The organism is Litorivita pollutaquae (assembly GCF_003205515.1).
GTDB classification, from domain to species: Bacteria; Pseudomonadota; Alphaproteobacteria; order Rhodobacterales; family Rhodobacteraceae; genus Litorivita; species Litorivita pollutaquae.
Window position 1 is genome coordinate 55,230 of record NZ_KZ826490.1, and the last position, 45,161, is coordinate 100,390.

At 59.7% G+C, this 45,161-nt stretch carries 39 protein-coding genes and 2 pseudogenes (1 of these 41 only partly in view); 12 read left to right on the forward strand and 29 right to left on the reverse strand.

From position 1 onward, the window contains the following. The 9 genes from DI396_RS14320 to DI396_RS14360 all read right to left on the reverse strand — a co-directional run. On the reverse strand, nucleotides 1-235 hold the 5' portion of the coding sequence (locus DI396_RS14320) for a DUF1636 family protein (RefSeq protein ID WP_035253399.1). The gene continues 101 nt to the left of window position 1, outside the view; 235 of the gene's 336 nt are visible here — the first part of the coding sequence; its start codon is at nucleotides 233-235; its stop codon lies beyond the left edge, outside the window. Between the two features lie 265 nt (nucleotides 236-500). Next, nucleotides 501-983, reverse strand: coding sequence for a signal peptidase II (gene lspA, locus DI396_RS14325; RefSeq protein ID WP_035253400.1), 483 nt, complete (start codon nucleotides 981-983; stop codon nucleotides 501-503). 99 nt (nucleotides 984-1,082) lie between these two features. Beyond that, nucleotides 1,083-1,538 (reverse strand): DUF411 domain-containing protein, encoded by a 456-nt coding sequence (locus tag DI396_RS14330; protein ID WP_035253402.1) that lies wholly within the window; start codon nucleotides 1,536-1,538, stop codon nucleotides 1,083-1,085. Nucleotides 1,539-1,541: 3 nt separating this feature from the next. Then, nucleotides 1,542-2,696, reverse strand: coding sequence for a M23 family metallopeptidase (locus tag DI396_RS14335; protein ID WP_370001670.1), 1,155 nt, complete (start codon nucleotides 2,694-2,696; stop codon nucleotides 1,542-1,544). Nucleotides 2,697-2,904: 208 nt separating this feature from the next. Next, nucleotides 2,905-3,537, reverse strand: coding sequence for an SCO family protein (locus DI396_RS14340; protein WP_035253406.1), 633 nt, complete (start codon nucleotides 3,535-3,537; stop codon nucleotides 2,905-2,907). Beyond that, nucleotides 3,537-3,977: a copper chaperone PCu(A)C gene (locus tag DI396_RS14345; RefSeq protein WP_035253414.1), complete on the reverse strand. Its 441-nt coding sequence runs from the start codon at nucleotides 3,975-3,977 to the stop codon at nucleotides 3,537-3,539. Before DI396_RS14345 ends, DI396_RS14340 begins: the two co-directional genes overlap by 1 nt. 46 nt (nucleotides 3,978-4,023) lie before the next feature. Continuing rightward, entirely contained in the window at nucleotides 4,024-4,683 is a 660-nt protein-coding gene (locus DI396_RS14350; protein WP_035253415.1) for a DsbA family protein, read from the reverse strand. Then, complete coding sequence (locus DI396_RS14355) at nucleotides 4,680-5,102, reverse strand: disulfide bond formation protein B (RefSeq protein WP_035253416.1); 423 nt, start codon at nucleotides 5,100-5,102, stop codon at nucleotides 4,680-4,682. The genes DI396_RS14350 and DI396_RS14355 overlap by 4 nt, the downstream gene beginning before the upstream one ends. A 5-nt stretch (nucleotides 5,103-5,107) precedes the next feature. Next, on the reverse strand, nucleotides 5,108-5,671 hold the full coding sequence (locus DI396_RS14360) for an SCO family protein (protein WP_046212147.1): 564 nt from the start codon (nucleotides 5,669-5,671) through the stop codon (nucleotides 5,108-5,110). 206 nt (nucleotides 5,672-5,877) lie between these two features. On the opposite strand from DI396_RS14360, the gene DI396_RS14365 reads away from it, so the two are divergent. From DI396_RS14365 to DI396_RS14375, 3 genes are all read left to right on the forward strand, one after another. Then, the gene (locus DI396_RS14365) at nucleotides 5,878-6,306 is read left to right on the forward strand and encodes a MerR family transcriptional regulator (RefSeq protein WP_035253418.1); all 429 of its coding nucleotides are present in this window, start codon (nucleotides 5,878-5,880) and stop codon (nucleotides 6,304-6,306) included. 91 nt (nucleotides 6,307-6,397) lie between these two features. Beyond that, nucleotides 6,398-7,159 (forward strand): transglutaminase-like domain-containing protein, encoded by a 762-nt coding sequence (locus DI396_RS14370; protein WP_110796901.1) that lies wholly within the window; start codon nucleotides 6,398-6,400, stop codon nucleotides 7,157-7,159. After that, nucleotides 7,149-8,087, forward strand: a complete 939-nt coding sequence (locus tag DI396_RS14375; RefSeq protein WP_035253420.1) for a cation diffusion facilitator family transporter — start codon at nucleotides 7,149-7,151, stop codon at nucleotides 8,085-8,087. Before DI396_RS14370 ends, DI396_RS14375 begins: the two co-directional genes overlap by 11 nt. Nucleotides 8,088-8,259: 172 nt before the next feature. On the opposite strand, the gene DI396_RS14380 is transcribed toward DI396_RS14375, so the two are convergent. The 6 genes from DI396_RS14380 to DI396_RS14405 form a co-directional block, all read right to left on the reverse strand. Next, nucleotides 8,260-10,260 (reverse strand): type IV secretory system conjugative DNA transfer family protein, encoded by a 2,001-nt coding sequence (locus DI396_RS14380; RefSeq protein WP_110796903.1) that lies wholly within the window; start codon nucleotides 10,258-10,260, stop codon nucleotides 8,260-8,262. A gap of 8 nt (nucleotides 10,261-10,268) precedes the next feature. Beyond that, nucleotides 10,269-12,602 carry a relaxase/mobilization nuclease domain-containing protein gene (locus DI396_RS14385; protein ID WP_110796904.1) on the reverse strand — a complete coding sequence of 778 codons (2,334 nt, stop codon included), beginning with the start codon at nucleotides 12,600-12,602 and terminating at the stop codon, nucleotides 10,269-10,271. Further along, nucleotides 12,589-13,182 (reverse strand): helix-turn-helix domain-containing protein, encoded by a 594-nt coding sequence (locus DI396_RS14390; protein WP_043754095.1) that lies wholly within the window; start codon nucleotides 13,180-13,182, stop codon nucleotides 12,589-12,591. Before DI396_RS14390 ends, DI396_RS14385 begins: the two co-directional genes overlap by 14 nt. 551 nt (nucleotides 13,183-13,733) lie before the next feature. Continuing rightward, on the reverse strand, nucleotides 13,734-13,940 hold the full coding sequence (locus DI396_RS14395; RefSeq protein WP_007120662.1) for a hypothetical protein: 207 nt from the start codon (nucleotides 13,938-13,940) through the stop codon (nucleotides 13,734-13,736). 358 nt (nucleotides 13,941-14,298) lie between these two features. Beyond that, nucleotides 14,299-15,453: an SH3 domain-containing protein gene (locus tag DI396_RS16955; protein ID WP_110796906.1), complete on the reverse strand. Its 1,155-nt coding sequence runs from the start codon at nucleotides 15,451-15,453 to the stop codon at nucleotides 14,299-14,301. 153 nt (nucleotides 15,454-15,606) lie between these two features. Then, nucleotides 15,607-16,536, reverse strand: a complete 930-nt coding sequence (locus DI396_RS14405) for a DUF2493 domain-containing protein (RefSeq protein ID WP_110796907.1) — start codon at nucleotides 16,534-16,536, stop codon at nucleotides 15,607-15,609. A gap of 822 nt (nucleotides 16,537-17,358) precedes the next feature. Here DI396_RS14405 and DI396_RS14415 point away from each other — a divergent pair. The 6 genes from DI396_RS14415 to qatD all read left to right on the forward strand — a co-directional run bounded on the left by DI396_RS14415 (nucleotide 17,359) and on the right by qatD (nucleotide 24,478). Beyond that, nucleotides 17,359-18,558: an ATP-binding protein gene (locus DI396_RS14415; RefSeq protein WP_235851889.1), complete on the forward strand. Its 1,200-nt coding sequence runs from the start codon at nucleotides 17,359-17,361 to the stop codon at nucleotides 18,556-18,558. Next, nucleotides 18,555-19,460, forward strand: a complete 906-nt coding sequence (locus DI396_RS14420; RefSeq protein ID WP_110796952.1) for a restriction endonuclease — start codon at nucleotides 18,555-18,557, stop codon at nucleotides 19,458-19,460. Before DI396_RS14415 ends, DI396_RS14420 begins: the two co-directional genes overlap by 4 nt. Before the next feature lie 141 nt (nucleotides 19,461-19,601). After that, complete coding sequence (gene qatA / locus DI396_RS14425; RefSeq protein ID WP_162617237.1) at nucleotides 19,602-21,530, forward strand: Qat anti-phage system ATPase QatA; 1,929 nt, start codon at nucleotides 19,602-19,604, stop codon at nucleotides 21,528-21,530. Next, nucleotides 21,530-22,402 (forward strand): Qat anti-phage system associated protein QatB, encoded by an 873-nt coding sequence (qatB, locus tag DI396_RS14430; RefSeq protein WP_162617238.1) that lies wholly within the window; start codon nucleotides 21,530-21,532, stop codon nucleotides 22,400-22,402. Before qatA ends, qatB begins: the two co-directional genes overlap by 1 nt. Then, on the forward strand, nucleotides 22,399-23,739 hold the full coding sequence (gene qatC, locus DI396_RS14435) for a Qat anti-phage system QueC-like protein QatC (protein WP_110796915.1): 1,341 nt from the start codon (nucleotides 22,399-22,401) through the stop codon (nucleotides 23,737-23,739). Before qatB ends, qatC begins: the two co-directional genes overlap by 4 nt. Next, nucleotides 23,732-24,478, forward strand: a complete 747-nt coding sequence (gene qatD / locus DI396_RS14440) for a Qat anti-phage system TatD family nuclease QatD (RefSeq protein WP_110796916.1) — start codon at nucleotides 23,732-23,734, stop codon at nucleotides 24,476-24,478. The genes qatC and qatD overlap by 8 nt, the downstream gene beginning before the upstream one ends. A 118-nt stretch (nucleotides 24,479-24,596) precedes the next feature. On the opposite strand, the gene DI396_RS14445 is transcribed toward qatD, so the two are convergent. The 13 genes from DI396_RS14445 to repA all read right to left on the reverse strand — a co-directional run bounded on the left by DI396_RS14445 (nucleotide 24,597) and on the right by repA (nucleotide 40,789). Further along, a complete protein-coding gene (locus tag DI396_RS14445) occupies nucleotides 24,597-25,319 on the reverse strand; it encodes a DUF736 family protein (protein WP_110796917.1) in 723 nt (240 codons plus the stop codon). A 124-nt stretch (nucleotides 25,320-25,443) separates the two neighbouring features. Continuing rightward, the gene (locus DI396_RS14450) at nucleotides 25,444-25,749 is read right to left on the reverse strand and encodes a hypothetical protein (RefSeq protein WP_110796919.1); all 306 of its coding nucleotides are present in this window, start codon (nucleotides 25,747-25,749) and stop codon (nucleotides 25,444-25,446) included. A gap of 13 nt (nucleotides 25,750-25,762) precedes the next feature. Further along, nucleotides 25,763-30,037, reverse strand: coding sequence for a bifunctional class I SAM-dependent methyltransferase/DEAD/DEAH box helicase (locus DI396_RS14455; RefSeq protein ID WP_110796921.1), 4,275 nt, complete (start codon nucleotides 30,035-30,037; stop codon nucleotides 25,763-25,765). Nucleotides 30,038-30,150: 113 nt separating this feature from the next. Beyond that, nucleotides 30,151-30,807: a DUF6927 domain-containing protein gene (locus DI396_RS14460; protein ID WP_110796923.1), complete on the reverse strand. Its 657-nt coding sequence runs from the start codon at nucleotides 30,805-30,807 to the stop codon at nucleotides 30,151-30,153. After that, nucleotides 30,807-31,400, reverse strand: a complete 594-nt coding sequence (locus DI396_RS14465) for a regulator (protein WP_110796925.1) — start codon at nucleotides 31,398-31,400, stop codon at nucleotides 30,807-30,809. The genes DI396_RS14460 and DI396_RS14465 overlap by 1 nt, the downstream gene beginning before the upstream one ends. A gap of 77 nt (nucleotides 31,401-31,477) precedes the next feature. Then, complete coding sequence (locus DI396_RS14470) at nucleotides 31,478-33,451, reverse strand: ParB/RepB/Spo0J family partition protein (protein WP_110796927.1); 1,974 nt, start codon at nucleotides 33,449-33,451, stop codon at nucleotides 31,478-31,480. Nucleotides 33,452-33,608: 157 nt separating this feature from the next. Continuing rightward, entirely contained in the window at nucleotides 33,609-33,998 is a 390-nt protein-coding gene (locus DI396_RS14475; protein ID WP_110796929.1) for a DUF3768 domain-containing protein, read from the reverse strand. A gap of 70 nt (nucleotides 33,999-34,068) precedes the next feature. Continuing rightward, a complete protein-coding gene (locus DI396_RS14480; protein ID WP_110796931.1) occupies nucleotides 34,069-35,001 on the reverse strand; it encodes an ArdC family protein in 933 nt (310 codons plus the stop codon). Nucleotides 35,002-35,041: 40 nt separating this feature from the next. Beyond that, a complete protein-coding gene (locus DI396_RS14485; protein ID WP_110796932.1) occupies nucleotides 35,042-35,527 on the reverse strand; it encodes a hypothetical protein in 486 nt (161 codons plus the stop codon). Between the two features lie 331 nt (nucleotides 35,528-35,858). Then, nucleotides 35,859-36,953: a Fic family protein gene (locus DI396_RS14490; RefSeq protein ID WP_110796953.1), complete on the reverse strand. Its 1,095-nt coding sequence runs from the start codon at nucleotides 36,951-36,953 to the stop codon at nucleotides 35,859-35,861. A 145-nt stretch (nucleotides 36,954-37,098) separates the two neighbouring features. After that, nucleotides 37,099-38,415, reverse strand: a complete 1,317-nt coding sequence (gene repC, locus DI396_RS14495; protein WP_110796933.1) for a plasmid replication protein RepC — start codon at nucleotides 38,413-38,415, stop codon at nucleotides 37,099-37,101. 221 nt (nucleotides 38,416-38,636) lie between these two features. Beyond that, on the reverse strand, nucleotides 38,637-39,605 hold the full coding sequence (gene repB / locus DI396_RS14500; RefSeq protein WP_110796935.1) for a plasmid partitioning protein RepB: 969 nt from the start codon (nucleotides 39,603-39,605) through the stop codon (nucleotides 38,637-38,639). Further along, nucleotides 39,605-40,789 (reverse strand): plasmid partitioning protein RepA, encoded by a 1,185-nt coding sequence (gene repA / locus DI396_RS14505; protein ID WP_110796937.1) that lies wholly within the window; start codon nucleotides 40,787-40,789, stop codon nucleotides 39,605-39,607. The genes repB and repA overlap by 1 nt, the downstream gene beginning before the upstream one ends. 722 nt (nucleotides 40,790-41,511) lie before the next feature. Here repA and DI396_RS14515 point away from each other — a divergent pair. After that, nucleotides 41,512-41,860 (forward strand): annotated as a pseudogene (locus DI396_RS14515) (PIN domain-containing protein). A gap of 16 nt (nucleotides 41,861-41,876) precedes the next feature. On the opposite strand, the gene DI396_RS14520 reads toward DI396_RS14515, so the two are convergent. Further along, entirely contained in the window at nucleotides 41,877-42,773 is an 897-nt protein-coding gene (locus DI396_RS14520) for a recombinase family protein (RefSeq protein ID WP_110796939.1), read from the reverse strand. 226 nt (nucleotides 42,774-42,999) lie between these two features. Here DI396_RS14520 and DI396_RS14525 point away from each other — a divergent pair. Together DI396_RS14525 and DI396_RS14530 are read left to right on the forward strand one after the other, a co-directional pair. Beyond that, nucleotides 43,000-43,263, forward strand: a pseudogene (locus tag DI396_RS14525) (hypothetical protein); the annotation flags it as partial. Nucleotides 43,264-43,401: 138 nt separating this feature from the next. Next, on the forward strand, nucleotides 43,402-45,036 hold the full coding sequence (locus tag DI396_RS14530) for a Mu transposase C-terminal domain-containing protein (RefSeq protein WP_110796941.1): 1,635 nt from the start codon (nucleotides 43,402-43,404) through the stop codon (nucleotides 45,034-45,036). Nucleotides 45,037-45,161 lie beyond the last annotated feature (125 nt).

The following is a 45,161-nucleotide window of genomic DNA, read 5'->3' on the forward strand; positions in this document are numbered from 1 at the left end:
GGATGAATGTCAGGATGTCCGGCAGGTCTTGAGCAGTTATCTCACCGAAAAGATAAGCAGTCTTGTCGTTCTGTCGGACTGCAAGCGTTTGTGGTCGCATGCAGCCGGACATGCAATCGACGTGCTGCAATTTTGCCTTCACATTCGCTGCCTTTAGCGTTGATACCACTTGATCATACAGGGTTGGATCCGCGTCACGGCAGGTTCGGCATAAAGTAAGCGTTGGTAGGTGCATGCGCCGAGCAAGTCCTTTTTTGAGCAACCTTCTTTATGATTCAATATCTGCGGGTGGTTACTGGTTCGATTTCGAAACTTGGTTTTGTCGCGGTGCCTTTAGAAAAGTCAATACTTGAGCGATCGGCAAGCTCGCCGGAGTAGGCACCTACAATGCCAACATAGATTATTCAGACTTGTGGCACGAGAAATTTTTCTTGTCCGGCAAATCGAGGAAACAGTTGCTCAGGCAAAAAATCCGCCGAATGAAACTTGGGGCAATGTCTTCAATGATCGCCCTCGAAGTGCCTCTGGATCACTGGTACCACCAGCAGTAATCCGGCACCTCCGACAATGAATACGTCTGCCATGTTGAAAGTCGGCCAGTGTGCAGATCCAATGAAAAAATCAAGGAAGTCTGTTACGGCTCCATAATGGATGCGATCAACGACATTGCCGAGCGCGCCACCTATGATCGCCCCATACGCAATCGCTTCTATACTGCTCTCTGTGCGAAGCATCATGATCAGGAGCCAGGCACAAATGATAAGCGCAAGAAGCAAGAGGCCCCACCAGGGGGCGCCACCCAAAAGCCCGAAGGTTACGCCATCATTGCGATGGAACGTGAGATTAAGCCCGGGAAAGACAGCGATCCCGTCTTTTAGGGTATCGGCGCTCGCGACAACCCAGGCTTTTGTTACCTGATCAGTGGCGACGGCGCCGACGACAGCTAGTATGCCGAGTACTTGTGTTTTGTTGACTGTCAACATGTTGCAACGTAACTACTTTGGATACCATTGGCCGGTCTGCGCTGAAGCGGCTGAATAGGTTAGCTAGATTGGGGAAAGGACTTCCATAATTCGGCTCGGTTACCCTGCTGGGTAGCTCGAAAATATTTCGGTCGAGCCGTCTTTCTGGATCAAGAAGACGTCGTAGGCATCGCGTTCGTCTTCCGGCCCCATCCCTGGCGAACCATAGGGCATTCCGGGGACTGCGAGACCGACCGCATCGGGGCGTTCGTTCAGAAGGCGGCGGATGTCGGCTGCAGGCACATGTCCCTCAATCACGTAACCGTCCACGAGCCCAGTGTGACAGGAGACCATGCGCTGCGGCACTCCGTTGTCGAGTTTGAAGCGCACGAGAAGGCCGCCGAACATGTCCTGGCCTATTGGTGCGAAGCCGTTCTCCTCAAGATGATTCATCCAGGACAGACAGCAACCGCATCCATTGGTCTTGCGGACGTCTATTGGGGTTGCCTCCGCGAGGGCCTGCGCCGCCGGTAACAGGGCGAGTGTGATGGCAAGAGCTTGGATCATGCGTCTCATGGGTCAGAGCCTTTCGGTTGTCGTTTCGGCAATGTCGCTGCCGAGGTTTTCATTCAGAAGCGCCCGCGCCTCGACCAGACGCAAAAGCGCGGCTGTATCATCCGCTTCGCTCTCAGCCGCTTCGGCAAGTCTGTCGTCAGAGAGGGGGTCAGTAGGGCGTCCATCCACGAGGACTTCGTAGTGCAGGTTCGGGCCCGTCGCCGTGCCAGTCGCGCCGACGCGACCGATCACATCTCCCGCCGCAACGCGTTGGCCTTGTGCCAGGCCCTCGGGCACAGCGCTGAGATGCGCATAGCGTGTCATTGTGTCTGAGCCGTGGGCGATTTCGACCACGCGACCATAGCCGCCCCGCCAGCCGATGAAGCTGATCCGTCCCGGTGCTGTCGCTTGAACCGGCGTTCCGCTTGCCGTCGCGAAATCGACACCTGTGTGCATCCGGACATTGCCGTAGACCGGGTGCGTACGGCGGCCAAATACCGAGCTTAATCGCGCCCCTTCGACAGGCTGTGCAAAAACGCGGAGAACCGTGCCATTGACGTAAATCGTTGCCCGATCGCTACCGCTTACCGGCCAGACAACTTCATAAAGTGCGCCGCCGATCTCCAGCGATGCAAAGGTAAGTTCCGGCTGACCAATTCTGTCTTCGCCAACACGGGCCTCGCGCCACAGTAGCCGAAGCGTTTCTCCGCCGGTCACCTCACGACGGAAGTCGACGATTCCACCCAGCATCTGTGCCAAATCGACAGCGAAGCGGGCAGGCATCTCGGCTTCTTCCAGCGCGGCAAAAAGCGAGCTGTCGATCACCGCTTCGCCCGCCGATGTTATGAAGTCGGGAGCCGGGGTCACGACCTGCGTGGCCAACTCTTCGCCAAAGATCGCCTCGATCCGCACACCGTCCTCGACGGAGAGCGCGACGCTGCGCGGGCTGCCGTCCATCGTCGAGACAACGGTGACCGAATGCCCAGGCCTAAGTCGCCTCAGATCATATTCCGCGCCGAGGGCCAGAGCGACCTCGGCACGGTCAGTCGCTGAGAGACCTGCTTCTTCAAGAACGGTGTCGAGCGTCTCGCCGGTTGCGATATCGCGTGACCAGTTGGAGAGCGGAGGTTCTATCGTCGGTAAGAGAGTATCGGCGCTCGCAACCTCCAGACGTGGCATGGACTGGAGTGGTATTGCGGGCTCCACACGTGTTTGTGCGACCTGCGGTGTTTCCGTTTCAATAGAAGTGGGAAGCGGGAGTTGAGGTGGCGACCAAGTGGTTGCAGCTGCCAGACCGGGAGGGATCGGATCCTTCGACCAGATGCCCGATATTGCCAACCCGCCCACCGACAGCACCGATACGAATGCGAAACCTGCCGCGATTGTTCTAATTCTCATGTTGCCCCCCAGTTTCTCTATTGAGCGCACGCCGGATTTTCGGCACTGCGAATTCCCTCGGCTCGTGATAGTCGATCATGGTGCTGAACCGGCCTTTCGCGTCGAAAAGGAAAACGCTGGCAGTGTGGTTCATGGTGTAGTCGCCACCTTCGGTCGGCACCCGCCCATAGCGTGCGCGGAAGCCCTGTGCTGCGCGCGCAATTTCCTCTTCCGGGCCAGTCCACCCGCGGATCGACGGATGGAAATAGCCGACATACTCGGCCATTGCCTCGACAGTATCCCGCTCTGGATCGACGGTGATGAACACCACGTTCATTCCCTCCGCCTCTTCGCCCAGGTCATCAAGCCAGCCGGAAATATCCGACAGAGTCGTCGGACAAACGTCCGGGCAATAGGTGAAGCCGAAGAAGACCATTGACGGGCTGCCGATAAGGTTTTCGGGTCCAACCTCGTTACCTTCGTGATCTGTCAGGCGGAATTCCATTTCAGATAGGGCAACCGGGCGCAACCCCGCTTGTTCGGGCGCGCCGGGGCCATCGACCTGCCACCACCCAACAACAAGTGTCAGGATGATCGCCGCGATGCCAGCGAAGGCATACTTGAGGATCGACCGTCGGGTCATTAGCTCTCGGGACCGCGCGCTGCAATACCTAGAATTGGAACCTCGACCACGATCTCACCACCGTCCGAGAAGTCGAGCGTCAAGGAAAAGCTTTCGCCCTTGGCCATCGGTCGCTGCAAGCGCATCAGCATGGCGTGAAGGCCACCCGGTTCCAGAGACACAGATTCACCCGGCGCAATCTCGATCTCGCCTGCAGGTGCCATTGAGCTAACACCATCGGCATTTGTGGATGTCTGGTGAATATCAGGCATCATCGCCAAATCCGTGCGGAGGCCAGTAAGTATCACAGCCTCGTCGCCTGTATTGCGGATTGTCATATACGCGACACCCGGACGGTTTACGCCGATTGACGCGCGCGCCCAGGCATCTTCGACGACAACGTCTTCCGAACCAGCTTCTACCGGGGTCGCTGTGCTTGATGCGAACATGCTTGCGGCCATCAGGCCATAGAGTACTGTCTTCACTTTGCGGTTCCCTTTTTGACCACTAGCTGCCAACTGCAGCTACTTCGGCGTCAACCTGTTGTCTCAATTCGTCCATTCCAAACGGATCTAGCGGCTTGCCATTGATGTAGAACGTTGGGGTCTGGCGAACGCCCATTGTTTCTACGTCCGCTTTGTCCTGATTGACGATTGCCACGATATCGGGTGATTTCATCTGCTCTATCGCAAGTTCGAGATCGAGCCCGGCTCCGGCCGCGATCTTTCCCAGCTTTTGTTGATCAAACGCCCCATGCGCCGCCCACGCGTCTTGATAAGCCATTAGAGCATTTAGCACCTGTTCGAACTTGCCCTGCATCCGGGCCGCTTCTAGCAACTTGACGGCTATATCCGAAATCGGTCCGTGAAACGGGGTGTATCGTATGACAACACGCACGGCTTCGGGATTTTTGTCCAAAATATCTTTTACGACGGGGTGAAATGCGCGACAGGCCTCGCAGGCTGGATCGAGGAACTCAACGATGGTCACGGGGGCTTCAGCGGGCCCCAAAACAGGCGAATATGGTCGCATCAAAGCGTCCGCCAACTCTGGCGCGACAACCGCACGTTCAGATGACGGTTTTGGTTGGTTTACATACCACGCGGCCCCACCAAAACCGGCAGCACCCATTGCGAGAACGGAAATAATCAACCCGCGTCGGTTCATGATTTTTTCTCCTTGAGAGATAGGACTGAAAGCGCACCAATAAGCGCAAATGTAACAACGGCCATCAGCGGAATGGGGATGCCTAACACCAACTGGTTGTCGTCAGTGCAAGAGGGCCCCGTCGCAGTACAAGGTTGGACGCGTTCAGGTATGATCCCGACATATAACCCCATATGCCAAGCAGCCACTGCTGCGCCACCAAGTGCGAGTACGACACCGTACCGACCAACACGCGGATCTTGCCACCATAGTCCCAGCCCAAGAATTATCGCCAGTGGAAACATGAAGGCGCGCTGGAACCAGCAAAGAACACAAGGTGTCTGCCCCAGCACTTCGCCAATGAACAGAACAGCAAGCGAGGCGATGAGGGCGATCACCCAAGCCAGCCCGAGGGCAGTTTCTCCGTATAATCGGTTCATTTGGGTCAGAGCCTCTCTCTTAGATCGGTAAGTATCTCTTCGGCAGAGGTGCCATAAGCCCAAGAGTCGGTGAAGCGCGCCTTTGGATCGAAGAGGAATAGATGCGATGTGTGGCCCATTGTGTAGCCATTTGGTGCTGAGGCCTCCTCGATCCGCTCATAGAAGATCGGAAAGGTCTCGGACGTCTCAGCAATCTGCTCCGGCGTGCCGGTCAGCCCAATGATGCCTGCATTGAACAAGGGCACATACTCGGCCAGCGCAGCGGGTGTGTCGCGTTCAGGATCAATCGAGATGAAGATAGGCTGTATTTTCTCTGCATCTGTTCCTAGGTCTTCCATGACGGCGGCAACTTCGGCGAGCGTCGTTGGGCATACATCTGGGCAGTTGGCAAAGCCAAAAAAGACAAGCATCCACCGCCCGGCAAAGTACTCATCCGTCTGCACCAATCCACGATGATCGGTCAGTTCGAAATCGGCGTAAAACGCAGGGTTAGAGGCATTAGCGTCGGTATCGGTCGAAGGTTCGAAATACTGGAATGCCGCAAAGGCAAGAAGCGCTGTGCCTGCCAGACCCCACAATAGTCTCTGAATAACTGAAAGACGCACGTTATTTCGCCCGTTTGATTCTCGGTTTTGAGCCGGTTTACATCCTCTAGCTACTGTAGGTTCAAGTGGTTTTCTAAAGAGCGCGCCAGAGATCGCCAAAACGTGATTTCCGCGGTTGCGCCATGAGTGAGATAAATCTACATTCACTAGAGGATTAACGGGGTTTCGACATGCTCACAATTGGGACTCTTGCGAAGAGGACCGGCACCAAGGTTCAGACGATCCGCTACTATGAGCAGATTGGATTGATGCCGGAACCTGGTCGGACTGAAGGCGGGCAACGTCGCTATGGTGACGCTGAACTTGATCGCCTCGCATTCATCCGGCACAGCAGACAGTTGGGATTTCCGCTCGACGCGATCCGGGAGTTGCTTGATTTGTCCGACGCGCCGGACCGGCCCTGTCACGAAGCCGATGAGATCGCACGCCGACAATTGAAGCTCGTTGAGCAGAGAATGGAGCGCTTGAAAGCGTTGCGCGCGGAATTGAAACGCATGGTCAAGGAATGTAGTGGCGGCAACGCATCGCAATGCCGCGTCCTTGAAGTGCTAAGAGACCATTCGGAGTGTCTGACCGAGCACGATCAAATTGGGGTGTGAGTGAGCACAGAAAACTATTCGAAGTTTTTGCTTGAACCTACAGCGACTGTAGCAATTATCTCTGTACTCGAAAGATTCGAGGAGCCCCATCGTGGCACATAATGACCCTTTATTGACCGCAACCCCGATCCTGGATTTTGGGGCGGCGCCCATAGCGGAGCTCATCGCTGCAAGGGGTTGGCGTGATCTGTCCGACACCGACAAGATTGGCGCGATCTATGACTATATCCGCAACGAGATCGCCTTCGGCTACAACCGCGCCGACGACATTCCAGCGTCCGAGGTGCTGTCTGATGGCTATGGTCATTGCAATACGAAGGGCACGCTCCTTATGGCGCTCCTTCGGGGTGTGGGCATAAAGTGCAGAATCCACGGGTTCACGATCCACAAGGGCCTTCAGCGCGGTGTTGTGCCGGAGCTGGTCTACCCGATTGCGCCGGAAGAGATCCTGCATTCGTGGATCGAGGTCGCACTGGACGGCAAGTGGATCAATCTCGAAGGCTTCATTCTCGACAGCGCGTTCCTGAAGGTTCTGCAATCGTCGTTTACCGACCGCGAGAGTCTGTGCGGTTACGGTGCTGGGACGGATTGCCTCAACGCGCCGCCTGTCGAGTGGACAGGGCAGGACACATATATCCAGGATACCGGGATCGTGCAGGATTTCGGAACGTTCGACACGCCCGACGCTTTCTATGCAGAGCATGAGCAGAAATTCGGGCGTTTGCGCGGATGGCTCTATCGGAACATCATCCGGCACTGGATGAATGCGCGTGTGCGGGCCTTCCGCGCAGGCCGTCTGAAACCCGACGCCTCAATTGCGCACCAGCATGAGGGAGAGACCCGTGCCGCATGATCACCATGGTCACAGCCATGCCCATCTGGACCCGTCCAGCGGGGATCGCCGGGTAGCAATTGCGATTTGGGCGAACGGTCTTCTGACGGTTGCGCAGATCGTCGGCGGCATCTTCGCAGGGTCTCTCGCCCTGATCGCGGATGCGCTGCATAACTTCTCGGACATGGCCGCGCTTGTCATTGCCTTTGCGGCCCGCAAGATCGCGCGGCGGCCCGCTGATGAGCGAATGACCTTCGGCTATGGCCGGATCGAGACCGTGGCGGCCTTGATCAACTACACGACGCTGATCGTGATCGGGCTCTATCTGATCTATGAAGGCGGCATGCGCCTTATCGAGCCGCCTGAGGTGAAAGGGTGGACAGTCGTCATCATCGCGGGACTGGCACTGGTGGTTGATGCCCTGACGGCGGGGTTGACCTATTCCATGCAGAAGGGCAGCCAGAACATCCGCGCCTTGTTCCTCCACAACCTCTCCGACGCTTTGGCTTCAGTCGCTGTGATTGTCGGTGGCACGCTGATCATCCTCTATGACATGCGTTGGGTTGATCCTGCGATCACGATTGGTATCGCGCTCTATATTCTGTACCTGGCCTTCGCTGAGATTGGTGGCCCGATCCGGACGCTGATGCTTGGCAGCCCGCCGGACATTGATGGAGGTGACGTGGTGGCCGTTTTGCGCCAAACAGAGGGCGTTAGCGACGTCCACCATGTGCACTTGTGGCAGATGGAAGAGAATGCTCCAGCGCTCGATGCGCATGTCGTCGTCGAAGATGTTGCATGGGGCCAGTTGGAGCAGATCAAGGCAGAGCTAAAGACGCAAATTGGCGCTGAGTTTGGGATTGATCATTCCACGCTGGAATTTGAGCGTAATGAAGCTTGTGACGTCGAGGCGCCGCTGTTTGGACATGACAAGCACCAGATCGAATAGCTTAGGTGATATGCATGATTGATATCTTTGGGGCGGCACCTAGGACGACGTGGAAGCAGACCTTGTTGCTGCTGCAGCGAAAGGGCACTTTGTCCGCGTAGCAGACCTTGGCGCCAAGTGCAGTGAATGACCGCTTCCCGCCCTCTATGACCGTCAGACCATGCCCACCGCCCTACCGGTGAATTGGCTTTTTGCCACCCTCCTCCTGCAGCATCGCTTCCATATCGTCCAAGCCATCAACGGCAGAGCGCATCTGCGCGTCATCATCCACCCCCACTGTCTCGGCATCCGCGACCAGGCCCTCAAAATCCATCTCCATCTGTCGCTGTTCCTCGGCGATCACAGCTTGAACGACAGGCGCGGTCTTCTTTGGAGCGACATCAGTTTTCCCTGACGGTTTGCCATCAGCAGCCTGGCGTACACCCTCCGCGTCGGCCCCGGGTCCGCTTGACCCGTTCGGTGGCGGTGTCATCGGCATGGCGCGCATACTCGGCGGCAGATTGCCCTGCGGCCCCCCTCCCCCAGGCTGCGGAAACGGCAACTCGCCCGTCTGAGCCGCGTGGATCGCCTTGAACAGCCGATCATCAAAATACTGGATCCGTTTTGCGCGGACCGGCATTTGCGCATCGATCACCATGACGATCTCGTCGAGCGGCAGGCGGCGCGCCTCATCTTCGGGGAGCAGCGAGCTTTCTTCCGTTCGGGTCGACTGGCTGCGGCCCTCGAAGGGGTTCTTGCCGATAGACTGCGAGCGGGTGACCACGGTTTTCGTGGTCTTGCCGACAGCCTTGCTCAGCTCCTCGACGGTTTTTTCGTCGGAGGGCGTCAAGTAGAGCTTTACACCAGCGTTGCCTTGCAGGGCACGGCGGGTGTTCTCACCATAGATTTCATCGAGGGCGGGGATGGTCTGGGTGACCACTGCCAGGTGGCCGCGATAGGTCCGCAGGGTTTCGATGCTCTCGACCACGATGGGCATCTTCCCCAAACGGTTGAACTCGTCGAGCATGATCATCACGGGCCACGGCTCATCCGGCCCGGGGTCCTTTTCCTGCATGGCGGAGAGAAGATCGGAGAAGAAGAGGCGGATCAGGGGCGCCAGTGGCTTCACCATCAACGGCTGGACAACGAGATAGACCGAGAAGGGCTTCTTGCGGATCGTGCGGAAATCAAAGTCCGACACCGCCGTCGCTTCATCAATGGCTGGGTTCTGCCATTGATCGAGCCCCGAGGTCATCAAAAGCGAAACGTAGGAGGTCAGCGTGTCGTTGTTGGTTGAGGCAAGCCGCGTGAAGATCAGCTTGGCGGCCCTGTTCTCCACCTCATGACCCCGTGCGAAATACTCCTTCTGCTTGTTTCCGCCCGAGGCCGCGATGCGGTAGATCTCGCCCAGAGTCGGGCGCTTGCGTTGGAAGGCCAGAAGCCCCGCCGCCACGAAGAGATCGATCCCGCCCTTGAGGAGGCCCTGCACCCTGTCGTTGTCGCTCTGCAGGAAGAGCGTCGCCAAGAGCTGCAATTCCATCTGCTGGCGCGCGGGATCTTTCAGCTCGAAGATACGCAGGAGCGGGTTGTAGCGATGCGTGCGCTTGCCCTCCCAATCGGTTGGGGCAAAGCGGTAAACCTTGTCGCCTTGGGCTGCACGGTGCCGGGCCGTGGCCTCGAAACACTCGCCCTTCACATCGAGCGTCACGGCGGAGCCTTGCCAGGTCAGCAGGTTCGGGATGACGAAGCCCGTGGTCTTGCCACGGCCCGTGGGCGCCACGATCAGCGCATGCGGGAAGACCTTGGAGCAAATGTAATTGGCGCGGGAGCCCGGCGTACCCAGTTTGCCGAGGATGAACCCGGTCCCTGGCGCCCCGAAGAACCCGTTGGCCTTCATCTCGCGCGCGCTCTGCCAATGGGTCTGACCAAAGCGGGTGAGGGCGGAGCCCGAGAGGGCGAGGCTCAGCATCAGGCCGGCAGCCGCGAAGCTGCCGATGATCAGGTGAATAAGTTGCGCGTCCTCCGGCCGGCGATCGCGGATCGCCAGATAGTTCTGCGCTATATAGGCAAAGTCGATCTCGGCCCCGAAGCCAAGGTCCTGATAAGAGAGCACTGCCGAGGCGATGGTATAGCCCATGGCCCCGGTCACCAGCGTTACCAGCAAAACGCCGGTCGCGATCCGCGCTTTTCCCATGGCGGCGCTCAATGGACCTGTCCCCGCTCGGTCTCGCCATCCACGTCTGTCGCGCGGTGTTTTTCGTATTCGGCGTCGGCCAGTTCATCGACAACCTGGCGCAAGGCCTCTGTGTTGGCCGTCGCTGCATCGGATTGCAGGTAGACCTTGGCGACATAGAGCCGGTCGAGGCGGTCCTCGAGAACCTGTTCCAGCGCATCAGCATCGCCGGATGTGAGGCGGCCCAATTGGCGGTCATCCAGCACCCGTGCGATCTCGTTGCGGAAGGCATCCCGTTCCGCTTCGGTCTCGAAGGGTGCGGTCAACTCCCCCGCCCGCTCATGGTCCAGAACACGCGCAATCTCGTCTGCAAGGCGGTCGGCACGGTCAGACTGCGGCGCCGTTTCACCGGGGGCCGCGAGGATGTCGTCGCGCGTGCCAACCCCAAGTCCGTCGCGCAACTCGCTTTCGCGGCGGACCTGATTGATGGCCTCCGTGTCCCGTATCTCGACGACAGCGGCATAGGTCGCGCCGAGCCCGCGGGCGAGGTGGGACGGCATGTCCGGATAGCGCTCCCTGAATTCATCCGTGACAGCATCTGCAACGGGCGTGCGGATATCGCGTCCCTCCATGATCCGGTCGACCTCGCGGGTGATCTCGCTGGCGCGGGCCGCATCGGTAATGGTCTCCCTGTAAGGCTCAGACCGGTCAATCACATCGCCGGGGCGTGCGAGCAGATCCGGGTGTGCCTCGAGATATGCACGCTGCTCCGTCTCAATCCGGCGCTCTGCCTTTGAGACCACCTCCCAGTCCCGGTCTTCGATCCGCTGCGCTGTCAGGCCCTCTGCGCGCATCTGCTGACGGATTGTCCCTTCCATCGCCCGGACCGCGTCCCGGTGATAATGGAACCGCTCGCTGATCGGTTCCGCTTCCATGACGCCATCCCGGCGCAGCACGTTCTCGCGCTCCAACAGCGTGCCAAGTTCCACATGCACGTCATTCAGGATGTCACGCGCCTGTTCCAGATCGGCGCGGCGCTCGAGGTTCAGATCGCGCGCCTCAGCCACCTTGGAGAGATCATCTGCGATCCATTGATGCTCCAGCGCGGCATTCGCGGCCCCGGTCTCGATCCGCGCCACCACTTCCGATGTGCTGATCCCGGCGCCCCGTAGCGCTGCGTCGATCCGAGAGCGCAGGCGCGGCTCTGTGAGGCGCTCCAACTGGCTCTCTTGGATGTTTGCCTCGGAATAGACCCCGCCCTCCGAGGGCGCCTCTGACAACGTGCTCGAACGCAATCCGAGCGGCTGCATGTGCTGGACCTGCGTCTGGATCTCGATAAGGCGCTTTTCCAGCACCGGACGTTCCGCATCGGACTTCTCTGCGATCATGCCCTGCACCCGCGCGAGCTTCTCCGCATAGAGGCTTCTCAGATCCTCGAAGCTTTGATCCTCGGCCATATACACATCTCCTGTTCGGTCCACCTGCCCGCCGCGCGCCAGCACCTCGCCCGCGCGAAATAGCGCCGCCGCGATATCCTCGCGGGCTTCTCGCGAAGCTTCCGTGGCGAGCGAGTGGTAGACAGTTCTGGTATTGGCGATCTCCGCCAGCGTCCGCGTCAGGTCGGCCCCCACGCGCGCGCGCTCGCGGGGCGCGCGACCCTCGTCTTTCGCCGCATAGACCTCGCTGGTCCGGGCGGGGTAATGCACGACACCACGATCCACCCGGCGCGTGGCCTCCAGGCGCACGCCATACTTTTCTGCCTCCTCGACCATGGCGAGGCGGAAGTCGTCATAGTTGAACCGATGGTTCCGCCCCAGAAAAAAGAACTCGCCTTCCTGCGAGCGGCGGTTCAGAACCAGATGCGCATGCGGGTGATCGCGGTCCTCATGCACCGCAATGATGTAATCGAAATGCCCCTCATCGGTCTGGAAAAACCTCTTCGCCACGCTTTCGGAAATATCGCGGACATCCTCACCGCGCGTGCCAACTGGGTAGGACATGAGCATGTGGGTGGTCTGGCCGAGCTTGGGCTTGAAGCCCGCGTCCCACCGCTTGGCAAAGCGTTCGGTGAGGTCTTTGATGTCCTTCGCTTCGAGCTTCGCCTTGCCATCCAGAAATCCGCTTGAGTCCACGATATGGGTGGACTTGGTGGTCAGATACTCGAGCTGGTTCATCAGCTGCGATTTGGTGTGCGTTCCCCCGCCCCGGATCGCCTTGAAGACCGCTGGCCGGTGCCCCGCCGCCGCACGCACAAGCTGGCTCTGCTTGGCTACGTGCAGCCCCTGCATCGAGCCCCGGATCCGGCTCCAGCCATCCCGGAAGACCTCGCCCGTGACGGCATCGACAGCATCATTCAGCCGCATGCGCAAACTCCCTCAAGGCGGCCGTGGCCTCGAGCTGCATCGCGTCTCGACGGCGGCGCAGAAGCAGGTCAATCTCGTCAGCGGAATCCAGAATGAACCGCGCCAGCCCGCGCAGCTGCGCGAGGCGCAATTCGGAGAACTCGGCACTCGTGCCCCCCACGGCCCCCTGCCCCATCCGGTTGGCCTGCGTCATCTGTTTGGCGATCTGCGCGACCCCATTGCCGACCTCGTGCAAAGAGGCCCTGTATCGCGCCATCTCGGCCGCCATCTGCGCATCCGGAACGAACACCCCGCCTGCCGCCTGAATGAGCCGCCGCAGTCCCTCAGCCCGGCTCTCGATCCCGGCCTTCGCCAGCACCGCGTCGAGCGCCTCAAGCTCCGAAGCCGTGACCTTCACACTGACCGCGGAGACCGGGATGGCTGCATCCGTCTGGCGCTCGGCATCGGCCTTGAGCGTGTACTGGATCGCCCGCGGCGACACGCCAAACCGCTCGGCCAACACGGATGTCGACACACCTTCCGCAGCCTCGCGAACGATCTCCATGCGGTTCGCATCTGTGAGACGTTTTGAACGAGACATGCGAAGAAAGACCCCCTATTTCCTGCCAACTTCCACCAAGGCTGCCCCCACCTTACGATAATATACCAAACAGTCAATTGTATACTTACGTCGCATTCAGGCTCAGGCAGCCTTGGTGTCCGCTTCACGCCGCGGCCCGCAGGGACGCGGCTCTGCCGCCCTCACCACCAGCACAGCCTCCAGCTTCAAAGGCCCCTTCTCCAGCACCGCCCGAGGCTCTGGCCGAACACGCATGTGTTCGGACGGAACCGCGGGCGGGCGCAAACCCCACCGACAGGGCGGACAGGCAGGGTCAAGGAGGGCCAGATTTGGGCCCCCAAATCTCTGCTGCAAAAACCGGGAGGCCCTGGCCGATAGGTTTTTGTGGATGGCCCCCTTGAGGCTGGCTGGCCGGTCTGTCGCGGCCTGATCATTCTGGGAGGCGTGCGTCCGTTGAACGCGCAGCGACCGGCACTTAGGGGAGATCACTGTCGGCGATCACCCGCGCCAGTGACGGCATCCCTGGAACAGGGACAGGGCCGCCTGATGGCGGCCCATCCTCGTCAGAGGATTTAGTCCTGCGGATCCTTCGCGCTCGGCGGGAACATCACCAGCTCCGAGACCGCGACCGGGAAGTCGAGCTTGAGGCTAAAGAACTCCGAGCCGTCCCCGTTGCGGGTGTTGCGGAACATCGCGCCCACGCGCTGAAAACGGGTGCGCTCCTGGCCATCGGTGTCGGTGAACTTGACGGGGACGGTGGCGACGTAGTGGTTAGTCATTTGGGTCTCTCCTTGTTGCGATGGGGATCACCCGGCACGGGGGCAAGAGGCCCGGTCGCAAGCGCAAATGCGGAGGGTCCGTGGCTACGCCGTGGAAGCCGTATTTGTGCTTGCCGGAGCGAAGCGGAGGGCACGATTGGGCCGACCCCGTGCGATCCGCATCAATGAGCAAAAAGGAGTGACCCGAATTTGTGCCACCACTTTGAAGCCGCCATCGAACCCGTCGATCGTGACCGAAGATGGCCTGGTTCGTTCTGATCCAATGCATCTGGATAACGATCCGTCACGCTCGCGATGCGGCGGGTCAGCGTTCTGCCGCGCGCGAAGGTCCGTCGTCTGGGTCGGTTGGGCGCGTATGCTATCGGCACCAGGGTTGAGGGCGTGGGGGACAGCTGGTGCGTCCACATCGGTACGGCACGGCCAGACCTTCAGCAATGAGCGTGCTGCCGACGTCCCGACCGTCAACGAACAACGAGCCACAGAACCGCCCAAAATTGCACTGATCCGTACCCTCTGTCCCGGGCCGGCAGGAACAGGCCACGCGCTCAAATTCAATTGATGTCGCGCCCCGCACTAATTGACCTAGACGCGCAGTCGCGCGCTCCCCAACCTCACGCTCTGCAGTGCAGGCGGGTTTCCATGTCTCAGGCGCGTTAAATCCGACGAGACGCACGTTCGCTGTTAGGCCTCGAACATCGACCGTATCACCGTCAATGATCCGCACATCGCTGGCGCGAAGCGACCGGTCCTGTGAGGCGGGTCGCTCTGTTGACGGCGCGACCAGTGACAGGAAACGGGTAGCCATCCAGCCCGTACCAAAGTTGGATCGAATTTGTGTCCACTGCCCTTCTTCTCGAAGCTTTTCAACGCGGCCCCCCTCGCTCAAGACACCCATCACGGCATTCGAAGTAGACGGTCCAGCACGTTGATTGACACGCGTCCCTGTCACATAGACGTAAGCGGCGTCGGCAGTTTGCGATGAGGGAACCGCTGACGGACTGTAGGGTGTGGATCGCGAGTTCGATGATTCAAACAATGATCCAACCAATGCGAAGAATCCGACAGCGATCACCAACGGCACCATGATTTGGCGTTGAGCCTTGCGCACGGCACGCCGAGGTGCATTGATCGCGCGGGTCACGGAGACCGGACGGGGTCTCGCCTGTACGGCTCTGGAGCTGCGCTTTGGTGCTGGTTGAGAAGTGCCATCGTCGGCGGCTGACCTTGTCTGGGCTGGTTTTTCCCTTTCCAGTTTCAGGACTTTGTGCAGGCTGGCATACTGCGCTTTGCTCAGGCGCGTCTCCGTCCCATACCGCTGAAACCGTTCAGCCATGTTTGTGAGAAAAGACACTTCCCAATCGTTTGCCTGCCCAGACCGCAAACGCGCATCAATGCGCGATTGAATCTCTTTGGTGCGTTCCGGAGAAAAAGGCATCGAGGAAAAACCTGGGCGGGTGTTGAGCTGCGCAACAAATGTCTTCTGCCGCACGACCATATTAAGCTGTGATTGCATCGAGATACCATCCAGTCATTCCCAAAAACCAGATTGGCCAGATTGCAATCACCAAGACTTTCGATGCCCATTGCTGGAGTTCACTGCGATACCCCTGAGGTTCGCGCACCTCTGAGAAACGAAGAAAGGGCCGCCCTTAGGCGACCCTATCAATTACATCTCCGCGGTCTTCTTCGCCGGATCAGTGACCCGCATTACCGTCAGCCCTTTTGCCTCGGCCTTCTGTCCGAGGTTCAGCGCCACGCCATTGCCGCCGAAGAGAACAACCCCCGTCGCTGCAAACTTGTCGTCCAGCATCTCGTCATTGCACTTGAACGGTGCCGCCCGCCCATGCGCGGACCAGCGCGGATCGAACCGCGCCTGCGCGACCCCGCGCGCCCGGGCCCACCGGGCCGCGATCATCTCGGCCCCGTGCTTGCCACCCTTGTGGCAGAGGAAGATCTCCTGATTGCGGTTCTGCCTGATCCGTTCGCGAACCTTGTCGAGCGTGTTGAAGATCACATCGACATCGGTCCAGTCGGTGGCGCCCGAGACAATCAGGGGAACCCCCTCGACTTTCGACTTCTCGGCAGTCTCGCGGTCGTGCTGCTCGAGGAGCTGCCGCGCCTCGAAGACCGCCCCGGTCTCTTGCGCCCGGACGCTTGCGCGCGACCCAACTGCCGGGATGAAGGCGTGACCCGTCTCGATCTCGTAGCATTCCGCCGCCGCCTCGCTCATCACCTCGATGGCGCTGACGATCTCGCGCAGTTGCAGGAAGCGGGCCTGCGCCTCTTCGAGCGCGGTCTCGGCGATCTCCGATCCATCGTGGGATTTTGCCAGTGCGCCGATCTTGTCGGCGGTGCGGTCGACCTCCTTGCCGAGCGCCACCTTGCGCCGCTGCAGGATCGTGGCGAGCCCATGGGCCAGCGGTTCGATTTCTGCCTCAAGGCCGGTCCCGCGCAGCGGACCGAGCAATGCCTCGAAGCTCTCGCGGATGATGCGGTCGGTCAGGATGTGATCTTCCGGGATCGGCAGCTGTGCGTCCTTCTCGGTCAGTCCGAAAAGCTCGATGGTTTCGTAGGTGTTCGCTTGATCGTATGCCATGTCTGTTCTCCAGATTTCGGTTGTTCGACCACCACGTGAGTGTGGTGGCATGGCCGAATGCCTGGTTTCCGAATCTGCCCGGGTCAGGGACGGCGCAGCCGCCGGCTTGCCGGGCGCAAAAGTTTTCCGTGCGCAACACACGACACATGCGCGCCCTCACCCACGGGACCGCCCCGCGTCACAGGCCCGGCCTTCGCCGAAAAGTTTTGCGATCCTTGAGGCGGGCTGATTTGGGGGCCATCCGGAGGATATGCTTCCGCGCTCATGTGTGTGTGTTTTGACGGTAGGTTTGCCCGACACGAGCAGGCAAACGGCGCGAGCGGACGCGGAAGACGGATGGAGCGGCGGGATCGTTTTGCCCAGCAAAACAGACCAGAGCGCAATCCGGCGGAGCGGCCGGGGAGCGACGTGCTCGCGAGACGGGCAAACCGGGATGCCAAGCGCTACGCCGCGGTGAGGCCGAATGGCCGAATGCGCGACGGACCGCAGGGCCGTTCTCACCTGCGACACGCGAAGCCGAGCAGGGGAGGCCGTGAGGCTGGTTGCTAAGCAGAGAATCAGGTGCTCCCGCTTCCTACTCGAGATCGCACAGCACGACGGAGGTGATGTACTCGAAATCTCGCAGAACCGGCGAACAGCGTTGCCAAAGAAGGCAGGATTGTCGCCAGCACGTTAGGCTTGCGAGCTGAGGTTGTGTGCTTTCATTCAGTCGGGCTTCAACTTTCAATTGGTCGGCAGTTGACTTTCAATTGGTCGGAGACGTACTTTCAATCGGTCAAAAGGAGTCGCGCGGCGATGTACCCAAGATTTGCCAAGGCTAGAGTGGAAGAGGCGCTGTCCGACACCCGCGTGGTCCTCATCTCGGGGCCGCGTCAATCCGGCAAAACGACACTTGCAACCGAAATCGCGTCGGACAAGACACCCTTTCTGACACTGGACGATGCCAACGTATTGCGGTCGGCGATCGATGATCCGGTCGGTTTCGTCCGCGGATTGGACCGCGCAGTAATCGATGAAATCCAACGCGCACCCGACCTTCTACTCGCCATTAAAAACTTGGTCGATGACGACAAGACACCGGGGAGGTTCCTCCTAACAGGTTCGGCCAATCTCATGACCATTCCCAAAGTGGCGGATTCCCTTGCCGGCCGAATGGAGGTCGTTCGATTGTTGCCACTCTCGCAAGCAGAAATCCTTGGGACGAAATCGGGGTTCATTGATCGGGCCTTTGCGCGGGAGATGCCGACGGCTGACCACATGATTGTCGGTGACGACCTCGTTGAAAACGTCCTCTCCGGAGGGTATCCAGAAGCGCTCGGTCGAGTGCGATGGGCGCGGAAGCAGGATTGGTATCACGGGTATCTTGATGCGATCGTCCAGCGCGACGTCCGAGACGTGGCCCAGATCGAACAACTTGCCATCATGCCGAAACTGATGTCGGTGCTTGCCGAGCACTCAGGACAGCTGGTCAATTATACTGGCATCGGTGCCAGCATCGACCTCAATCATGTCACCACACAAAAGTATGTGAGTGTTTTCGAGAGCCTCTATCTCGTTCACACCCTGCAGCCCTGGTTCACGAACCGTCTAAAACGCCTGACCAAGTCGCCCAAGCTCCATTTTTTCGATGCGGGCCTCTTGGCAGCAATGCGGGATATTTCGCCAGATGTAGTCCGAAAAGACAAAACGAGCTTTGGCGCGATCCTGGAGACGTTCGTGTTCGGCGAGTTGCGGAAGATCGCGACGTGGAGCGAACAGCGGTGCACATTCTCGCATTTCCGAGACAAGGACAAGAACGAGGTCGACATCGTATTGGAGAACCGACGAGGTGAGGTCGTCGGGATCGAGGTGAAGTCGTCCGCCACCGTTTCGGCAAGTGATTTTTCGGGAATGCGAAAACTAGCGGACGCCTGCGGCAAGAAATTCGTCCAAGGCATGATACTTTACGACCATGACCGGGTCGTACCGTTCGGCGAAAACATGTTCGCTGCTCCGCTCTCATGCCTGTGGGGTCGCTCATGAATCTCGTCGAGGAACAATGCGTCGAGGATCTCGCGGACCTTCTCTACAACTTCTTGCCTGGGAGCGGAAACTCACGGACCGCATTCCCATTGGCAGCGGCACAAGTCCAATGCGAGGACTTGTGGACCGGAGCGAGCAAGCGTCCGGCCATTGTTCAAATGTTGTCGTCAACCCTCAGTCAACGGCGACACAAGCTCAGCGCGTTGATGTTGGCGATCGTCCGGCAATCGATGACTTGGCGCAGAGGTAAAGGCGAGCCGCTAACCCGCGCGGAAGTAGATGGTTTGAACGCGCTCCTTTTGCGTCTGTCGATAAAGGTGCTCGAGCTAAACGATCCCACGTTTCTTGAATCACTGGCGGGAGCCCAAACCGAGCCGGAGGCGACTCCGGAACCAAAGAAGGCCACGCTTTCGGACGAGTTAGCGCACACGCTATCGGCGCGCCTGATCGGCCTATTTGAACACCCGCCTCAGCGGCGCGGCTATGAATATGAGCGCTTTCTAACCGAACTTTTCGCCGCGTATGGTCTGACGCCGCGAGCGCCTTTCAAACTGACAGGCGAACAGATTGACGGAAGCTTCAAGTTGCACGGCGAAACATACCTCGTGGAAGCCAAATGGCAGGCTGGTCGCACGGGACAATCCGATCTGCTAACCTTTTCGGGAAAGGTCTCAGGCAAGGCGACTTGGGCGCGCGGGCTTTTCATCAGTAATTCGGGCTTCTCCGAAGACGGCCTCAAGGCTTTCAGGACGGGTAGACGCACAAATATAATCTGTGCTGATGGGTTGGATCTGCATCAGGTCGTTCACAACCGTCTCTCATTGATCGACGTGCTTGACGAAAAGCTGCGACGCGCCGCTGAAACCAACCAAGCATTTGTTCCGGTTCGAGACTTGTTATGACGAGAACCGAACGAGGAAAGAAGACCAATAGATCGGGCAAGCCTGCCGGTTTACAACTAATCACTCGGCCAGCGACGAGGCGGCAAAGCTGCGCGCAATCGACAATTATTGAAACCTCGAAATCCTACAGAAATGACTTTCATGATTATTCCAGATAACGAGACCGCCATCGACATGATCTACTCGGAAGCCGTCTCCGCGACGGTCGCGAAGGTGATCAGAGACTCTGGGAACGAACCTCTCACGGTCGGCGTCCATGGGGACTGGGGTGCTGGAAAATCGAGCGTGTTGCTCATGCTGGAGGACGCGTTTTCAGAGGACGATCGCACATCCGTCGTCCGGTTCAACGGCTGGCTGTTCCAAGGCCTCGAAGACGCAAAGACCGTCATCATCGAAACGATCGTAGAGCAATTGCTGCGGGATCGGGCCTTCACCACCAAGCTGAAAGACGCATCCAAAAAACTGCTTAAGCGCGTCGATCTTATGAAAGTCGCGTCCAAGGCGGGTGGCCTCGCCCTGACCGGACTTACCGGCATCCCATCCCCGGACATGCTCGGCGGGCTCATGGAACAGGGGAAGAAGCTCTTGGCCGGTGGCGAAGATCTGACGGTTGGCGATATGACAGGGTACGTCAAGAATGTCACAGATTGTCTTAACGACCCTGAAGCCGAAACCTTGCCTGCCCATATTCATGCCTTCAGGGTGGAATTCGAGGAACTGCTCGCGGCCGCGGACATAGATCGCCTCGTCGTTGTTGTTGACGATCTGGACAGATGCCTTCCCGCCACGGCGATCGAGACACTTGAGGCGATACGGCTCTTCCTGTTCGTGCCCGGCGCGGCCTTTGTCATCGCCGCCGACGAGGGAATGATCGAATACGCCGTCAGGTCCCATTTCCCGGACTTGCCACTATCGTCGGGCCCGTCGACCTATGCCCGGAACTACCTCGAAAAGCTCATTCAGGTGCCGTTCCGACTACCGCCACTGGGATACGTCGAGACCAAGATCTATCTCACGCTTCTCGTCGCCGGTAGCTCGCTCGACACCGGTTCGGCCCCCTTCGACACATTGCTCAACTTAGGTCGCGAAGCACTCAGACGTCCCTGGGACGGGAACGGGCTGAGCCGCGGTGTGATCGAAGAGCGTCTCGGTGCGGTCTCGGCGGAGCTGGAGAATGCGCTCATTCTCGCCGATCAACTCGCGCTGCCGCTCGCTGAAGGCGCTCAAGGCAACCCGAGGCAGATCAAGAGATTTTTGAACACGCTCAATCTCCGTCTCGCCATCGCGGATGCGCGCGGGATCGGTGACGATGTGAACCCCGCGGTCCTCGCCAAGCTGATGCTCGCCGAACGTTTCAAGGCCGATTTCTTCGAACGCCTCGAGGTCGAGGCCGCTGTCAGCGGCTCCTCCATAACCGTTGCGACACTCGAGGAGGCGTTGCGCAAAGATGATGAAGAGCCCGAAAAATCCAAGAAACCGGCCACCGCCAAGGGCCGGGGTCAAACGGAGAGACTTCCGGAGGACGACCTTCTTGCGAGCGAATGGGTCAGACGATGGGCTTTGGTAGCCCCCGCGCTCGCGGACGAGGATCTGCGTCCGTATTTGTTCGTGTCCCGAGATCGCAAGGCGCTATTCACTGCAGGCACCAATCTCGCTCTGAAAGAGGACTGGATCGAGAAGCTTTGCGGCAGCACCCTAGGCGCGCGCGCAGCGGCAGTAGAAATCGCAAAGCTCACGCCCGGAGAGATCGAGCAGATCTTTGACGTGGTGGCCGCAAGGATCAGGGCCGCAACAGATCTGAAGAAGCGGCCTGGTGGCATCGAAGGCCTTGCGGAGCTTTGCAAAATATCCGCCAATCTCCAGACCCCTACGGTTCGCCTTCTCGCGGACCTGCCAAGTGGTCAATTAGGGCCATGGGCAGCCACGGGCTGGGACAAGATCTTCACCGGAGCGGAAGCCAAACGAGAGTTTGCCAAACTCAAAGAGGGCTGGGCCAAACTTGATGAGAACAAACCGCTCCAGCTCGCTGCGGGTGGTGGACGAAGTGGCCGTGGGAAGGGGACAGGATAATGGGAACTTCGAGCTCGTACGGTGGACCCGCGTCCGGCCTCGTTCCGGACTGGGTCGACGGCGTCGATCCGGGCATGGGCGGTGGTGAAGAGGGATCCGATCACGACGGAAGCGATGGTTCTGACACCGAAAAACCGACCCCGGACGAGGGCGGAGAGAAGGGTGCAGTGCAGACGCCGCCCGCCTTGGCCCCTCCCGGCGGCGCATTCACCTATCCTCGCGGCCAGTTCACCCGATTCACGAACGGTGGCGGGAGCAAGTCGCTCGGACGGGCGTTGAAAGGTTACGTCAGCGCTGCGGGAGGCGGAGCCGGGGCCGCACGGCGAATGCCGCACTCTACCAGGGTCGCATCCGGTGTCGCCGGGCTCGCAAGCGCCGTCGCGAACGAAGGTGCCGAGGCGGCGCTCGCCCGATTTGATCTTCAAGGCCTTGCGGGTCGGCCAGCCGCGGAGGTCCTTGAGGCCGTCGCGGAGGTAATCTGTCCCGATGGTGGGACGATCGATGAATCGATCGCCCGTGACGCGATGCTCGAAGCGATCGCAGAGGTCGCGGAAGATGATCCAGGCGCATTCGATGAGCTTTCACCCGATCAACTCGATGAATTCTTGTGTGATGTGATCACCCGGAGCGTGGTTACCAAGGTCCTGAACGAGATCGGTACGAACGCGTTGCACGGATCCGCATCCGACGCCGACTTCCGGGAGGCCGAGCGGATCACACGCGATTTTACGCAGGGACGGGTCAGGGACGCGCTTGGTAACCGGTTCGATGTCGAATCCCAACCGACACAACCCGAAATCGACAGAAGCATTTCCGAGGTCTATGCAGACACCTTCGACATGCTCGGAGCCGTCCTGGAGACCATGCAATGAGACGAAATATCTTTGTCCGTTTGGGGCGCGGTGACGTGACATCTGCTGAGGGTGCGGCTGATATAATCATCGATATGATCGACAATTTTGGGGATCTCGACAGGGGACTGGGTCAGCTGCTGGACCGGCTCTTCAAGCTGGGCGCGAGACCGAGCGAGGCCGCGGTCGACCTCATGATCATGGCTACCGCGGTGTACGCCGCCGACACCGGCGTCTCGCGGGAACGGTACGCCGATGACGGATGGACGCGCATGATCGATCTCAGCGTTCCCGTGGCAGAGCCCGAGCTCTGGCGACACCAGCACGACCATCTGTCCCGAATGCTGCAATTCTTGACCGGCGATCATTGGAGTTTCACGTTCCGTCACCGGCCGGACGAATTCCAGTCCTTCACGAAGCAACCCGAAGAGATGGACTTCACAGACTTCACGCAAGTGAGCCTGTTCTCGGGCGGATTGGACAGTCTCATCGGTGCGATCGATCTCCTTGCCTCGGGGCAGCGGCCACTCCTGGTCAGCCATTACTGGGACGGCGAGGCGTCGAGCGCGCAGAGGCAGTTGCTCGAGGTATTGAAAGACCGACACGAGGACGCATTCGAATCCGTCCGGGCTTATATCGGCTTCCGAAAGAAGGATTTCCCGGAAGCCGGGAGCGACAACAATCAGAGGGCGCGCTCCTTCCTCTTCTACAGTCTCGCAGTGGTTGCGGCCGACGCCGTCGCTTCCACAGACAAGGTGCTCATCCCCGAAAATGGGTTGATCGCGCTCAACGTTCCCATGGACGCCCATAGGCTCGGGTCGCTTAGCACGCGGACGGCCCATCCGCATTTCATCCGCTCGATGTCAGATCTCGTCAAAGTCTTGGGCATCAACGTGTCGCTGGAAAACCCCTATCGCTTCAAGACTAAGGGTGAGATGGCCAGGGAGTGCCTTGATCGTGACCTTCTGGCCGAACTTGCCCCGACCTCGATGTCCTGTTCCCATCCTGCACAGGTCCGTTTCGAAAGCGCGCCGCCCCAGCATTGCGGACGCTGCGTCCCCTGCTTGATCCGTCGTGCCTCCCTTGCGGCGGGCCTCGATGGACCCGATACGACACAGTACTTTCTGGATGACCTTAAGGCCAGCACATTGGACTCAAAATCTGCCGATGGCAAAAATATCCGATCCTTCATGTTTGCCGCAGAGAATTTGCGGCAAAATCCCGGTCGGGCAAGGTTCCTCGTGCAAAAGCCAGGACCCCTCGACCGCGATGATCTGGACGCATATGTCGACGTGTATCGCCGAGGCATGGATGAAGTGTCAGAGATACTCAAGGGCGTGAGGACAAAACATGTCTGACGCGGACTGGTCCGGCCCCGTCGACTTTCATTGCCATCTCGACCTCTGTCAGAATATGGCGGCGGAGTATGCGCGTTGCGAGGCCGCACGGTGCCTAACCCTGGCAGTGACGACTACACCCAAGGCTTTTGCCCGAAACGCCGAGATGGCCCGTACCAGGCGCTTTGTGCATGCAGCCCTTGGAATGCACCCGCAGCTTGTCGCGCAACGCGCATCGGAGCTATCTCTGTTCGAAGAACTCGCTCCCTCGACCAGGTATATCGGCGAGGTCGGCCTGGATGCAGGTCGCCGGTTCTATCCTTCATTCGAACGCCAGAAATTGGTGTTCGAACGCGTGATGGCGCTCTGCGCAAGGCTCGGCGATAAGGTAATCAGCATTCACAGTGTTCGAACCGCTAAACAGGTGCTTGATGTCATCGAGAAAACGGGGGCGCATCGCACATGTGTTCCTGTTCTGCACTGGTTCAACGCTTCGGGGGCGGAGATCAGACGCGCTTTAGAACTAGGCTGCTGTTTTTCGGTCAACGAACAGATGCTGCTGGCTCCACGGGGGCGCAACTTGCTTGAAACGATCCCTATAGAACAACTTCTCACCGAAACGGATGCCCCGTTTCAGTCTGATAAGGCTCCAGGCGACGTGCACGGGGCCATTCGGTTGATTGCCAAAGAACATAACTTGGAAGTTTCAGCGGTCGAGGCCAGAATTAGGCGGACGGCCACGGAACTGTTGGCGAAATAAGCACACATCTCACGCCGGTCATGTGTCGGGTTGCCCACAAACATACCGACGAAGAAAAAGGGGAACCGTGTAACCACGGCTCCCCTTGCTGCTCGGTTGTTCAGGCCTCTTGCTGTAGTCAGGCGACCAGCGACAGCCCCGCGCCTGCATCCTGCGGCTGCTCACCACCGTCGATGAACGGGATGATCGAGAAGGTCTTGCCGCCGCGCTGCTCCTCGTTCTGCACGGCGTTGACGCGCAGGTCGCCATCGGGCGTGTTGATCAACAGCGACAGGTAGTCATTGCCCGTGCGGCTGCTCTTGGCCATCCAGGCAGACCCGACGCGGATCGGCTTACCGCGGGGCGAGCTGACCTCGACCCGGTAATCGGGATGGGTGTCCTCGGACTTGTAGTCGTTCTCGATCAACATGAAATCGAGATCGAACATCATATTGGCGATGTAGCCGGCGAAGGCGTTGTCGGCGTCCATCGCGGTCAGCTCGCCCGAGATCGAGCCGGATTTCATGAAGCCGTTGGAGACCATCGGGATGATCTCGAACTCGCCGCTCTTGGCTGCACGCGCTTCTATCGTCTGCACGGCGTTGACGCGGAACGGGCCGAGACCGATATCAATCTGGATCGAGATGTAGGGGTTGCCGCTGGTATTGCCGGTCTCGTTCCAGGCCGTGCCGATGCGGACCTTGCGGCCCGACTTGTTGACCGCGGTCACGTCGTAATCCGGGCTGCGCTCGGACATCTTCGGACGGTTCTCGAGCTGGATGGCAATGTCGAAACGGCTGCTGTGGATCATGCCTGAATATTGGGCGGTTTCGGTGTTGCGGGTCAGGGTTCCTGCGAACATGGGATGGTTCCTTTTGGATTTGCCGGTGCCTGACGTCCTTGCCAGAGCATCCGGGATTTCTTTTTCGACCCCTCCTGGGATCACAAACCAGAAAGCTCGCTTTCCTTTCTCCCCAACCTTCAGTTCAGCGCTGGCGCCTGAGAGATTGTGCCACCTCCCCGCCGGGTACGACGCCCCTCCCCTGCCCGTCTGGTCTCAGATGGCTGTCTTGGCTCTTCTCGTCGCCCTCCTCCGATTTCGCGATGAAGAACTCTGCCTCATCCCCGTTCAGCCGCAGCCCGCTCCGGTCGGTCAGCCCTATGGTGCTACCGTTCGGCTCAAACGTAATCAGGTATTGGCCGAGGCCGTCCTTGTGCACGCGGTAGCCGGTGTTGGCCCAATGCAAGGTTTGGCCTGCATCGATGGCGGCTTTGATCTCTTCGAGTGTCATGATCGCCCCCTCGCTATTCTGCTGCCACTGAAGTTACGTCCCGCGTGGCGCCTGGTCCGGTTCCAACAATCCGGGAGAGGATGCCCAATGTGTCGACTCCGTCCCCATGCGGCAGGAACACACGAAGCTGGAAGGCGATGATCTCCGTGAAACACCCCATGGCCTTGAGACCCTCGATCATGCCCTTGTCGGCACCGCCCAGCTCGAGGCGCACCTCGCCTGCCACCCGGCGGCGGGTCAGGGTCAGGCCGCGGCCCAGATCGACCTGGGCAGTGGAGCCTAGGGCGGCGGTTAGCATTTCTTCTGGGGTTTGTGGGTTGGAAACGAGGAAGCGTGCGCGCAGCGCCGCCGCGCCTTCCTCGCTCAGCGTGCGGCCGATCATGCTGGTTCCGCCGTCGGGCGTGACCCTGTAGATGCGTTCATTCGTGGTCGGAATATCCTTCCAGATCGGCAGCAACAGCCCGGTCAGCAGGTAGAGCTTCGTCATGCTGGTTTTTGGCAAGGACGCGGCTTCGTCATCCCAGAGCCGGGTGAACTCTGCCCCCCCGATCTTTTCCCAGGCTGAAGCCTCAAACCGGGTCTCCTCGAGATAGCTGGACCCATTGGGCCGCACCGCCTTGCGCATCAGGGTGACGATATCCTCGTCATACATCTGCATGGGCCGCGCCGAGATGAGCGCCGCGCGTCCCGAAGCGCGGTTTACCATCGTGGTCTTATCCGGATTGCGCGAGAGCGCCTCATCCGCGGACAACACATACACCGGGTCCGTGACCTGAAGCCCAATGATCCGCGTCACCGCGCCGGATTTCGGGCAGGTCCAGAGGTCCTCTGCCCCGACCTGCTCGATCCTTTCCCCGCGCAGGGTCTCCACCCCGAGATCGAGCGTTCCCGCCGCCCGCGCCCGTTCGGTCTGATCGGCGATCCGCCTCATGAACTCCGCAAAAAGCGCGTTCTGCATGTGAATGGGCAGGGCTAGAACCCGGTTAAGGAAGCGCTGGATCGGGGGAAGCTCTTCGAGCAGAAAGCCGTCCTTGTCGATCAGCCGCAGCGCAGTCCAATCAGTGAAGCTCTCGTAGCTCATCGCCTCGGCCCGTCCGGCAGCGAGATCGGCGTAGTAGCCGCGCAGCGCCGCGCGCGCGATCGGACTTTCGAGATTGTCCTCCTCGCGGAACATGCCTTGCGAGCCGGTTTCTCGCTGGCCCTTGGTGAGCGCCCCCAGCTGGTCGAGCCGTTTGCTGATCGTCGAGGTGAAGCGCTTCTCGCCATGCACATCCGAGGTGCAGACCCGGAAGAAGGGCGCGCTGACCTGGGCCGAGCGATGCGTGCGGCCAAGACCTTGAATGGCCGCGTCGGCGCGCCAGCCTGGCTCCAGCAGGTAGTGCCGCCGCCGTTTCTGGTTCTTCGCCGTCTGCGCGGCATGATAGGAGCGGCCCGTGCCACCCGCATCGGAGAAGATCAGGATGTTCTTCTCGCCTTCCATGAAGGCTTGGGTCTCGGAGGAATTGCTGGCGGCGGCGCGCTTCTCGATGAAGAGATGACCATCCTCGGCCTTCAAAGGGCGGATGGAGCGCCCGGTGACTTCGGCTACGGCTTCATCGCCGAAGGCCCAGAGGATCTGATCGAGCGCCGAGGGGATCGGCGCCAGTGTCATCAGTTCCATCATTGCCGCATCGCGCAGGGCGAGCGCCTCGCGCGAGACGACCAGCGCGCCGGTCTCGTCGCGCAAGGGTTCCGCCACCATGTTGCCGTCGATCTCGACCAGCTTTTGCGCATGGATCGGGAAGGCCTGTTCGAGATAGCCCAACACGTAGTCGCGGGGCGTCAGCGCGCCTTCGACCAATTCATCGTCCGGGTCCATCATCTCAAGCCGGCGCTTCAGCAGGCTCTCACCCGTCGAGACCACCTGGATGACGCAAGCATAGCCTGCCGACAGATCTTCCTCGATGGCACGGACGATGCTCGGGGCCTTCATGCCCATCAGGAGATGATTGAAGAACCGTTGTTTCGTGCTCTCGAAGCGGGACTTGGCCGAGGCGCGTGCGGCGGAGGCATTGGTCTCGCCCGAGGCGTCATCGACGCCGGTGGCGGTCAGGGCTGCCTCGAGATTGTGGTGGATCGTGCGAAACGCACCCGCATAGGCGTCGTAGATCTCGGTTTGGGCCGGGGTCAGTGCATGTTCCAGCACATCATATTCCACCCCATCAAAGCTGAGCGCGCGGGCCGTGTAGAGCCCGAGTGTCTTGAGGTCGCGCGCGACCACCTCCATGGCAGCGACGCCGCCTGCCTCCATCGCAGAGACGAAACTTTCGCGGCTCGGGAAGGGGTATTCGGGACCCTGACCCCAGAGCCCCAACCGCGCGGCATAAGCGAGGTTGTGCACGCTCGTGGCGCCCGTGGCCGAAATGTAAAAGATGCGGGCGCGGGGCGCGGCAAGTTGCAACCGCAGCCCGGCGAGGCCCTGCTGGGAGGGTTTGACCCCCCTGCCCTGCTCGGACCCGGCCGCGTTCTGCATGGCATGGGCTTCGTCGAAAGCCAGAACACCATCGAACCCCGCGCCCATCCAGTCGAGGACCTGGCTCAGCCGCGTGGTGCCGCATTTGCCCGCCGAACGCAGCGTGGCGTAGGTGACGAAGAGGATACCGTCGCCCATGGGGATGGGCTGATCCGGTTTCCATTTCGACAGCGGCTGAATGTCGGCGGGCGAGCCGCCGAGATCAGTCCAGTCGCGGATGGCGTCCTCGATGAGCGTGGCGGACTTCGAGACCCAGACGGCCTTACGGCGTCCGGCGAGCCATCCCGCGAGGATCAGCCCCGCACATTCCCGACCCTTGCCGCAGCCGGTGCCGTCGCCAAGAAAGTAGCCGAGGCGATAGGCGCGCGCATCCGGGTCATGATCGGCACGCGTCATCTTGGTCTGGTCGTCATCGATGGTAAAACGCCCTGGCAGATCGCACCCATGGGCATAATGGGCCATGATGATGGTCTCAAGCTGCGCCTCGGAGAGGTGGCCCTCTTCGATCAGTCGGGCGGGCAGACGCAATGACTCGCTCGCCTCATGCGATGGCGATGGCGGCGCGACGGAGGCCATTGCGATACTTTCGACCAACGGCGTGGGATGTTCCCGAGCGCCCGCGATCTCGATCCGCTGCGGGCGGTAGCGGGCATAGATGTCCGAGACCGGCGTGTTGTCCCGTGGGGTCTCGAGACTGGTGAAGGTAAGCGGAACGGCGGCGTTGGTTTTGGTCTTGGATGCAGCGACCGCTGCAACAGGCCGCTTGCGCGTGACAGGCACTGGAACGACCCTCCCCGCGTGAGGGCTCGTCGCCGCCCTTTGGGCGAGACGCGCCTCGGGCCGAATCGCAGCCACGGCGTCGACATATGCCAAAGCGTCGTCCAGATCCCGCACCGTGGCGCGGATGAACTCACCACCCTCCGGCACCTTGTCGAAGACCATCAGCTGGGTTTCCACACTCGTGCCAAGCTTGCGATAAACCTGTCCCGGGATCGTCAGCGCCAAGCGCGGCGTGAAGAGGCCGCAGGCGCGCGACCAATGTGCGGCATCACGGTCGGGTGTGAACCCAGGCGGCATAATCGCCACCAGCCGCCCCCCGGGCGCGAGGCGCTTCGCGGCAGCGATGAGATGCTTGGCCGCGATGTGCTTATCCCTAGACCGATCGATCGAAGAGGCGAATGGCGGGTTCATCACCACGACGTGGGGCAGGACCAGTGTCTGCAGCAGATCGTCGATATGCTCACCATCGTGACCTGTCACCTCGCCCCCGAAGACCGCGCACAGGAGGCGCTGGCGAAACGGATCGATCTCGTTGAGCAGAAGCGTGGCGCCTGCGCGGGTGGCGAAAGCGGCCAGGGCGCCAGTTCCGGCGGATGGTTCGAGCACGGTCTCGCCCTTGCGGACCGCAGCCGCCCGCACGGCAAAGGCGGCAAATGGCAGTGGCGTGGAAAACTGCTGCAACCGGATCTGCTGCTCGGAGCGGCGGGTTTCCGTCAGGAGCCGCGAGGCGAGCAGCTTTGCAGCGGCAATACCACCCTCGGCGCCGTCTTGACGCAGCAGCACCTGAACAGCCGCAGCCTGCATCATGTCATAGGCCATGCGCCAGTCCCACGCGCCACTGGCATCGCTGCCGCCGAACGCCTCCCGCATGATACGGGCAAGCGCCGAACTGCGCAGGGGCTGGTGATCAATCTCCGCTCCCATCTGCCTCAGAGCGGTGGAAAGATCGGGGTCGGAGACGGTAAGAACTGGGTTTGTTGGGGTTGGCTTGGCCATGGGGTTTGTCCTTTGGATCAGGGTCTGAGTTCCAAAAGACAAATAGCCCCCTCTACACTTTGTAAGAGCAGAGAGGGCTCGAAGGAAGCGCCGGTGCTTGATGGTCTAGTCGTTCAATCCTCCTGCCCCGCCAGGAACTCTGCCAGCACAGGACTTGCCGCGCCCTTCGCGGAGCTGAGCAGCTCCGAGCCAGCGAGCGTCGCTTTCGACAGGCGCACGAGCGCGCCGGTTTCCTCGATGCGGTAGCAGCGGCGTTTTTGCCGCCCCCGACTGTAGTGGGTCACGGTGACGATCTGGCAGGTACTGCCATCTGTGAGCGTCACGGGAGCGGCGAGCTTGATCCTGTCACCTTCCTGGTAGTCCGGAATCGACGCCCAATCACGACAGCGCTGGCGCCAAGCATGGGCATAGCTCTCTGGGTTCTTCAATTCCGAGAGCAGCGCCAGAAGGCTGAGCGGCGCGCGCGACTCGACGGGACCAGCGCTTTCCTCCATGTCCTTGTAGCCCCAGCAGCCGTCGTCGTATCGGGTGAGGAATACGGCACCGAAGGTGACGGAGCCGTCAGGGTCTGTGACATAGGTCGCATCCTCGACCGGAGATCCGTGGAGGTTTGTGACCCTCGCTGCCGCGTACCAGGTCGAACCCACCTTGCAGGCCTTGAGCAGTTCTGTCTTTCGGATGTCGGTCTCGAAGGTACAGAGCCGTGTAATTTCCGCCTTCTCATCCGCGTAGGATTTGATACGACGGTCGGTGTAAAAGAGCCATCCCACTATGCCGCCCTCCGATCGTCGATCTCCATGAGCGCATCGAGCGGCACGCGATAGGGCTGCATGGCGTCGAAATCCTCGCAATTGCCGCAGTTCTGGACGATCGCGAAGGTGTCACAGGCGTCCTTGAGGATGACTCGGAAGGTACCCCCGAGACCAGAGGGCACGTCATAGGCTCCGCCGATGAGATAATCCGCTGCGCGGCGCACGAAGACGCGGATGCTGTGACCATCAGTGGCGAGCCGGATCGTGCCCTGCCCCCGGTCGATGAGCACCTGCACGTCGTCCAGGATGTCCGTGTAAAACTGCCCGGTCAGGTCGCGAAACGCCATGCGGCGCTGCGCCATCCAGTCGGTGTCCCGAAACGGGTTCATGCCGTCGGCGAAGGCGAAGGAGGGATCCGCCTGCTCGGTGGTGACGATGCGGGTGGTTGTGCCATCAATGCCGTTCGAGCGCAGATGCACGCCATTGCCGACGATCAGAATCAGGGCGGGCCTGTCCACGGGTCCGTTCCAGTTGGGCAGGAAGGTCTTGCAGCCGCGCGCATGGGCGATCTGCGCCGCGACAGCGGACGCGGAGAACTTGAGAATAGCCATGGGGATGTCTTTCTGTTCAGTGTGGGAAAGGGTCGACCCGCGCGGTGTTTGAGCCTTGCGCGGGTCGAGAGGGTCGCTCAGGCCGCTTTCGCGACGCCAGTGTCAGGCTCCGAGATTTCTACCGTGGGCGCTTCGTCCGTCGCGCTTCCGGCGGTCTGCATCATCGGCGGGCACCAGGCGGCTACCGCAGCGCGTTGTGCGTCCGTCAGAGTGGCGAAGGGTTCGGCGAAGAGCTTGTCGCAGAAGGCGACGATCTCCTTCTTGCTGGACGAGGCCAGCGTCACCGCCTCCTGGGCAAGGCCAAGATCTTCGCCGAGGATTTTCAGGAGCCAGGCCTTCTTGAAGCGGTTGAACAGAGCCGCGTTCGGCGTCCAATGTGCGCGAATGTCGGGCATGATCTCGATCTCGAAATCATGCATCAGGCTGTCGCGCTGGCGATCCCGCGCAAAGCAGGACTGCGTGGTGCTTGCTGTGGCATACGCGACAAGCTTGGCCTTCTCGGCGGCCTCCAGCGCGCGGAACGCGGCGAACTGATCGGCAGGGGACCGGGCCTCATCGAGCCACGAGAGGTCAAGCGCATTATGCGCCGCCGCCACCTGCTCGAGCGAGGCGCCATCGATCTCGTCCATCTTGGCATGGCTGCGGCATTCCTTGCGGGCATCGATCTTGATCGCCTGCGTGACACTCATGCCGCTGGCCAGAACGTCACTGACCAGCTTGAAGAGCGTCAGATCCAGCGTGGCCTCAGGGTTCATCGCCATCGCGGCTCCAAGGGCCATAGCCCGCTCGGTCTTGAGATCCTCGGCCAGCGAAGCCGGATAGGCGATCTCGCCTGGGTCGGGCTCATCCTTGCCGGTCTGGTTCCCGGAAGGGCTCTGAGACGCCTCTTGCTTGTCCTCCGGGCGCACGAGGCCCACATGGAGCGTGACCTGACCGCCCGACCACGACGCAATCACACCGGCGCGGGCAAGGTCCTCGGCACCGTAGGCCTCCTGCAAATCGCGCGCTTCGTCTTCCAAAGCGTCCACACGTTCGTAGAGCGCCGTGTAGGCGTCGTCCTCGAGCCCCTCATCCTCCATCTCGAGCTGCAGTTTCTCGAGCTCGGCGGTGATCTCATCGATGCGCTTCTGGGCGGCCTCATCAGGCTCAATAGGGCCGGGATAGACGCGGCCGTAGTCGGCCATGGTCGCGTAATCATAGCGCACCATCGCATCGGCCCAGGCAAGACCCAGTTTCGCACGGGCTTCCTCGGCGGCGGCACCGAGCTTCTCCAGCAGGATGACCTCGACCAGTGCCGCATTCTCGAGCACGGAATGCTCTTCCAGAAGGTCAGCCGCAACAGCACCTCCCCGTGCCTCGTAGTCCGCGCGCACGAAAGCCCCGATATCGTCGCTGATCTGCACGCCGCGGGATTTGAGAGCCTGACGGACGGTGTAGGCCTGCAGATAGCTGTCTTCCGTCGTGAGCGCCTCGAAGACCTCCTTCTGCACGTCCTGGCTCGGATGCTCCGCAAAGGCCTTCATCGTATCGAGCGTGATCGCTTTGGCCCGGGCTGCGGCGCGGATGTCAGGGTGAATGAGGCCGTAGCGCAGCCGCCCCTTCACGGCGGCAACGGTGGCACCGAAGGTCTTGGCGATCGTCTCGGGCGTCTGACCATCGACCTTCATCATCCGGGCGAAGGCCTCGAACTCGTCGATCGCGTTCATCGGCGCCTGGGTGATGTTCTCGGCGAGCGACAGGGCCGTGGTCACGTCGCAATCCTCCGGCACAAGGCGGCAGTCGATCTCGGTCTTGCTCGTGAAGCCCTTGGCGGCCTTGTCCGCGACCAGCTCGTTCAGCGCGGCATGGCGTCGGCCACCGGCAAGCACGGCGTATTTGCCGTCGAGCTTCTGGACCAGAAGTGGCTGCAGGAGGCCCAGAACGGCGATACTGGCTTTCAGATGCGCGATATTCTCGGAGTCATAGGTTTCCGGGGAGTTACTGCGCACATTGGCGGAGTGGGCAGTCAGATCGCCGATAGCGACAGATACGGGTTTGAAGCTTGCGGTCATGGGATGTCCTTTTCGATGGGTAGGGTGCGGCCGGCGCGACCTGCTGCGCGACCAATCCCCGGGTTCGGGGATCAAAAGGACAAAAGGCCCGCTTTGCCTTTTGAGTGGGCAGCGGGCCTTAGGAGGCTGAGAAATAGGTCTTGAGGCTACCCCTCGCCTACCAGTCGCGCGCCATCATGATGGTCAGCACACGCATGGTGGTTTCCGGGTTATCCGGGACCTCGGCACCGTAGCGAAAATCGGAATCTGCCTCATAGAGATCAATTTTCCAGAATACGGTTTCACCCTGGATCTCGACCGCCCCGAAATCATGCCATCCCTCCGGATCGTTCTCTGGCTCAAACGTCTCGAACGTACCGGTCGCTTTCACCGCCTCGGCCATGAAACCGTCCCCCGCCTCCATGAGCGAGCGGGTCACATGCATCCGGCCTTGGATGGGCGCCTCTGGTGCTATCCCGAGGCAGGCGAGCTTGCGGAAAGCGTCATTCTGAGCGGCGATTACGGCGGGGTCTGGGAGGTCTGTCAGAGGCTGTGCTGCGTTGGTCATGGGTCTGTCCTTTGAGAAGTTTGAAACACCCTTCCCAAAGCCTACTTTCCCTTTGCCGACACACATCCCCTCAAGCGGCCTGGTCGACCTCCCCTGCCCTGCCCGCCTCCGATCGCGCGATAAGGTAATCACAGGCGCGCTGCGCATCGGCCGCGTGCTTGAAAATCGCCTGCTTGTCCGAGCGCAGCACCCGCAGCCAATTGTAGAGGTAAGCGGCATTCATCTCGAGCGTATGCGACGTGAACCCAAGTTCCTGCCCCAGAAAGCACGACGTGAGCTCGGCCACGATCTCCTCGCGGGCATAGGCTGTGTTGCCAAACCGCGAAAGACCGTAGTCGCGGTTCAAGCGATGGCGCGCCTTTGTGGCATGGCCCAGTTCATGGGCCCAAACCCCATAGAAATTTCTCGGGTTCTGGAACCGCGTAATCGGCGGCATGTAGACCTTGTCAACCGGCGGCAGATAGTAGGCGTCGCTACCCGTGAAGACGGTGGTGATATCGATGGCATCAAAAAAAGCCTGCATATGCGGTATAGGCTCAGTGGGCGGACGCTCAGGCACCGGGTCCGGCTCAGGATGAAAGCTGTCCGCCAACCCCTCGATCTGGCAGGCGTTGAACACGCGATAGGATTTCTGGAAACGGAAGACGCGGGTCTCATCCCCATCGGCCTCGTCGGCGTCTCCAGACGCCTCGTCCTGTTTCCGGCTCTGGCCGTAATAGACCACCACGGAGGACTTCTCGCCCTTGCGGACCTTGGCGCCCAGGGCATTGGCCTGTGGGATGGTCATCCAGTAGGGCGAGCTGTGGCCAGCCATCACGGTCCGCATGGTCAGCAGGAAGTTGTTGACGCCTTGATATGCCTCGCCGTTGTGACGGAGCGGGCGGGAACTGCCACCGGCGGTCCAGGGCTTGCGCCACGGCAGGACGCCGCGCTCGATGATACGGATGATTTCGTTTGTGATGACCTCGGAGGCATCGAATTTGGGCGTGCGGGAACGGGCCATGGCTGGCCTCCTTTCGAGTGTTGGTGTGAGGGGATAGTGATCAGGCTGGCCGACTGGGGCGTGGATCGTTGACGATCCTGGCACCAAGCTCTTCGACCATGTCGATGTAGGCGGTTAGAGAGACAGCCCGGCCAGGACCCCAAGGTTCAGGGTCGACCGGTCCGTCCCGTGTCACGCGGGGCAGGTTCGCGAATGCGATGACATCGGTGACGGGTCGAATATCGATGAACGGCGTGCCTCGTGCGACCGCTAGAGCGGCCAAGGGAAAGCGCTCGATTGGCGCGAAAGTCGACACGCTGGTCCAGCCGAGCTGGACAAACGTCCCGCCATCGCCGCGGGTCACATGGGCGTTCGACAATGTCGCCGCCTGCCTGAGATGGACGAGATCGCGCAACACGGTCTCGCGTTCGAGCCGCCGTGCCAGTTTCAGCTGGCCAGTTCGGCGCAGTTCCTTGTGCCGCCACCAGGAGGCGGCGGTCGCGCGCAGCACGCGCAAGACACCTGTTTGCATGGGAATGCCCTTCATCAGGAAAGACAGACCGGAACCCGGCCCGGACCCGTCCGAGGAACCCCAAAGCCCCTCATCCGTCAGTCACAAAACCCGAAGGACACTTTCACTTTTCCCGGCCCCACCAGCCCGGGAAAAGAACTTCAGGGGCCGGCACGGCCCCAGTTTTCTTCATTGCACGCAGAAACTCCGGATCGGCAACGAACATCGGCAATGCCAGACCTAAGAGTTCCATTTTTAGAATTTATATCAATGAATAATGGCAAATCTCAGATCGGCAATTTTTTCTGGCGACTGTCTGACATATCCTGGCGGTGCTTGTCCTGAGCACCGGATGCGACAAGCCTCTTCACTTCGCTGACAGGGAATAGCTGGTACTACGTCCACCAGCGTCATCTTTCTCAAGTGCTCCCAAGTCGATCAGGTCCAGGATGTCGCGATATGCGGTGTCCTGCGAACACTTCTCGATCTTCGCATATTTCGACGTCGTGAGTTTTCCTTCGAACCCATCCAGGAGGCGGTTAAGCATGTCCCGCTGGCGGTCGTTTATGTTGGCCGTTCCGTATTTCTCCCAGAACCGCGCCTTTTGAAACACGGCCTCCAGAATGATCTCTGCGCCATCAAAAGCACGGTCGAGGCAATTGAGGAACCAATTGAGCCAGGCGGTAACATCAAGCCCGCCCTTCTGCGTCGTCTCGAGCATATCATAATAGGCGCTCCGCTCCTGCCGGATTTGGGTCGACATGCTGTAAAACCGCTGTGAACTGCGTTCGGATCGAGCCAACGCCATATCCGCGATCGCACGCGCAATGCGCCCGTTGCCATCGTCGAAGGGGTGGATCGTGACGAACCACAGATGTGCAATTGCGGCATGAACAACTGGATCCGTGTCAGGGACCTGATTGAACCAGGTCAGAAACCGCCCCATCTCTGTATCAAGCCGTGCTGCTCCCGGCGCCTCAAAATGCACGCGTTCACGACCCATAGGTCCTGATACAACTTCCATAGGGCCTTCACGCCACTGCCCCACGGTGATCCGGGTCATTCCGCTTCGCCCGGTTGGGAAAAGGGCGGCATGCCAGCCGAACAATCGCTCTGCGTCCAGTGGTTGGTCATACGCTTGCGTCGCGTCCAGCATCATCTCGACGACCCCATCGACATGGCGATCAGACGGGATCAGCCCGCCGATTTCGAGCCCCAGCCGTTTTGCGATAGACGACCGAACCTGATCTTTGTCGAGCGTCTCGCCTTCGATCTCGCTGCTCTTGACGACATCACTGGTGAGAGTTCGCAACATCGCTTCGTTTCGAAGATCAAAGCCAAGGCCTTCCATGCGTCCCAAGAGCTTGCCTTGTCGGTGGCGGACAGCGGCAAGTTGTGAAGACAGCTTGGCCTTGTCCCAAGAAAACTGCGGCCAGTCAGTGATTTCGTGAATGTAGGTCATATTTTGCGCATTCCTTGCGGAGATTATACCGCATAATCTCGTCAAGACAACAATAACTGCCGCAAAATCTGCGGAGAATACAGGCGGCAATCTCCGCATGCCCCACCTGGAACTCTGAACGTGGAAAAACTGCGTCCCCATCCCATTATGCAGCCTGCCCGCTCAATCGACCATAGAAGCTGCGCTCGAGATGCAGCTCCCCTGCCCCGGCTTTCTCGACCATCCCACGCAGATATCCGCCCGGTGACGCCACTTCGCCGGCGCAATGCTTGTCGAACGTGAGAACCAGCGCCGCAGTCGCGATTTGTGGCCCAAGTCGGTCCTGCGCGAGGTTCCAGGCGTGTTCAGAAACGCCGATCATCGGCCTCAACTGCCCCACAACACGGTGCAGATCGCCCCAATCCTTCAGATATCCGCCCATATTGCGCGCCCACGACGCAAATTCAGGACAGGCTTGCATGACTGTCGGCAGATCAAGAGCTGCCCCGCGCTTCTTGCGCGTTTCAGCCACCCAATTTTCCAACTCCCTATCAACGCGCTCTTCCGGTGGCGCATTTGGCACCACGCTCGCCGCTTCCTCTTTTTCTGAGGAATTACAGGTTACAGGATTAAGTTGATTTGTAATTAGTATATGAGGTTCGGAAATGACCTCCCTGGGGTCCATTTCTTGAGTCTTCTGAAGTACTTGCTCGGTGGTTTCGGCTGTGTTTTCCACAGCCTCGTCCGCCCGAACTGCCTTGAGATAGGCCACCTCGACACGCTCCTGAAGCTCCCGGAACCATTCCAAGAGCCGTGTGAGCGTCTCAGAGGCCGTGTCCCGTCGAGGAAGACGGTCCAGGAGATCCTCAAAGAGGCCTGTGAGCTGCGTCCAGGGGCCTCTCAGAGCGCTGCCGAGCGCCGCTTCGATCCTGGCGCGGATCATCCGGCGCGCAACCGTGATCTGGCGCTTCAGGCGCTGACACAGCTCACGCTCAGCCTGCAATTCGGCGTGCAACTGCGCGAACTCTTCGACGCGGGCCGACAGCGGCGACAAATCGAAGCCGTAGGCCTCGATGATGACGCCATCCGCGTCCCTGCGGCCCCACCGCTTGCCGTTGGGGCTGTCTTTGAAGGAGATCAGCCCGATCTCCGCCAGGCGCCGTGCGTGGCGTTTTAGCGCGGACAGCGAGAAGCCTGTCTGCTCCATCAGATAGGCATTGGATGCCCAGACGATCGGGCGGCGTCCCTCCTCCCAGTCCTGGGCCTGTGTGAATGCCCCGAGCGTGTCCAGGAGCATCATATCGCCCGCCTTGAGACCAATATGGGCACCCACGCGCTTTATGGCCACGAAGGCCTGTGCCTTGGGAACGGCTGCTTTCTCGCCGACCTGTGCATGTTGCTCAGCCACTGCGAGTCCTGCCGTTGCTTTGCGCCACCCGGACGGTTGGTTGATATTGGACACACCTCCACCGATCTGAGGCATGCCTGTCCCAGTCGCTCCATGCGGAGCATCATTGAATTTTTTCATTTTTTAGCCAGCAGACAAAGAAATCCCGTTCGCTCAGGAGCGATTTCTCTTGTGTGGTGATTCGGTGGCTGCTAGATTCTAGGTGTCTAATCTAAGAATTGCGCTTTGCGCAGCAGCCCTCGAAGCTCCGGTTTCGGGGGTTTTTCTTTGCTCGCCTTCCTCCTTTCTGCTCGTCCTCAGTTTTCATCCGTCCGGTTTACAGTTGTAAACTCGGCGTAGGATCTCTTGATGATTTCAGCCAGGTTGTCGTCGAGCCATTCCGCAAACTGCGCATTGGCACCTGATTTCTTGACTGACATCGATACAGAACCGCGACCTGTCTTGATCGTCACGCCCTCGACTGGTGTCACTTCAGAGGTGACGTTGCCTTGTCGCGCCCCTCGCTTGGAGGCTTCTTTCAACAGCACTTCCAATCGGTCGTCGGAACTCACTTCCTGACCGCAGTTTTTTAGAACGGACAGAGCAACCTTCTCAGTGAGCTTTTTGGAGATGAAGAGCTCCGCAAGAGCGGTCCATTTGGGTCTGCCAGATTTCGGCGCAGCCCCAACAAGATCACCTACCTTTACCGGCACGTTCTGGGTCACTTTCATCAAATGCGATAGACCTGAGGCGGACAGGCTCAAAACCTGCCTCACCGTGGGAGTGGCATGACCGGCCTCCAGGATAGCTTCTGCAAAACGCGCCTTTTCGTAGAATGAAAGGTTGCGGCGGGCAGCGTTTTCCAAACCTTTTGCAAGAAGAGCCGTTTGGTCATCGATGTCTTGGACATTGGAGCGAACCTTGATGCCAAGTTCCCGGCAGGCTCTCAGTCGCCGCCGACCATAGATTGCCTCATACCGCCCTTCGGACTTCGCCTTTCGAACAAGGATTGGGACTTGTTGTCCACCATCCCGGATGCTGTTCTTGAGAGCATCGAACCCTGCGCCGTCATCGTCGGAGTTTACAGCTGTAAACTCGTCGAGCCGGTCCGTTGGACCCCAGTCATCAATTAGGTCCGGATCTATTTCACGAATTGCAGCAAGAGACCCCTGCAGCGCTCCGAGAGCAGGTGCACTTGTCTTCGCGACCTTTTCCGCCGACTTTGCACCAGACCGCGCAATAGCGCTGGCAATACCGGACATTTCTTGGAGTGATTTCCTAGCCATTATGAACGTCCCCACGCTTGCTGGATCATCCGCTCGACTTCTTCTCCCACCGCATCCATGGAGCCCTTGGCGCGGTCATAGGTCGCTCGCGTCATCTCAGAACGAACAACTTCATAGATCGACTGCTTGAGCATCGTAGCGTCGCTGATTGCTGTGCTCTTCAGCGCAGTCGCCGACATGACCCGATCTTGAAACAAGGCGCGCATGAACGAAGTGAGCTGCTGCGAAGGCACATCGGTTGGCTCGTCGCGGGTGACCAAAAACTTGAAATGATCGTATTGCAGCGTCGCGCCGGCGTCTTCAATCACCCCCATGTACGCACCTGCGAGTTCGAGAAACTGGGCCGTGGACGACACATCCAGCATGGACGGCGTGAGAGGCACGAGCAGCGAACTCGCCGCTGCCATCCCTGCGATTGTCAGGAACCCGAGCTGCGGCGGACTATCCACAAGAACCAAGTCAAAATCATTTTCCACCTGGACAAGCGCGTTCCGAATGCGTGTGAAAAACGGCTGATCCGGGTTCGAATGAACCGCGGATTCCGTTTCAAACTCGGAGAGGATCAACCGCGACGGAGCGATTGACAGGCCGGGAAAATAGGTCGGCTGCACGACATCAGCCATCTCGACCGGATCATCGTACCGGATCGCGTCGTAAATCGTCAGCCCATCAAACTCGATCTCCGGGCTAATCCCACACATCGATGTAAGCGAGCCTTGCGGGTCGAGGTCCACAGCGAGCACCCTGTAACCACGTAGCGCAAAATAGTGGGCAAGGTGAATCGTCGTGGTACTTTTGCTGCTGCCACCTTTGAAGTTCATCAGCTGCCAAATCTGGAGCTTCTCCTCAGGGGAGCGGCGGGGCACATATCGGCCCTTTGTACGAGACGAGCGCTCGAGGATCTCTCGTGCGTTCCAAATCTCTTGGGCGGAGTAATACCGGCGGCCACCACGGATGTCGCTTGGCTCAGGAACCGTTCCCTCGGCATGCACTTTTCGCATGAACTGGCCAGATACACCCAACAACTCGGCGACCTCCGGAGCAGCGAAGGCACGCAGCGACTTTGTGTTGTCTGGTGCGAAAGCCGCAAGAAGGTGCTCTCTGATCGCCGCGTTCAGCCGTTCGGAAATTTCGGTTGCGAGGGCTGATGGCCTTTCGGTACTAAGCGGTGTCACTGGAATCATGTGGTTGCCCCAAATTCAAACATGTGGCTTTTTTCGCGCCACTTGGGGATAAAAGGTGTGATTCACCCAGTTAAGTCAAGATTTTTCGCATATATAGTGTCTAATTAGGCAGAACTAGACTACATGCGCCGTCCATTAAACCATTCGTGTTTACAGCTGTAAACACTCCGGCAGGACAGGTTGCCCGCGGGAAACCCTACTCAGACTTCGGTCGAACCCCAGAGAATCACTCGCTGAACCATGTCATCATCCTGGATTGCAGTCTTGCCAAGATTGGCGTTGAGGACAAAATCCTGGATCGCCAGGGTGAAGTAGGCGGCCCCGGCCACATACTTCTGCGTCTTCCAAGTGCCGTTGCGTTCAACCAGGAGACCACGGGATGAGCAGACGACAACTCAGTGCATGGGGCAACGCGATTCCCGCTGGCAACCGGCTCAACAGCGACCTCATTGTAGGAGCTCAAGGTCGAGACCAAACCGGCGCTCTTGGCAGACTCGGTTTTGGCGCTTTCGCACTCAAACAAATGGAGGTCAATGCTGTGCGCCTTTATTTTGGTGATGCAATGATAACCAGAGCGTAGGAGTCCAAGGTTGTGAAATCCTAAAAGCGAAGCGGGGAAGGGTAGGGGGACGGGAGATTTCAATGCGAGAAATGACCGGCAGGGTTTGAGAAGGCTCCAAAAGGATAACCAACTTAACCGGGGCGTTTCGCACGAGCATAAAATCCGCCGACGCCAACGTGAAGCACAACGTCACGGCGATGGTCCCAAGGCGGATCGCGCCGAGGAAGTACTAGGGCAGGGGCCTAGGATCAGCGTTCAAGTTGAACGAAGCGCTGGCCAATTGCCGCAGGAAGGCAGGGCTCAGTTGGGAGGACACCGGGGTTTTTCTTGCCGGCATCCAGTCTTTGTGCCCGGTCGAGGACCTGACGGTGCAAACCCATCAGGTGGGCCGTGCATTGGCGGAGAAATACCAGCTATCGGTCAATGACGCGATGGTCGTGTCGGCCGAGTTGATCTCTGGGTGCACGACGTTGAGGGGTGAGGACATGCACGACGGATTGCTCATCTAGGGTCAGTTGCGCGTCGTCAATCCGTTTGTCTAACCAGCAAACCAAGACGCTCGGCCCGTTCCAACAGCATTTTCACCGAAGATGGCTGCCAACTTGTCCGTCCGCGTGGTGTGCGCTCACGCATCGATTCCAGCCGATCGCAGATCGCCACTAGCGTGATGTCCGGGTCCGCGCCCTTGATGGCAGCGACGATCGCGGGCAGGCGGTCGTCGGTTTCGCGACGTCCGGCGCGGCCCAGAACCTCGGCGGGCAGGAACCCGTCGCGCACATAGGCTTTCACGGCGCGCAGCAGGCGGCTTTGCGTCCAGCGGCGATCATGGGGCAGGGGGCCGTTGATGATCCGCAACATGTCTTCCCAAGCCATATCGGGCCGCAGGCGGCGCACATGGGGCACCCAATCCTGCGCGGTCTCGTTCAGCCGCTCCATGTAGCCGTCTTGCCGCGCCAGTCGCACCTTGCGTAGCGCCGCTGGATCGCGGGCGCGCAGGCCCGGGTTGCCGCCGACTCGGCCCTTAGTACGGGCGCTCGCCAGCCCCGCCTTGGTGCGTTCCCGGATCAGCGCGCGTTCGAACTCGGCCGCGGCGCCCAGAACCTGCAGCGTGAACTTGCCTTGTGGCGATGCCGTGTCGATGGGGTCCTGGAGAGAACGGAAGAAAGCCCCCTTGGCCTCCAGACGTTCGATCACCTCCAGCAAGTGCGACAGAGACCGTGCAAGCCGGTCGATCCGAACGACAACCAGCGTGTCGCCGCTCTGGACGCGTTCGAGCACGCGGGCAAGTACTGGCCGCGCACGATTGCCGCCTGAGGCGTGTTCTTCAAAGATCTCTACGCAACCCGCAGATTGAAGGGCCTCAGACTGGGGCAGGGGGGTCTGATCCTCTGTGGAAACTCGCGCGTAGCCTATCAAGGGCATCAAATCATGCTTTTTGCAGTTTTACATATCACTAATAAACGACGATTTGTAAACGAATGCAAGCAAGTGTTCTCTCGGCGCGCTGGTGCATAATCCCTTGGTTTCCTAGGGCAGAGCGCGAACTGAGAGGTTCTGCCGGCAGTCGCGCGCGCGTACTATATAAAGGGCGCAAGCAGCGGCCACAAAAACGCTTGGGTAATGTGCAAAAGATCAGTATTTTGCGCATATGAAGCCACAAACCTCTACTTTGATTGATGATTACGACGCCCCTCTCATCACCACCGAGGGGGATGAAGAGGTTCACGAAGACGATCTCTGGTTCCTGCCTGGACCACTCGAAGAAGAACCGGATGATTTGCCTCCCGGCCCGCGGGCGGAACCGCCCGACACTGCTGTCATCGAAGACTGGGCAAAGGCAGAAGGCGTTCACGCTTCGCGACTGGCAAGAGTGGCTGGACGCCTGGGGGCTTTGGATGACCGGCTGTCGCGTAGCCTTTAATTGTGAGATAGGAAATTCAACGAAATCAACGGTCGCCCTTTGCCCTTAAATATGAGATTTTGTCTTTAATTCCGATATTTTTGCCCTTAAACCTGAGACAGGGTTCGCAGCTTCGTGTGGCAAATATTGATGGATGATGATCGCGAAGACTCCGTTGCCGCTGGTGCTGAGGAGGCGCGCAGGGCGGCCGTTCTGCGTCCGCTTGTTCAGGCATATCTCAAAGGAACTGGCAGTCTGGAAAGTGGCATCAATGACGCCGTTTGGGAGCTTGGTGTCAGCAGGGCGACTATCTGGCGCTGGATAAAGCGTCTGGCCGAAGAGGGTGGGCGGACCAGCGCGCTGGCTTCTCGGAAACGGGGCCGCCCTACTGGTACAACCTTGATATCCGGCAAGGTGGAAGCGGTGATCGAAGAACATCTTCGCCGTTATTTCTTGCGGCGGGAACGTCCAAGCCTGTCGCGCATCGTGACAGAAATCCGAAGCGCGTGCTGGCAGCAGGGCTTGCAACCGCCGACACGTCGGACGGTTCAGCGCAGGCTGGATGCAATGGATGCCCGCGAAATTGCCAAGGCACGCGAAGGCGCAAAGGCAGCCCGCCAGAAATTTGCGCCGGTCTTAGGCAACAACAAGGCAAACCGGCCACTGGAGGTCGTGCAAATCGACCATACGCCTGCGGACATCATTCTCGTCGACAGTTTTGAACGCCAACCAATTGGGCGGCCTTGGGTCACGCTGGCGATCGACGTCGCAACGCGGATGGTGACCGGATATTACACCTCTCTCGAGGCACCTTCGCGTCTGTCGTTGGCGCTTTGCCTGACACAGGCTGTGGCCCCCAAGGCGGAACTTCTGGCGGAATTGGTGTGCAATGTTCCTTGGCCCGCGCAGGGAAAACCGCGTAGGATCCACGTCGATAACGGGCGCGATTTCCGGTCGCATGCCTTTCGGTCGGCATGTGCAGAATGGGGGATCGATCTAGTCTATCGGCCGCCAGGCAGTCCTCATTTCGGAGGGCACATCGAACGATTGATCGGCACGATGATGGGGGCCGTGCACCTGTTGCCTGGAACAACGCAATCCTCGGTCGTGGCCAAGGGCGACTACGATGCCGAAGGCATGGCCGCGATGACTTTAGGCGAATTTGATCGCTGGTTTGCCCTGGAAATCTGCCGCTACAACAACAGCATTCATTCAAGTCTTGGCTGTACGCCCGTCGCCAAATGGGAGGTGCTCTCAGAGGAAATGATGGGCGACATCCCCTTCGAGATGGAAGCCTTTCGGGTGAGCTTCTTGCCGAGCGAACTGCGCAAGGTCAGGCGTGACGGCATCCATCTGTTCCAGATACGGTACTGGTCGGATGCGCTTGCAGGCCACATTGGGCGCGGGGATGGGAAGGTGGTCGTTCGCTACGACCCTCGCGATATCTCAATGATCTGGGTCGAATTGGACGATGGCCGATATGTTGAGGCGCGTTACAGAAACTTGGAAATTCCGCCCGTGCCGCTCTGGGAATATCGCGAAGCCATGAGGAAGGCCCGTGCCCTTGGCAAATCCGGGTCCAATGAGCTGGTCCTGGCTGAGCTGATCCGACAGCAACGCCAGATCGAGTTTGAAAGCCGGGGCCTAACGAAGGCCGAACGCCGATCCCGTGAAAGAAAAGGGACATTGGAGGGCACCAACTCGGCTGTCTCGAAAACCGAAGGGCTGCGCCCGATCGACACGGGTGATACATCGCGCCCATTGTTCAAAGTGGAGAGATGGTGAATTGAGGGCAGGGACAACTGTCCGTCGTCAGGTTTTTTGGGACCACTGGCAGCCTAATCTAAGAGAGAGTTTGGCTCATCTGGTTGATCTGATTATGCGGCGCGTTTTCTGTGATGCAAGCGTCG

Bases quoted from the DNA above. Each gene is read 5' to 3' on its own strand.
- lspA (WP_035253400.1), bottom strand. From the start codon at position 983: ATGTTGACAGTCAACAAAACACAAGTACTCGGCATACTAGCTGTCGTC.
- DI396_RS14330 (WP_035253402.1), bottom strand. From the start codon at position 1,538: ATGAGACGCATGATCCAAGCTCTTGCCATCACACTCGCCCTGTTACCG.
- DI396_RS14335 (WP_370001670.1), bottom strand. From the start codon at position 2,696: ATGCCACGTCTGGAGGTTGCGAGCGCCGATACTCTCTTACCGACGATA.
- DI396_RS14340 (WP_035253406.1), bottom strand. From the start codon at position 3,537: ATGACCCGACGGTCGATCCTCAAGTATGCCTTCGCTGGCATCGCGGCG.
- DI396_RS14345 (WP_035253414.1), bottom strand. From the start codon at position 3,977: ATGGCCGCAAGCATGTTCGCATCAAGCACAGCGACCCCGGTAGAAGCT.
- DI396_RS14350 (WP_035253415.1), bottom strand. From the start codon at position 4,683: ATGAACCGACGCGGGTTGATTATTTCCGTTCTCGCAATGGGTGCTGCC.
- DI396_RS14355 (WP_035253416.1), bottom strand. From the start codon at position 5,102: ATGAACCGATTATACGGAGAAACTGCCCTCGGGCTGGCTTGGGTGATC.
- DI396_RS14365 (WP_035253418.1), top strand. From the start codon at position 5,878: ATGCTCACAATTGGGACTCTTGCGAAGAGGACCGGCACCAAGGTTCAG.
- DI396_RS14380 (WP_110796903.1), bottom strand. From the start codon at position 10,260: ATGGGAAAAGCGCGGATCGCGACCGGCGTTTTGCTGGTAACGCTGGTG.
- DI396_RS14385 (WP_110796904.1), bottom strand. From the start codon at position 12,602: ATGCGGCTGAATGATGCTGTCGATGCCGTCACGGGCGAGGTCTTCCGG.
- DI396_RS14390 (WP_043754095.1), bottom strand. From the start codon at position 13,182: ATGTCTCGTTCAAAACGTCTCACAGATGCGAACCGCATGGAGATCGTT.
- DI396_RS14395 (WP_007120662.1), bottom strand. From the start codon at position 13,940: ATGACTAACCACTACGTCGCCACCGTCCCCGTCAAGTTCACCGACACC.
- DI396_RS16955 (WP_110796906.1), bottom strand. From the start codon at position 15,453: ATGCAATCACAGCTTAATATGGTCGTGCGGCAGAAGACATTTGTTGCG.
- DI396_RS14405 (WP_110796907.1), bottom strand. From the start codon at position 16,536: ATGGCATACGATCAAGCGAACACCTACGAAACCATCGAGCTTTTCGGA.
- DI396_RS14420 (WP_110796952.1), top strand. From the start codon at position 18,555: ATGAATCTCGTCGAGGAACAATGCGTCGAGGATCTCGCGGACCTTCTC.
- qatA (WP_162617237.1), top strand. From the start codon at position 19,602: ATGATTATTCCAGATAACGAGACCGCCATCGACATGATCTACTCGGAA.
- qatB (WP_162617238.1), top strand. From the start codon at position 21,530: ATGGGAACTTCGAGCTCGTACGGTGGACCCGCGTCCGGCCTCGTTCCG.
- qatC (WP_110796915.1), top strand. From the start codon at position 22,399: ATGAGACGAAATATCTTTGTCCGTTTGGGGCGCGGTGACGTGACATCT.
- qatD (WP_110796916.1), top strand. From the start codon at position 23,732: ATGTCTGACGCGGACTGGTCCGGCCCCGTCGACTTTCATTGCCATCTC.
- DI396_RS14445 (WP_110796917.1), bottom strand. From the start codon at position 25,319: ATGTTCGCAGGAACCCTGACCCGCAACACCGAAACCGCCCAATATTCA.
- DI396_RS14450 (WP_110796919.1), bottom strand. From the start codon at position 25,749: ATGACACTCGAAGAGATCAAAGCCGCCATCGATGCAGGCCAAACCTTG.
- DI396_RS14455 (WP_110796921.1), bottom strand. From the start codon at position 30,037: ATGGCCAAGCCAACCCCAACAAACCCAGTTCTTACCGTCTCCGACCCC.
- DI396_RS14465 (WP_110796925.1), bottom strand. From the start codon at position 31,400: ATGGCTATTCTCAAGTTCTCCGCGTCCGCTGTCGCGGCGCAGATCGCC.
- DI396_RS14470 (WP_110796927.1), bottom strand. From the start codon at position 33,451: ATGACCGCAAGCTTCAAACCCGTATCTGTCGCTATCGGCGATCTGACT.
- DI396_RS14475 (WP_110796929.1), bottom strand. From the start codon at position 33,998: ATGACCAACGCAGCACAGCCTCTGACAGACCTCCCAGACCCCGCCGTA.
- DI396_RS14480 (WP_110796931.1), bottom strand. From the start codon at position 35,001: ATGGCCCGTTCCCGCACGCCCAAATTCGATGCCTCCGAGGTCATCACA.
- DI396_RS14485 (WP_110796932.1), bottom strand. From the start codon at position 35,527: ATGAAGGGCATTCCCATGCAAACAGGTGTCTTGCGCGTGCTGCGCGCG.
- DI396_RS14490 (WP_110796953.1), bottom strand. From the start codon at position 36,953: ATGACCTACATTCACGAAATCACTGACTGGCCGCAGTTTTCTTGGGAC.
- repC (WP_110796933.1), bottom strand. From the start codon at position 38,415: ATGCCTCAGATCGGTGGAGGTGTGTCCAATATCAACCAACCGTCCGGG.
- repB (WP_110796935.1), bottom strand. From the start codon at position 39,605: ATGGCTAGGAAATCACTCCAAGAAATGTCCGGTATTGCCAGCGCTATT.
- repA (WP_110796937.1), bottom strand. From the start codon at position 40,789: ATGATTCCAGTGACACCGCTTAGTACCGAAAGGCCATCAGCCCTCGCA.
- DI396_RS14520 (WP_110796939.1), bottom strand. From the start codon at position 42,773: ATGCCCTTGATAGGCTACGCGCGAGTTTCCACAGAGGATCAGACCCCC.
- DI396_RS14530 (WP_110796941.1), top strand. From the start codon at position 43,402: ATGGATGATGATCGCGAAGACTCCGTTGCCGCTGGTGCTGAGGAGGCG.